Consider the following 57,040-nt stretch of genomic DNA (forward strand, 5'->3'; position numbering starts at 1 on the left):
GGTGTTCAGGCAGTAGCCGTAGACGGCTTTGAGGTCGGCGGCACCGGACCAGGCGTTGACGTCCAGAGTGGAGTCGAGCTCCGTCAGGATCGCCTGGGCGTGCACCAGGTGCGAGCTCGCTGCTCCCGGCTGCCCGGCGCCGAGGTCGGCTGCCGCACGATGCAGATCCAGGAGGAGCCGCTGGAACAGTTTGACCGTGAGCTGGGCCGGAGTGGCGGTCATGAGCTCGCGACGACGCATCTCCTCGACGGCGTTTCGCTGGGAGCTTCCCAACATGATGTCCTCCAATGGTCCAGTGGCGAGGGTCAGGCGGTACGGGTCAGGCGGTACGGGTCAGGTGACGGGGATCGTGGTGCGGTGAGACGGTGGCGGCCGAGCCGTCAGCTGTTGTTGTTGGAGCTCTGGTCGGCGAACATGGCGAACTGGCCGGTCAGGTACTTCTGCAGATCATTGGCCTTGGCGATGGCCAGTTCCATCGCGGTGAACCGTGCACGCAGGGTGGCCTCACGCATCTCGATGCGGCGTTCGGCGTCGGTGATGGAATCCTGCGTGCGGCGGTTGTCCGTGACCCGATTCTCGATGGACGTGGTGAGCATCCCGTCGTACTCGTCCGAGTAAGTGTCCGCGGCGGTGGAGACGCGGCCGGCGAGATCGGCCAGAGCCGTGGCGACCGCGCTCGGGTCGGCGGCCAGCGCTTCGGCGAAAGTCTCCGCGTCGAAGGTGAGCTGACCGTTGCGGTCCGGTTCGATGCCCATCCAGGACTGGCTGGACCCGTCGGCCGGTCGGACGGCAGCCGTGAAGAGGCTGTTCTGCAGGGACCGGACCGTGGAGTCGCCGACGAAGAGTCCGGCCTTGGTCTCGTCACCGCTCGTGCCGGTGCCGGAGGTCACCGTGGTGTTGAGCTTCAGAGTCTCCAGAATGCTGTTGATCTCGGTGACGAGCGCCTGCGCCTTGTCGGTCGCCGCGGCGGGGTCGTTCTCGGCGGTGACGCTGGCGGTCTGCCCGACGGCGGCGGCCGAGACGGTGATGTCCACGCCGGTGGCCAGGTCGCCGAAGGTGTTCGAGGAGCTGGTGATGGTCTGAGCAGCCGCCGTTCCGGCGAAGAGGGTGATCTGCGCATCGGCACCGGTGGAGGTCAGGGCCCCGCCGTTGGCCGGATCGAAGAGGTCCGTTCCGCCGGCCGTGGCCGTGAAGCTACCGGCGGTGCCCGTGGTGTTCGAGACGAGCTGCAGCCGGTGCAGGGTATTGCCCTCGGCATCGGTCCCGGCACGGACCAGGGTGGCCGAGACTCCGAGTCCCGCGGCGGCGTTCACGTTCGTGGCCACGTCGTTCAGCGAGGTGCCGGTGAAGGTGTGCGCGGTGCCGTCGGCGGTGGTGATGACGAGCTCGGAGCCGTCCCAGCCGGACAGCGGGGCGGAAACGCCGGAGTGGCGGGCGGCGACGGCGTCGACGGAGAAATCCAGGGACGTGGGAGTGGCGCCGTCGGCGACCGTGACGGTGACGCCCTCCAGGGTTGAGGTGCCGGTCACGGGCCGGAAACCCGAGCCCTCGGACATCTCGGAGGTCTTGGTGGCCAGTTCGGCGACGAGCGTGTTCAGTTGCCGCAGAGCTTTGACCTGGTTCTGCCCCTCGGCCAGGCGTTCTTCCATGAGCATGACGGGCATCTTGTCTGCAGACAGGATGGCGCCGATGAGTGCGGTCGTATCGAGCCCGGAGGCGATGCCGTCGAAGCTGATGCCGGCCATGGCCTGTGCCTTCCTGCCGAGGTGTGAGGGTCTGTGCTGGTGATGGTTCTGGGTGCTGAGTGGCGGCCGGGACCGAAGGGACTCCGGTGCCGGCCGCCGCTCGTCAGATGCTGCTCGTCAGATGTGCCTCAGGATCAGCGCAGGAGCTGCAGGACGCCCTGGGTGGACTGGTTGGCCTGAGCCAGCATGGCCTGGGAGGCCTGCTGCTTGATGTTGGAGGCGGACAGCTCCACCATTTCCTTGGCCATGTCCACATCGCGGATGCTGGACTCGGCCGCGGTCAGGTTCTCGGCGGAGATGTTGACGTGCTTGATGGTCTGCTCCAGGCGGTTCTGGGTGGCACCGAGGTCGGAGCGGGCAGTGGACACGTACGCGATCTGAGTGTCGACAGCGGTGATCGACGTGGCCGCGGCGGCAGCAGTGGTGACATCCAGGGCGGAGACGGCGGCGGCAACATCGGTCAGGCTGGCGGCAGTCAAGTCCAGAGTGATCTGATCGTTGGTGGCGTTCGCCCCCACCTGGAAGGAGAACTGGCCGTCGCCGGCCGGACCGGAGGCGCCGTTCAGCAGGGAGATGCCGTTGAAGGTGATCGACTCGGCCATGCGGCCCAATTCCTCGCCCAGGGCCTTGATCTCGGTGTCGATGGCAGTACGAGCATCGGCGTTGTTCGAGTCGTTGCCGGCCTGGACGGCCAGGTCACGGACGCGCTGCAGGATCTCGTGGGCCGAGGAGAGGCCGCCTTCAGCGGTCTGGATCAGGGAGACGGCGTCGCCGGCGTTGCGGGCGGCAACCTCCAGGCCGTTGGACTGAGCCTTCAGGCCCTCGGCGATGGACAGGCCGGCCGCGTCGTCGGCGGCGCGGTTGATGCGCAGACCGGAGGACAGCTTCTCCATGGAGGAAGCGGCGGACTCGGAGGCCAAGTTCATCTGGCGGTAGGTGTTGTTGGCCGCGATGTTGGTGTTGATGACGGTCATGTCGTGCTCCTTGGGAGAAAGGACGTGGGTCAGAGGTTGTTTCGGACCCGCGCCGCGGACCCGACACTGCACTTATCGGCACGGCACGGAGGTTTTTTCACCCCGGCCGAAAAATTTCTGGGCAGTCAGGCAGCTCAGCAGTTTTCGCACCGATCCTGACCAGTCGCAGTCATTTTCAGCACGAGCGGTCAGGATCGCTGCGAAAACAGGCAGGTGTGGGAGCGGAGCGGGTGTGGAAGTGAGGCGGGTGTGGAAGTGAGGCGGGGGTGGAAGTGGGGTGGGGTGGTGAGCGGAATGAGGGGATGATGATGAGCGGTCACTACGCATAGCGCTGGACCGGGGGGACGATCCCGCCCTGCATGGCCCCGCCGGCGGCAGCCAGGAACCTCTCACGACCGGCCGCCGGGACGGAGGCCGCCAGGGACTCCGCCGGCCTGACGGACAGGGCAGTGCCCAGCACCTCCTGCAACAGCGCCAGCCCGCGCTTCTTCTCCTTGGACACGGTGGCATCGGAGACGCCCAATTGCTGGGCCACCTCGCCCTGTGCCATGCCTTGGAAGTAGTGCAACTGCACCACCTGACGGGTCCGTTCGGGCAGCGAGTCCACCGCCTTGTGCAACAGCAGGTCCTTCTCCGCGTCGAGCACCCGCTTCTCTGGGCCGTCCTCGGTGGCGGCCAGCATGTCGGAGATCGAATCGTCCATCGGCACCATCGATTTGGACGCTTCCGCGGTCATCGCCTGCAGGTCCTCCACGGAGACCCCGAGCGCCGCAGCGAGCTCCGAGTTCTCCGGATCCCGCCCCAGGGAATGGGTCAGCTGCGCGCGGGCCCGTTCCAGGCGTTTGGCTTTGTCCCGGCCGCGGCGGCCCATCCAGTCGAGGTGCTGCAGAAACTCCTGGATCGCCCACCGGATCTTCAGGTGCGCCCACGTGGAGAACTGGGTGCCGGCGTCGGGGTCCCAATCCCGTGCTGCCAGAACGAGACCTTCCAGGCCGACCGAGACCATCTCGTCCCGCTCCACCATGGGGTATCTGTGGTGCATCTCGGACACCGCATAGCCGACCAGGGGGATGTTCTGCTCCACCAGGTCGTTCCGTGCTTGGCTCATGTATCCAAGACATGCGCAGAAATCTCCGGCCGGGGGTGAAAAGTCGGTCCATGTGTACCGATAACAAGGTCAGCTCGGGACGGAACCGTCCCACCGGTCCCCGGCCGGAGGCGTGAAAGGTGCGGCAATGCAAGCAGAAGAACTGTCCAACGAGCTGTGGCGCGAGCGCGGCATCTTGGAGAACCTGCTGTACAAGTTCACGACCCAGCGCCTGCTCGTCACGAATGGAGAATCGCGCTGGCTGGGCCGGTGCACCGCCGAGATCGATGCGCTGAAGAACCAGCTGTCCACCACGCAGCTGACGGTGGACGTGCTGTCTGCCGCGGTCGCTGAGCAATGGGGTCTGACCACCGAGTCCTCCCCCACCCTCCGTGAGTTGATGGCCGCCGCGCCGCAAGACGGGCCCTGGGGTGGAATTCTGCGGGACCACCATGGCGCGATCCTGCGGTTGGCCGATGAGATCCGCTCCCTGTCCGAGGAGAATCAACGCTTCCTCCGGGCCGCCAACATCTCTCTGCAAGAAGCCGGTCAGCAGCCCTCGGCTCCCGTGGCCTACACGGCGGCCGGCTCCCCCGCCCCCACCTCCGGTGCCGCACTCGTGGATCGTCAGGGTTGAGATGGGACTGAGCACGTTCTCGACCCTGAACACCGCGGCACGCGGGCTGGAGGCGGCCCGCGCGCAGATCGCCGTGACCGCGCAGAACACGGCCAACGCCGGCACCGTCGGCTACACCCGGCAGTCCGCGCAGCTTCAGGCCGCACCGGGCATCCAGCCGAGCGGCCTGTTCCCCGACCCGACCGGTCCCGGCCAGGGCGTGGACGTCGTGGGGATCGGCCGGTCCTCCAGCGAATTGCTGAATCGCCAGGTCCGCACGGCCGTGGGACAGTCCGGTTTCCAGCAGGTCCGCGCCGAGGCCTATTCCGGCGTCGAAGACCTCCTCCGCGAGCCCGGCGACAGCTCAGTGTCCACAGCGGTCAACGACTTCCACGCTGCCTGGGCGGATGTGGCCAACCACCCGGAAGACACCGGAGCCGCCTCGGTGCTGCTGGAGAAAGCGGCGGCTCTGGCGAGCCGTCTTCGCGGCGATGTCCACCAGCTTGAGAACCAGTACACCGCGCAGTCCACCGAACTCCGCGCCGAGGTGGAGCAGGTCAACGCTCTGGCCGGACAACTCGCCGGACTCAACGACGCCATCCGTCAGACGACTGCCGCGAACGGTTCCGCCAACGAACTGCTGGACGTCCGTGATCAGGTCGCCGAACAACTCACCGGACTGACCGGCGGCCAGTTGCGTCTCGCGGCTGACGGGACGTCCGACTTTCTGGTGGGTGGCAATGCGCTCGTCTCCGGTGAAGATCATCGAACCCTGACTGCCGTCGTCGGGAACGGCCCCGGTGAGCCGGCCACCGTCTCCTGGTCTCATCGTCTGGGCTCCGGCATCCCCGCGTCCGCCGGAATCGACGGAGGCTCGATCGCCGGGCGGCTGTCCGTGCTCTCGGACGTTGGTCCGCTCGCCACGGCCACCGAGGCCTATGACGCCTTGGCCGCCTCGATCGCCAGCACCACCAACGCCGTGCACAGCACGGGATTCACCGGTTCCGGCACCGCAGGCGGCCCCTTCTTCGCCTACGACGCCGGCCGCGGCGCCTCCTCGCTCGCGGTCGCCGTCACGGACCCGTCCGGCGTTGCCCACGGTGCCGAGGGTGCCGGTGCACTCGACGGAACGATCGCCGATCAGATCGCCCAGCTCGGTCCCCAGGTGACCGCCCCCTGGACCGGCTTCGTCACCACCACCGGCGGGGCCTCGCGTTCCGCCCTGGACGGACTGTCCCTGTCAGTGGGGACCGAGTCGGCCGCGCGTGCCTCGCAGCAGTCATTGGCCAGCGTGGACCGGGACGAGGAAGCGGTGAATCTCGTGACGTTCCAGCACGCCTACCAGGCTTCGGCCCGCGTGCTGACTGCCGTCGACGAGATGCTCGACCAGTTGATCAACCGCACCGGACTCGTCGGCCGTTGACGCGGGCCAATGCACCGACTCCCTCTGACTCCGCTGACCACTCCCTCCTCTGACCCAGCTCTGACCCACCGCAGACCGACCTCTAGCCCAGCAAAGGCGAGACGACCATGATGAACCGCGTCACCTCAGCCATGACGGCCGCCACCACCCGCGCGAACCTTCAGGATTCCGCCCGCACGCTGGCCGAGCTGCAGGAGAAGGCCGCCTCCCGGCAGGCCATCTCCCGCCCCTCGGACGATCCGGTCGGCACGCGCGCGGCCATCACCACTCGCGCCGACCTCACGCGGGCGAACCAGTACGAGCGCAATCTGCAGAATGCCGACGTCTGGCTCTCGTCGATCGACTCCGCACTCCAGTCCGGACTGCAGATCATGGCCCGGGTCCAGGAACTGGCCTTGCGCGGGGCGAACGGCTCTACAGACCTGGCCGCGCGGGAAGCCAACGCCACTGAGGTCGACGAACTACGCACCGAGTTGCTGTCTCTGGCCAACACCCAGGCCATGGGCCGGAACCTCTTCGCCGGCACCCACTCTGGTGCCACCGCCTACTCCCCCGGTACACCGCCGGTATGGAATGGCGCCCCGGGAGCGACCGTTCAACGGCGCATCTCGGACACGGACAGCATTCAGGTGGATGTGCCCGGGCCGCAGGCCTTCGGCGATGGCCAGGACTCCGTCTTCGCCGCACTGGACCGACTCTCCGCTGCACTCCGTTCCGGCGCGGACCTCTCAGGGAACCTCACAGACGTCGAGTCCTCTCGGCAGCGGATGACCGACGCTCTGACCACCTCCGGCGCACGCCACGCCACCGTCGGACGCACTCTGGAGACGGTGCGGGGCCAGCTGACCTCACTCGAGGCCACCCGCATCGCGACCGAGGAAGTCGACCTCGCCGAGGCGGCCATCGATCTACAGATGCAGCAGGTCAATTACCAGGCCGCGCTAGCCGTCTCCGCTCAAGCGCTGCAGACCTCGCTGCTGGACTACTTGCGGTAGCTCTGTGCCGGTGATGTCCACCCCTGTATGAGTGGTGCCGCGGATGATGCTGTCCAGCTGTTCCCGGATCTCACGAACCGTCGCCCCCAGTGGTGCACCCGGGAACCTGGCGGCCGATTCGTAGGCTTCCCGCGCCGTGGCCAGCACTTCTTCACGTTCGGCGAGCTTGGCCTCGTGGGTCGCGGCCCCGGCGGTGTCGAAGGCGGAATAGGCCTCGAACTCCTCGGCGAGAAAGGCGTCGCACACGGCGTTGGCGCACGTTCGCCAGCCAGCCGGCTTGCGGCCGTTCTTCACCATCGGAGCACGGTCTTTCACGGCGGCCCGGAAGGCTCGGATGGAGGGCCGGTCGGGCCGGGCTCGATCCGCCAGCGCTTCCGCTGCGAGGGTGTGGGCGATTGCGGTATCACGGGACACCAGTTCGAACAACTGCGCCTTGGAGTAGTCGTCCCACAGGGCCATCAGGTCCTGGTCCGCTGCGTCGAACATCCCTTGCCAGCCGTGAATACGGTTCAGGCACGCGAGCATGGCCTGCGCGGAACGGTGCGCAGCCTTCGGATCGGCCAGCAACGCCAGCGCCCGGCGTCGGGTGGCCAGGTCCGGACGGACCGGTTCCGGCAGGTTGAAGGCGAACCGCAGGGCGGCCGATCCAGCCGCAGTGCGGGCGATGCCGCGATGGTGCGACGCCTTGGAGACGAGCCAGTGAGTCGCCTCTTCGAGCAGCATGCGCTGCGTCACCTCGGGGCCGTCTACCAGGGTTCCCGGGGCCGTTGAGGAGGCGAAGGCATAGCTGGCGGCCGTGTGCTTGCCGTCCTCCGCACCAGTCGGAGCGACGAGCTCCTGGCGGGCCGCCGTGCGATTGTGGAGATTGCGCAGCACCGATTTGCGTGCCGAGCGGAGGGTCTGCCGCGCCCAGCCGACCACCGAGGAGTTCCTCGCCCGTTCCAGGTCGAGGAAGGCCTCCGGGCCTTCCTCGGTGATGCGGCGGAACAGGAACTCGGTGAACTCCGCCTCGACGTCAAGGCTCAACTGAGGTCCCGGGGCCAGACCGTAGTGCCACGTCTGATACTCCCGAGAGACCTCGCGACAGATCCCGGATGCGGTGATCAGCGCCGCGATCTCACGGCGCGTCTCGGTTTCGGATCGATGGCCGGCGACCCAACGGTCGATGAGTTCGCGGCATGCCGCGTCACTCTGGAGGTTCTCTGCTCGCACACACCATCTGTGTGCGGCGTTTCCAGGTTCTGTTCAGGTTTCGTAAGGTGATCTTCGTCACACTTACCCAGAATGGTGTCAGGCGTGATGGATGTCGAGCTGCTCCGACAACACACGTTTGGCCAGCGCACGGACCTTACGAATCTGCGCTGAGGCGGATTGCTGCGTCAGGCCCAACTGCGCAGCGACCTCACCGGAGGTCAGAACGCGCTGGTCACCCTCGGAGGAGTAGATTCCGGACAGCCAGCAATCGGCCACGTCGGCGGTGATTCCGCCGATGCGTCGGGCTCGGTCGACCACGGCGCGAACGATCGACGGACCTTCCGTGGAATGCAGCAGCCCACTCTCTGGGGCGGCAACCGCAAGCTCCAGAGCGAAGATGTCGACAGCAGGCCGCGCCAGGTTCACTTCGCCCGAGCTGACGAGCATCCCCTGCTTCGCCGCATCTTTACGCGCGGCAGCCATCCGGCGGTTGTGTTCGCGCTCAAGGTCTCGGTCACTGGGTTCCGCGCCGGTGGCGGCGCGCATCTCATCACGCAGTTGATTCAGCAAACGAATCCGTCGGCTCAAGGCGACCATGCCCGACGCCGGTGAGAGGTTGCGGTCCGCCCAGGCTCGCACGGTAGCGCGTGCGCGCACCTGCAGAAGCCCCTCCCAGTTCACAATCCCCTCGATCTGCGCCGGATCCTCAACCAATTCGTCCAGCCACGCGAGACACTCCAGGGCGACGAGCTGCTCGACGTCGTCACGGTGCAGCGCCGGCGGCAGCCCCAAGGTGCGACACAGTCGATGGGCCATCATTCGGAACAGTTTGCGCCGCCCCGTCACGAACCGGTCGCGCAGGGCACGACGTTCGCCAGTGGTTTCCGCCCTCACCACGGCGCGGAGCTGATCGAGAGTCGACTCTTCCAGGCCCGATTCTTCGAGGTCCGGGGCCATGCCGGTCACGCACATGATCACTGGGCACCCCTGTTGGTCTCCGGGTCGAGCAGCACGGAAAGCGCCATCGGGTCAGAACCGACATTCAGGGCTGCCTGCGCCCTCGCGGTGGAGAGCTTGTCCTGGGGATGTACCCGGCGATACTCCTCGACGATCTCCTCGAGTCCGGCTCCCGGCATCCTGGCAGCCACCCGGCGGATCTTGGGACCGATGCGGGGGTCGCCGATGGCGCGTCGCACGTGGTCCTCTGCGTCCCGGCGCAGATTGCGACTGAAGAACATCAACGGATCGACCTTGGCAAACCGGTCGTGGCGCAGGCACTGTTCCACCAGACGCGACACGCTTGCCTCCTCGGTGGAATCCACAGCCGCATCGCCCACCATCATGATGTTCACCACCTGTTCGATCCCGGTTTCATGCAGGACAGACTGGACCCGGCCGGTTAGCTCCCCGATCTCATGGCTCACAGCAGAGTGAGCCTTGCGAACGGTAGCCATCACGAATGGTTCGAGGCTGAACAGCATTTGCCACCGGGATTCGTGGCCCGCGCGAACGAGATCCCTGAGGAATTCGACCGTGTGGTGGCTAGTCCCAGCGGTGGCGAAGTGTTCGCCTCGAGGAACTATACCGACCAACCCGGCGCCAGACGAGGGAAAATCCATCCCAGGAGAAGTCTTCGGGAGAAGTTCACCTGAGTCATTCCATCCCATGGAATGTGCCGTCCATCGATAGGGGCCGGAGGGTCCTGTGAATTCCTCGACCCGCACCAGCGCGTCGTTGCCACCCCAGTCAAGTCGAACCGGCATGAGCAGTGGTTGACCGGACTCGGCGTCCCGTCCCTTACGTCCGATGTCCATTGCCGGCGGGCGCCAGTCCCAGGCGGGCAAGAGAACCACCGTACGGGTCGATGATCGCCCCACCAGTGACGGCTCAGTGGCCAGCAACGCTTCGGCCGCTCGGCCCCACAGAATCGCCTCGAGGAGCCCACAGAGTTCTTCCAGTGCGGGGTGTCGCCGAGCAGTGCCACCCAACGCCGTCGACTCCTGCCGAGGCCCTTCCGGGGTCATCTGCTGCTCCGCCATGCCTGCTCTATGCCACCCACAGCAACGCGGGCAGTCGATTTCGCCACGAGATCTGCCGGCTCTCCATGCGGTCCTCACGCTCTGGACTCACCCCCCATTCGCCCGGCTACCCGGGGCAGTTACCTGGGCCAGCGTCCATTGATACTTGACCTCTACTCAGATGGGCGTACAGTACGCCCCTGGCCACTACCACCGAGTAAGCTGCTCTGGTGCGGCAATCCCCGGCTGCACTCCGCACCTGCAACAGCAGAGCGCACCTACAACAGCAGAGGGTGGGTGAACATGGTCACGGTGAGTGAGACGGTCCTCCGATGGACCATCGCCCGGTGTGATCCCTTGGTGACCCACGCCTACCGTCAGGCTGCAGAAGACGGGCTTCGGCAGCTCTCCGCCAACGATGCGGAGTGGTTCGCCGCCTGGGCCTCGGGCGTCCTCGCCGACCTGGTCGAGACCCTCGATCCCGAAGACCCCTGGCGCCATACCGTCATCGGGGACGACGGCACCGTCGTTCTGCCCGACGGCTCGACCTTCGGCACCTGGCACAACGCCACGGACCTTCTGCCGTTGCCTGCTGACGGTGACCCGTCTCTTGACGTGGGCCTGGCCGGCGTCGCCGTTTCCCTCGGTCGCCCGTCCGCGCGACTCTGGTTCGCTGCGCAAACACATCGTGAGTCGGCCATGGCCGAACTGCTGGCCGTCGAGGTCGGCGGCGCCTATCCGGTGGCTGCCCCGGCCATTGAGCGGGCGATGTTCCGCCGTCGTGTCTTTGTCGGCCAGGAGGACGCGTACATCCCACAGGCGTGCCTGGACTGGACACTGCGTGCGAGCCGTATTGTGGCCAACCAGCCGTGGGACGAGGCCGGGGCCGCGCGCCTCCGTGCCGGTGCGCGCGTGGAACCGGGAAGTTGGCGCCTCCTGGCCTGACGTCCACGCATCACTTGGGGGCGGGTACGGCGGTGGCTCCGCGAACCTCATCCGGTCAATCGCCGGCGCATGATCAGCGCGTCGATCGGTCCGCCCGGACATCCGGGGTAGTAACCGGCCCTCGTGTGGATGTGCTCGAATCCGTGGCGTCGATACAGCGCCTGTGCCCGAGAATTGTCCGCCCGCACTTCCAGCAGCAAGTCCTGGGCACGACGAAGCCGTGCCTCGGCGACCATCCACTCCAGCATGGCGGTGCCGAGTCCGCGCCCCTCGGCCTCGGGGACGACAGCGATCGTCTGGACGTCGGCCAGCGGCGGCACGCACATTAGCCCGCAATACCCCACCACGACGTCGGCCCCGTCCTCTGCGTTCGGTTCACCGGTCGCTTCGCTCGCCGAAGCATCGGTCGCCCGGCCGGTGACGACCCGGTAGTCCCGAGTGCCGCCGTCGGCTGCCGGACCGGCCTGGGAGAGTTCTTCCACGAAGAAGGACATCGGCCAGGCGTCCTGCGGAAACAGTCGCTTCTCCAGCTCATGCACCACGGGCAAGTCCAAGCGCTGCATCGGACGCATCGAGAATCCGTTCGGTGGAGGCATGCGCGCCATTCTACAAATGGCCTCCAACGACCGCGTCGCGACGGAGCACAGTAAAGTGATCACGTGATCACAGTCGAGGCGAAATGACCACGAGCAAGATTGAAGACAGCAAGGAGTTGCGATCTCGCCACCCGTGGAGACGGCTGATCGACGTGGCCAGCAGACCCGGTTTCTCCACGGGTGTACTACAGGTTCTCAAAAGCGTGGTGGCGGCGACGGGAGCCTGGTGGTTCTCGGTCAGGGTCCTGGGCTCTCCGATACCATTCCTCGCGCCATGGGTGGCTTTGCTGACGGTGCATGCCACGGTGTACCGCTCATTGTCGCGCGGCATGCAGACCACGGTGGCGTCGGCCATCGGTGTCGGGCTGTCCTTCCTCATCGGCAATTACCTCGGTGTCAATGTGTGGACCTTCGCCCTCGCCCTCTTGCTCGGGCTCATCGGAGCCCGCATCAATTGGATCCGCGAGGAAGGCGTGGCGATCGCCACCACCGCGATTTTCGTGTTGGGCAGCGGTTTCGCCAATCAAGAGCCCCTCTTGCTCAGCCGGCTGGTGGAAGTGGCAGTGGGTGTGGGCATAGGAATCGCCGTCAACCTTCTGCTCATTCCGCCGTTGAGGCAACAACAGGCCTCTGGTTACGTGGACTCTATTAACCAGCGTATGGGTGATGTCCTGGTCCATATTGCCGACGAAACCTCCACATCCTGGGACACAGACAAGGCCGATGCATGGCTCCGTGAGACTGACGCGATGAGCGAAGAGATGCACTCGGCGCAGCAGATCGTCCGATTCGCCCGGGAGAGTCGACTAGCCAATCCCCGTGCCTACCTCAGCCGGACTCGCCGCCCGAAACCCGGCACGGTGCCTCGCTCGCCAGCCCAATTGCTCCTCGACTACGAGCAGATCCTGGTTCGCCTGGACGAAGGAATCTCCCATCTTCGCCACCTGACCCGCACGCTCCGCGAGGCGACCTACGCCGAGGGCACATGGGACACCCAGTTCCGCGAACAGTGGTACGGGATCGTACGTGACTGTGGGTTGCTGATTGCCGATTCGAACGCCGCAGTCGATCCTATCCACGACCGGTTGACTGCGCTGGCCACAACCATGTCGACGAACGAGGACCTCCCGACCAGTGACTGGCCCGTATACGGCTCGCTCATCACCAGCATGCGTCTCATCGCCACCATCGCCGACGACGTGGCGTTCTCCCGGGAGCCCAAGGCCGGATAGCCGCCACGTATCCTTTGTGCATGGGATCGCGCATGTTCGTGGCTGTGTACCCGCCCGAGGACGTCCGCGAGGACCTAGCTGAGTTCCTGTCAGTGAGACCCGGCCTGGCGTGGACGATCCCGGAGCAGATGCATCTAACCCTGGCGTTCTTGGTCTCGGTTCCGGACCGTACTCTGGAACGGCTCGAAGAGTATCTAGAGGAGGCAGTTCGGAGCGTCACGCCGTTCTCGTGTGGGCTGCGCGGCGCCGGGGCTTTTCCTCACCCGGACAGCGCCGCGGTACTGTGGCTGGGCGTCGAAGACGGTTCCGAAGACCTGACCCGGCTGGCACGCAAGTCCAGAGCGGCGGCCAATCGCGCCGGCGTCGTGCCCGATGGAAAGGCCTTCCATCCGCACCTGACGCTGGCCCGCCCGGGCCGCACGAACGCCACTCGGTGGATCCGGGTGCTGGAGACTTTCAGCTCACGGATCTGGACCGTGGACGACGTGCACCTGCTCGAATCGACGCTCCTGGGACACGGTCACCGCCCTCGGCATGAGGTCGTCGCGTCATTGCCACTGGCAGCCTGAGCCGATTCGCCGCTGGGCGGTATCAGAGAGATCAGAGCTGCGCGATGACCTCGTCGAGCATGGGCTCGGTCAACCGGCCCGTGAAGGTGTTCTGCTGCGAGACGTGATAGCAGCCGACCACGCGAACTGAGCGGCCGTCGGGCGTGGCGAACACCGTCTGCACGCCGTGGCCGAACTTCGCTCGCGGCCGCGGAACCGTCCACCCGATCCGGAGAGCGGCGGCGTGCACGGATTGCCACCCGATGCCTCCCAGCACCAGTATCGATTCGACCGACGTCGCCAGCTGCAACTCGCGGTCCAACCACTGCCCACACGTGGCCCTCTCGCCCGGCGTCGGCCGGTTGTCCGGCGGGGCGCAGTGCACCGGGGCTACCATGCGCGCACCGATCAGTCGCTGGCCGTCGCCGGCGGCCACGGACGTCAGCCGGCTGGCATACCCGGCCCGGTACAGGGCCGCGTGAATCCAGTCTCCGGAGCGGTCGCCGGTGAACATCCGTCCGGTCCGGTTGCCGCCATGGGCCGCCGGCGCCAGTCCGACGACGAGCACGCGCGGTATCTCTTCTCCGAATGACGGCACCGGCCGTCCCCAGTACGGTTCACCGGCCCAGCGTCGGCGCTTGTCCGAGGCCACCGTCTCTCGCCATCGCACCAGCCTCGGACACGCTCGGCAGACGGACACCCGGGCGTCGACATCGCTCAGGGATCCCGAGGTCTCGGCCAGGAGCCGGACCTGATCCACCGAGGTGGCGGCCGGCGTCGTGCGTTCGGCCGGGTCCTCGGGCCAACCGGTGCCCGGTGAGACGGGTGAGGCGAACACCTCGCCCGTGAGCGGATGCGGCAGCGGAGGCCTGGCTTCGTCGATGGGATCCCCTTCGTTACGAGCAGTCACGAGCACTCCGAGTAGTTATGAGCACGATAGATGGGGCGACTCGCCGATCAACACCACAAAGAGCGTGCGCGTAACTCGCTGGTTGAGGATCTCGCGGTGGGACTACGTTTGGTCGCGGAGACGGTCAATGTGCTCGGAGGCCTCTGCCTTGGTGAGGTTGGCCGGCAGTTCTTCCCCCGCCTGCTTGGCCAGGGTGTCCAGGTAGGACCGCTGCGACTCGGTCATCGGATCGTCACCGCTGACCCAATCGGTGGGATCCTTTTCCAGAGCAGAGTCCTCGGCCTGCCCCGTGGCACCGATGGTCTCCTGATCTTCCTCTGCTGGTTCTGGGAACTGGGCTGGCGTGTTCGTCATCTGATGCTCCTTTGTTGGGCGCTGGTTCCATCGTCGGGCATGTGGCGGACATGTCAATCTCTGCTTCTCAGTGCTGCAGTGTGCCCGCCTATCGGATCTACAGTGAGCAGTGCATGATGAGTCGATTCGATAAGTGAAGCACGAAGCGCGCCCGCCCGAGATCAGGAACGTCCACATGAGCACACAGAACTCCGCCGAAAGCTCCGAGCCGGACCAGGAGACCCATCCCTGGTCGGATCCACTTGGACGAGCTGGTGCCCGAGCGGGCCAGACGTTGTTGATCGCCGCAGTCGCCGCCGCGATTATCTGGGTCCTGCTCCGTGTGAGCGTCGTGGTGCTCGCCGTCATGGTTGCCCTCATTTTGGCCTCGGCGGTTGCACCCCTGGTGCGGTGGCTGGTCGGAAAGGGATGGTCTCACCTGTTGGCGACCCTGATGTCCTTCGTGGCCATCTTGGTACTCCTCGGCGGTGTGGTCACCGCGGTGGTCTTAGCTATCCAGAACGAATGGGATTCCCTCGTCGACTCGGCCACGGAAGGCTGGCAGGGACTACAGGACTGGGTTTCCTCCGGGCCCCTTCCCGTGGATGCCTCAGTCATCAACGATTCCACGCAGCAGGTCACCGAATTCGTCTCCAGCGGGGACTTCGCTGGCGGCCTAGCCAGCGGCACCTTGACCGGTATCTCAGTGGCCACACAGTTCCTCACCGGTCTGGTGCTGATGATCGTGGTGTTGTTCTTCCTCCTCAAGGACGGCCCGAAGATCCTGAACTTCGCCCTGCGATGGTTCCAAGGCGAGACCCGGGCCAAACTGGCTGAGTCCGCGGACCGCTCCTCCGAGGTGCTCGGCGGCTACGTGCGTGGCACTGCCACTGTGGCCATGGTCGATGCCGTACTCATCGGCATCGGACTTGCCGTAGTCGGCGTCCCCTTGGCGCTACCGCTGGCCGTCATCGTGTTCATCGGTGCGTTCGTCCCCATTGTGGGCGCCACCGTCGCTGGGATCCTGGCTGCACTCGTGGCCCTGGTCACGACGGGTCCGGTCGCGGCGCTGATCGTGATCGCCATCGTCGTGGCCGTCAACCAGCTCGAGGGCAACCTGCTCCAGCCAGTGGTGATGGGTCGGACCCTGAGCCTTCACGCCCTGATCGTGCTGCTGGCCCTGACCATCGGCACCATCGTCGGCGGAATTTTCGGCGCCATCCTGGCGGTTCCCTACACCGCCGTCGCGTGGACTGTGATCCAGGTCTGGACCAACCGGTACCAAGCCGGCGATGACCCCGTCCTCGGCAAGGACCCCTTGGCGGCGAAGGACCGGGCAGCGGCCAAGGCCACCGCGGCCCAGCGCCTGAGGTACCTACGCATCCGTCGCGGCCACCGGAGCGGTGAAAACCTCGGTGTCGTTGAGGAGTTTGCCGATTCCGCCCCGACGCAGGACGCAAACGGGGACGCGACGCCGGCCGCCACTCACCAGGCCACGGAAAAACCCAACTCCGACGTCCCCAAGGCCACGTCCAAAGACGACACCGAGTCACCGCAGGACTGATCCCGCTCCTGGTCGGACGGCGAATCGAGCATCAAGGCATGGGGACTTCTCCCCATCGCCGCGTGCGCCATCGGACACTACCGTGGTGGGCGAGCGGCTGAATCCTGCGCCGCCCGGAGTCGAAGGGACGACCGTGACCGAGTACTGGATTGACGTCGAAGGATGCCAACGGGTCATCCGCGAACTGCGCACCATCATGGAAGACAAGAACGAGGAATTTCAGTGGGTGGACAGCGATCTGCTGATGGTGGATCGCTACAGCTATTGCGAAGAGGAAAGTACGCAGAACACCAAGAACCGGGCCGAACAGCTCGACGAGCAGTACTACAAGTTCCTCGACGAGAAGCTGACTCCGACGTATAACAGCGCGGTGTCCGAGCTGCAACAGTGCATTGATTCCATGGCCGAGGTCGTCGACTACTACGTTTCTGGAGACGCGGCCATGGCCTACGACACCAATGCCTTCCCGGGTGTCGAGTTCCCCGAGTTCCGCTCCGGTTCAGGCAGTGACACCAGCGATCTGGAGACTCCGCAGACCGGCCCGGACGACCGCCGCAACTACACGGTGCATCCTCGCGATCCAGACCCGGACAATCCGCTCACGGACGAGCACTACACCGATCACCCGTTCGAGTACTCATACAACGTGAAGGAAAGGGCGGAGTGATCTGATGACCAAGTTCTCTGATGTCACCTGGTTGGAGACATCCCAGGAGAATCACACGGAGTCTTATTGGGACCACGTGTGCGCCTGGGCCATGGACACCCCGCCGACGACGATGGCTGTCTCGGCGGCCGAGAATCTGGCCCAGAATTGCCAGGAGACCTACCAGCACCTGATTCAGGCCAGCAGCACCTGGAACCAGTTCCGCGAATACTACGGCGGCGCTGACAAGGACGCGGTCTTCAGTGCGCTGGACCCGGTGATCGAGAAGTTGATCGCCCTGAAGCGCGCAGGAGAGGTGTTCTACGGCGGCGTGCAGCTGTACGACGCCGGCCTGGCCATTCTGGATGGGATGAAGACCGACTACGACGAATGGGCCACCACCTGGATGGAGAAGTACCGGGAGGTGGAGTCCTACCAGCAGAATCACACCGAGGAAGAGTTCACCGCCAAGTACGGCAAGCCGTACAACGAACTCTCCGTGGAAATGCGGGAAGAGCGGGACAACCGGGAAATGTCCGGGCCGGTGTTCATCGTCGACACCATTCGTGCGTGCCGTAAAGACTTGATCGACGTCCTGGACGGCATCGACATGGACGAGCTCGGGGAGATGGAGTTCTCCCACCGCCCTGAGGCTCTCGAGACCTACGAGTCGGCCGAGGAACTCGCCAATGCCCTCAAGAACAGTCACGTCTTCGGCAACACCGATCTCACCGACGCGGACTACGAAGAGATCGCCCAGCGCATGTGGGAGAACCGAGACCAGCTCCCGTACGACTACATGGACGCCAACGGGACCAAATGGGTCTTCGGACCGGACGGGGAACTGGTGCGCTCCGGTTCGCCCATGGACCCCAATCTGAACGCGTCCGCACTCCTGGTGATCGATCAGGAGGACCGCTGGCGGGATATCGCGTTGAACTTCCCCGATTCACCGCTCGGCGGGACGAACGAGAACGTCCAGACCGCTTCACAGCTCTTGGTGCAGACCGGACTGAAGCAGGGCGGCAATGCCCTGGTTCCCGTGGATCAGGTAGTCGGCAGAGGTGTCATCTCCGGAACGGCAACTGCTCTCGTCACCCTCATCGGCACCGGCATCGACGCGGCTCAGTATGAACGGAACACCGCAGAGACCACGCCACTGCTCTCCACGGAGCAGGCTGAGGGCCGCCAGCAACGGTATGTCAACGAGAACCTCATCATGGACGGTGTGGAGGTCACCACGGCTTCAGGTACGGCCGTGCTGACCTCGATCCTCGGACCCGGCGGCACGCTGCTGGGCATGGCGGTCACGTATGTGGCCACCGGCGTCACCGAATACATCATCAACGACGTGGCGGATGAGACCTGGACGCGTGAGGAAATGGTCGAGGCCTTCGAGAACGGCGAGTTCTCCTGATGTCCTCCTCGAAACCAACCGGGGGCGTAGCCGGAAACACGACGCCGGCCCAGACGGGTCTGGTCGCTCCGGCCGGCTGGACCAGCGGTTCGGCGCCGGGCGCGGACATGCTCATCATGCCGTTGAGTGGTCCCGACCGCACCAGCCCGGTCTTCACGGCCCGTCGCTGGGGCGAAACTCCCCTGGGCGGCACGCTCCATGATCCGCGCACCGACTCCATGCCGACGTCCCCACGGTTCGGCGCTCCACACGGGCCGGCGCCCGAGCGCGGACTGCCGGTGAGCATGGACCGGTGGTCGGGCGGCGAGTGGTTCGGACTGCGCTTTCTGCGCCTGGCCCCCTCGATGACCGGCCAGCCCCTGGCAGAGATCCGTTGGCTGCTGTGGCCCGTCGAAGCAGCAACTCAGCCCCTCGACCTGGACCACGACGCCCCGGCATTGGATGTCACGGCCACTCTGGCCGTCGCCGACCTGACCCTGATGGAACCGGTGCTCGATTCCCTGGCCACCGACATCCCGGCGGGCTGGTCGCCGTCGTTGCCCTCTGATGCCGCGGGCAGACAAGAAACAGCCGAGATCCGCATCGAACCACTCGACAGCACCCCACCACCGTCCGGCCGCCAACGGACCACCTCCTCGGGAGCCTGGGCAGGCACGTCCCTGCTCGAACTGACGCCCGAGGCCCTGCAGTACCTGCGGGACCCGCATCACGACGTCGGCGGAGTCCTCCCGCAACACCGAGCGGCTCAGGCCGTGGTCACGGCAGGACTGGCGGATGCATCCGGCGAGCGACTGACCGAGCGGGCGATGCTCGCGGCGAGCGTGCTGCAACAACCGGACCAGGTCTCCACGCTGACCATTCACACTCATCACGGCCGTCATCTGGCGCTGGAGCTGTACCGGGTGGCGGGACTGGTGGCGGCGGTGGTCCATGCCCGGCCCGTCCGCGGGTTGCCGGATGCGCCGCTGTTCGGGCTGTACCCGACCGAGCGCTCCGTCGAACTGGTGCTGCGCGCCGCCGCCCTGGGCCCCTCGGATTCACGGGTCCTCGAGCCGGACACCGTGCCGAACGACCTGTTATTGCGCCGGACGCTGGAGCCGGAGACGGCCCTGACGAGTGACCTCGCCGAGAGTCCGCGTTGGCGCGATCTGTGGTCCGAGCAATGGCTGCTGTGGCGGCTGGACACGGTGCGGTACGCCGCGGGCGAGCACCCCGCCAACGACGCCGGCACCACCGATCCGCCGCTGATTGCCCTGAACAGCGGTTCGACGGGCAATCACCTCATTCTGCAGTCACGACCCCAGGACAACGGCACCGGTCAGGGCGGCGAGACCGGTCCCGACACCGGGCCCGACACCGAAAACTCCGTGCGGCTCCAGCCCGTGCAGACCTCGGCTCTGCTGAGCCTGTTGCTGGACCGGCTGGCCGGCGCTCAGCCGGAACGCCCCGAGATCACCACCGAGTAGTCAGCTGCACCAGCCCGAGCAGCCGAACTAGGCGGTGCTGGCCCTCTTCCGGGCACCCGGCGCCACGGCATCGGACTCGCGCAGATAGAGGGGCGTGGTCGGGAGCAGCCCTCGGCCACGACGCAAGGCGAGCTCGCCGACCAGGCCGAGGTGGCCGGCGTCGGGAACGGTGGTGGAGAAGCCGTCCACGGCGGCGAGCCCATCCGGGTACTTTCCGGCGCCAGCACCGTAGGCCGGCAGAGGAGTGACGTCTGCCGGAGCCGTGACGAAGGGCCCATGGAGGCGTTGGAACTGACCGCCGATGCTGGCGTAATGCGCCCAGTAGACCTCGCGTCGCCGGGCGTCGGTGGCGACCACGAACTCCTCCACACCCGCCCGGAAAGCGTCCTCGGCCGCGGGCAAGGCGATCGCGTCCAGGCTCATCACCCCGTGCACCTCGCAGCCCCACGCGAAGGCCAGCGAACGCGCCGTCACCAGTCCCGCGCGCAGCCCCGTGAACGGCCCGGGCCCGACGCCGGCGATCACCGCTCCCAGCTTCCCCGGCTGAACGCCGGCCTCGGCCATCACCCGCTGCACGGCGGGGGTGAGCACCTCGGCATGAGTGTTGGTCTCCGTGGAGGCGAACCGGGCGAGCACCTCGCCCGAGCGCACGACGGCGGCGCTGGCCGTGGCGGAGGCATCGATCGCCAGCAAGGGGCGGGCAGACGGTGAGGATGGCGAGGGCGACAGAGATGTCGACGGAGACGGAACAGACATGGATTCCAGTCTAGGCAGCGTCACCCCGGGCGGAGGTCAAGAGTTCGATTCCCTCCAGGATGGCTCGGTGCACCTGCCGATCACTGAGGGGCCGGAAGTGTCCGCGCGTGCCGAGTTGGACGTTGTGCGCGCCGTCGAGGCGGCTGCCGCCGGGAATGTGCGGGTCGAACCGGCCGTAGATGGACACGATGTTCCGGTCCACGTCGCGGCTGGTGCTCAGCTCGGCCAGCTCGGCGAGTTCGGGTGAGTGCGGCAGGAATACCCGCAGCGCCGGCAGCGGGAGCAACCGGGCCAACGGGGAGCCGTCGAAGGGAGTGTTCACGGCGACCAGGCCGTGGATCACTGCGGACTGATGATGCTGGGCCAGCAAGAGTCGGCCGATCAGCCCGCCTTTGCTGTGGCCCACCAGAACACAGCGCTCGATCTGCTCGCGGCGCAGATAGCGGTCGACCACGAGCGCCATCTCCTCGAGGGTGCCGCCGTTGTATCCCAGCTCCGTGACGGCGTGCACGTCATACCCGTGATCCCGCAGCACGTTGGCCACGGGCAGCATGAACGTCCAGCTCTCGTAGATACCCGGGAGCAGCACGATGGCGGGCTTCGCGGAGTCGCGACGGCGATAGGCCTGCGGGTCCGCCTGGTTCACCGCGCCGTCGGCCTGCCAGCGCACGGCATAGGCGTAGTCACGGACCCAGGCGGTCAGATTGGTCCGGACCGTGGTGAGACGAGAGAGGATCATGGCTGGGCAGACCTCGTGACGGAGGCCAGGAAGGGCGCGCATGCGGCCGCCAACTGCCGTGGCCGGTTGTGCTGCACGGCGTGAGGCCCACCGGGGATCTCAGCCGGGCCGGCGTCGGGAGCCAGGCGAGCCAGCTGCTGAATCCACGCGCGCGAGGCGATGGGATCCCGTTCACCGCGCACGATGAGCCCCGGCAGGTCACAGCGGACGATGGAGGCGTCCAGCCGGTCGGCTACCATCGATCTCGCCGTGCGCAGGTATCGCACTGGCCCCATGCGCAGGTAGTTCCGGGCCACCACGATGTTCGTGGACACCGGTTCGATGAACGTGTCCCGCGCCAGCCGCCACGCCAGGGCCAGCAGGCTGGATGCATCAGGGTCGACAGTGGGCCCGATCAGCACATACCCCGCGGCCATCTCCGGATGCCCGCTGAGGGCCTGGGCCACCACTTGGCAGCCCATGGAATGACCCACGACGACGGGCGCCTTCAGTCCCAGCGTCTCGATCACCTCCGCGAGCACGTCACCGAGTTCCGGCAGGGTCAGGACGCGTTCCGGTTTCGGCGTGGTGCCGTAGCCGGGCAAGTCCACCGCGTATACGTCATATTCTGGGGCCAGCACCTCCGCGAAAGGGAAGAAGTACTCCCCCGACATCCCGATTCCATGCACCAGCAGAATCGGCTGACGTCCCGCGGGAACGGTTCCGCGCACGTTGACCGTGTGTTCGCCGAGCTGCAGTCGACGGGCCCACGCCAATGATCCGGGGGTGTGGTCAGGGACGTGGTCGGGGGCGTGATCAGGGCTGTCGGCGGGGCTGTCGTCTGGGCTGTTGGCGGGCATGAATGAACCATGCCAGAAGCTCCATCGGCCGGCCAGCTGGCGCGGTCGGTTTGCTCGGTCGGAGGTCGAGGTTGCGAGGTCGGTTTGCGAGGTCGGAGGACGGCAGAAATCGTGATAGACCGGAGCCATGGTCGGGACTCCAGCGCACGGTGACATCGTCGTCGTCGGGCACGTGGCGCGGGATCTGGTGCTGAGCGTCGACCGCTTCCCGGGCGCGGAGGCGAGTGCTCAGGTCCGGTCGCGGCTGGAGCAGCTCGGCGGCAAGGGCGCCAATCAGGCGGTCGGCATGGCGCAGTTGGGTGCCCCGGTCAGGTTGGTCGGTGTGGTCGGAGCGGACGACGTCGGCGATGAACTCCTGCGGTCGGCCCGCCGCGACGGCATCGAGACGAGCGGGATGACCCGCCGTGGTGGGCGTGATGAGAGTGCGTTGTTCCTCGATCTGGTCGATGAGGATTCCGGCCGCCGGTTGATCGAGCATGTCCCCACGGAGTCCTGGTTGACCCCGCAGGACATCGAGCGAGCGCAGTCGGTCTTCGCGAACGCGAGCATGGTTTGCCTCCAGCTGCAACAGCCCGGCGACGCCCTGATCGCCGCGGCGCGGGCAGCACGAGAGGCTGGCGCCCGGGTGGTCGTGGATGGCGCCGCGGAACCCGAGGTGATGACGGAATTGCTCGAATATGCCCACGTGATCCGGGCCAACGCCCACGAGGCGGAGCTGATCACCGGGACGGAGATGGTCGACGAGGACAGTGCCGTCAATGCCGCGCAGCCACTGTTGCACCGCGGAGCTGACGTGGTGGCCTTCTCGGTGAAGGGCACTGGCGACGTGGTGGCGTGGCCGGGCGGTCACCGGCTCATCCCGTTCAGCGAAGTCAGCGATGAAAAGGTGGTGGACCGCACCGGGGCCGGCGACGCGTTTCTGGCCGGGCTCGCCGTCGGGCTGTGGTCCGGGGTCACCGCCGCACAGGCCGGAGAGCTGGCCGCGGCATGTGCCTCCTCCACCGTGCAACGGCTGGGTGGTCGGCCGGATCTGCAGGCGTTGAGTGCTCAGATGCGTCGACGCAGGTGAATCGAGTGGTGACTCGAGGAGTGACGCGGGCGGCGACTCGAGGGGTGACGCGGGCGGTGGGCCGGACCTACCCTGACCGGGACAGTGTTCAGAGACCCTCGTTCAGACCTTCGTTCAGTCCCTCGTCCTGAGAAGAAGAGGTTCAGCATCATGGCAGACCAGCCGCAGCAAGACACCGAACCGCTGTTCTCGCAAGAGGCCCACATTCCCGCGGCCCACGTGGTGCTGGAGGGGCATCTCATCGTGCCGTCGGCCGATGCCCCCGTGGTGATCTTCGCGCACGGCAGCGGCAGCGGGCGGCACAGCGAGCGGAATCAACAGGTCGCCTCGGTACTGCGGCAGGCCGGGCTCGGGACCCTGCTGCTGGACCTGCTCACTCCGGACGAGGAGGGCGACCGGGACAACGTCTTCGACATCCCGATGCTCGCCCAGCGCGTCACCGCGGCCGAGGCGTGGGTGCATCAGCAACCGGAGAGCATGTCCTCCCCCACGGGGTTCTTCGGGGCGAGCACCGGAGCCGGGGCCGCGCTCTGGGCCGCCGCCGAGCCGGATGCCCGCGTCGGCGCCGTCGTCTCTCGCGGTGGCCGGCCCGACCTGGCGAATCCGCGACTGGGCATGGTGGAGGCGCCAACGCTGCTGATCGTCGGCAGCAACGATGACGAGGTGCTAGAGCTGAACCGTCAGGCTCAGGGCGAACTGACGTGTGAGAACCAGCTGGAGATCGTGGACGGTGCCACGCATCTGTTCGAAGAGCCCGGCACGCTGGATCGGGTCGCCGAGCTGGCGCGGGACTGGTTCGTGCGGCACCTGGCCTGAGGGGTGTTGCTGCGGGGTGCCTTGGTGCTGCCCCGTAGGCCGCCGTCGGCCGGACAGGAATTACCGCGCGGCCCGCCGCTCCCAGGCCTGGCGAGCACTCCACGCGGAGGCCACCATGTCCTGGACCGAGTGGCGCATGGTCCAGCCCAGATCGCGAGCCGCCAGCGTGCCGTCGGCCACGATCCGCGCCGGGTCTCCCGGTCGGCGGTCCTTCACCTCGGGCGTGAAGTCGATGCCCGTCACCGCGGCCATGGCGTCCATGATCTCCCGCACCGAGGTCCCCGAGCCCGAGCCCAGGTTGTAGACCGGCTCCACCGATTCCCCCGCTGCCAAGCGCTGCGCGGCGGCCACGTGGGCGTCGGCCAGGTCGGCGACGTGGATGTAGTCGCGCACGCAGGTGCCGTCCGGCGTCGGGTAATCTCCGCCGTTGATGTGCGGGGTCTTGCCGGCGACCAGCGCGTTGAAGACCAGCGGGAAGAGATTGTGCGGGCTGGTGTCCGTGATGCGGTCGGTGCCGGAGCCGACCACGTTGAAGTACCGCAGGGAGGTGTGACGCAGGCCTGCGGCGCGGGCCTGATCGGCCAGGAGCCATTCGCCGATGAGCTTGGTCTCGCCGTAGGGCGATTCCGGCACGGTCGGGCTGGCCTCGGTAACGAGTTCGGTCTCCGGCGTGCCGAACGTGGCGGCCGAGGAGGAGAACACCAGGTTCTGCACTCCGGCGGTCTCCATCGCGGCCAGCAGTGCCACCATCGCGGAGACGTTGGCACGGTAGGTGTACAGCGGCCTCTTCACGGACTCACCGGCGTACTTGTACCCGGCAATATGCACGACGCCGGCCACGTCGTGGTCCCGGAACGCGCCTTCCAGCGCGATCTCGCCGTTCAAATCCGCCTCGATGAACGGCACGTCCTCCGGCACGAAGTCCCGGTGGCCGCTGGAGAGGTTGTCCACCACCACGGTGTCGATTCCGGCCAGGCGGAAGGCCTCCACCACGTGCGCACCGATATAGCCGGCGCCGCCGGTCACCATCCAGGTCATGAGTCTCCTGTTCGAACAGTCCGGGAACCATTCGAGCCTAATGCTTCGGGCCGCTTCTTCCGGCTGCGGCTCGACCTAGTGTCGGTCTAGAACATAGGGGAAACCGTAGGCATGGGCCGTGCCGTCCGGGCGCCCGAATACCACTTCGTGAGCGATGTCCACAAAGAACCCGTTCTCCACGACTCCGGGAATCCGATTCAGATCAACCGTCAACTCCCGAATGCTGCGAGCCTCTCCGAGCTTCACGTCAATGATGAAGTTTCCGTTGTCCGTGACGACAGGTTTTCCCTCTCGTTCACGGCGGTAGATGACAACATCGTCGGCATACCCATACTCGACAAGGAGCTCCCGGACGGCGCGCGCGGTCGTTCGCCAGGAGAATTGGACCACTTCGATGGGCAGCGGGAACGCACCCAGCGTTTCCACTGCTTTAAGCTCGTCAGCCACGATGACGACTTTGTCGGAGTTCCGGGCCACCAACTTCTCCCAGAGAAGACATGCTCCTCCGCCCTTGATCATGGCTCCGTGCGGGTCGATTTCGTCGGGCCCATCGATGCATACGTCAAGCCGACCGATGTCATCGAGGTCGGTCAGAGGCACACCAAGTTCGCTGGCCAAATCATGGGTCGAGCGCGATGTCACGGCACAGTTGATGTCAAGATCTTCTGCGTGGAGACGTTGGGCCAATGCACGGACAAAATAGTGTGATGTGGTGCCAGATCCCAGTCCGATTTTTCCGCCGTCGAAGACGTAGTTCTCTGCGGCGAACTTGCCGGCCGCGAGTTTCGCCTTGTCCTGCTCGTTTCGGGTGCTGATGGGGGGCAGATCCATGGTTTTCCTCATGATGGTGGTGTGATTCCTCTCTTCAGATCCTGGTGGGTTCCAAGACCAAGCCAGGTAGGTGGAGATAAGATTCGAGCCGGGCTCCCTTGACCTCTCTGGGCGCCCAGTCGACGGCCAAGAAATCCACCTGGGCGCCGGTCGCTGCTGCTTCATCGATCGTGGAGTCCCCCACATACAGTCCCGACGCCGGATTTTGCCGGATGGCGTGAAAGCATGCGAACACGTGCGCCGGGTCGGGCTTCGATCTCGGCACGGCGTCATTGCCGACGATTCCATCGAAAAAATCGATGATCCCCAGTCTGTCCAGGACGATTTCCGCGAGTTCCTGTGACTTGTTCGTGCACACGGCCATCACGACTCCACCGTCGTCCAAGGCGGCGAGCGCGTCTGGAACCCCTGCATACAGTGACGAGAGTTCCGCCGGGTGGGCCAGATACTCTGCGCGATAGTGATCGTGCACCTCATGCAGGTTCCATGGCCCCGTCGGCGCGGCTATTGAGATCGCTTCCTCGACCAGCCTGACCGAACCTTCTCCGAGGAGCGGAACGACCTCTTCTGACCGGAGGCGTCTGCCGCCGACGGCACCGATGGCCACATTGAGAGCGGCAGTGATGTCACCACTCGAATCGACCAGAGTGCCATCCAAATCGAAGACGACCGAATGGTAGCGCATCATGGGGACACCCCCAGTGGTTCTCCTGCGGCGCGATAGGCGTCGAGACCGGCCATCATCGCGCGGAACTCGCGATAGACATCGTCATAGATCGCGACAATGTCTGGCTGAGGGTCGGTGTGCTCGTCGACTCCCATCGAACTCAAGGCATCCTGAAGGTCGCTCCAATGACCGACTCCTATACCGGCCAAGAGGGCCGCACCGTAGGCAGCTCCCCCTTCTCCCCCGCGCATGAAATCGATCTTCGAATTGAGGACACTGGCCAACGTGTGCTTCCACAAGGAATGTTTGGCGGCGCCACCCGAGGTGAGCACTTGTGCCGCCTTCAAACCGAGCGATGCAAAGAGATCGCGAATCTCGCGCACATTGAGCAACGCACCCTCGATCCCGGCACGAGCCATCTCAGCCACCGTATGCCGGATGTCCATTCCGAACCATGCGGCGCGGAGCTCAGGGTCCTGGTGCGGGCACCTCTCTCCGACGAGATACGGTGCAAAGCGCAACCCCTTGGCGCCCGGTTCCACTGATTCGGCCAAACGCACGATGTCGGCGACCTCGAGGTCCTCGTTGACGGGAGCGAGCATCCGTTGGAGCCAGGGAAGTGTCTCCCCACACGTCAGAGCAACGCCCATGATGTGCCAACGTCCCGCCTCATTGCCGCAGGAAACCTGGACTCGTCCGCCGATATTGTCAGGACAGAATTCTGCGGCCTGGGCAACGATTCCAGCGGTACCGATCGTGATGCCCATGGCGCCGTCGCGAATGATGCCCATAGAGGTCGTCTGCAGAACCGAGTCCCCGCCTCCGGCGACTATCGGGATGCCCGGGCTCAGGCCCATGGTCTCCGCGGCCTCACTCGACAATGCGCCAGTGACTTCAGAGGACTCAAAGACCGGCGGCATGAGGCTCCGGGGTACGCCGATAATCGTGAACATCTCCTCGGACCATCGCCGATGCCGGACATCGAACAATCCTGTTCCTGAGGCATCGGAGACGTCAGTGGCCATGACTCCGGACAGGCGGTACCTGAGATAGTCCTTCGGCAGTAAGACGATGGTGGACCGAGCAAAGGCCTCCGGTTCGCACTGTTTGAGCCACAGGATCTTCCCGACGGTGAATCCTGTCAGTGCCGGATTGTTGGTCAGCTCCAGCAGACGCTGTTTGCCTCCGACGCGCTCAATGATCTCGTCAATCTGTTGACCGGTTCGATTGTCATTCCAGAGAATGGCAGGCCGCACCACACCGCCGGATTCATCGAGGGCCACCATTCCGTGCATTTGGCCGCTGAGCCCGATGCCCTGGACCTCCAGGTTCGGATGTTCTTCGACGAGTTCCCGTACGGCTTCCTGAGTTGCCTGCCACCAGTCATGCGGATCTTGCTCGACCCACCCCGACTCAGGCGAGTCAAGCGGATAATACCGAGTGGTTTTGCCGATGATGTTGGACTCGGCATCGACCGCGACCACTTTGACGCAGGACGTTCCGAGGTCGATGCCCAGAAAACAGGGGCTGTTCACGGTATCCATGGTCAGTAGCGAATCCGCAGGTGTTTGATGTTCAGGTATGAATGGAGCCCTTCCGGCCCGTGTTCGTACCCGTGCCCCGATCCCTTGCGTCCACCGTAGGGCGCGTTCATGATGCCGGCGTCGGGATTGTTGACGGCGACGTTCCCAAAATCGAGACCGTGGCCAATGGTGAAAATCTCCGAGACGTCAGTGGCGTAGACGTAGGCGGCCAGTCCGGCCGGCGTGTTATTGGCCAGAGCGATCGCCTCCTGGATGTCGTCGAACGCAGTGACACCCACGACCGGTCCGAAGGTTTCCTCCGTGGCCAACAAGCAGGACTCAGAGACGTTGTCCACCAAGGCTGGTTCGACCCACGTTCCTGGGCGATCGATGGTCGATCCCCCGACGAGCACTGTGGCGCCCTTTTCCTGTGCATCTTCGACGTGTTCCATGTACCGGTCTCGGATCTCGGCATTCGTGACGGGACCGACGTCGGGATCATCGATACCGGCACCAACGGTCAACCGGCGCACAGCTGCAGCCAGTTTGTCCACGAATTCGGTGTGGACCTGGCGTGAGACGTAAACACGGTTGATGGAAATGCAGATTTGGCCGGCGTTTCGGTATCCCCGTCTCAAGCAACCGGCCACGGCGTCATCGATGTTGGCGGTGGCTGTGACGATCTGCGGGCAGGAGCCGCCCAGTTCCATGGAGACCGGCAACGCCCGCACCAAGCCGCGCGTGATCGCTGCTCCCGTCGGCCCAGATCCGGTGAAGGCGACCTTATCGATGTCCGGATGCGAGGTCAGGGCTCGACCTGTCTCGCCTGCCCCGAGGACGAGGTTGGCCACCCCGGCGGGGATCCCAGACTCTGACAAGAGCCCGAAGAGCCGCACGGCCGAACTGGGCGTGTACTCCGAGGGTTTTAGCACCATGGTGCAACCTGCCGCGAGTGACGCGGCCAGTTTCCAGCCGATCAGTTCGAGAGGGTAGTTCCACGGAGAGATAGCCGCGACCACGCCGATCGGCTCGTATCGGATGATGCTGGTGACGTTCTTGCTGTCGTTGGGAACGGTCCGCCCATAGACGCGCACCGCTTCCTCGGCGTAGTACTCGAAGGCATCGGCGAGTTTGCTGACTTCACCACGGGCTTCCCCAATGGGTTTTCCCATTTCACGGGTGATCTCTTGAGCTAGGGGCTCCAGTTCACGACGCACGAGACCCGCCAGGGAACGCAACAGAGTCCGGCGTTCGAATTCAGTGGTCTGGCGCCACGAATCAAGGGCGCGACGGGCATGGCCGACGGCTTCGTCGACCAACTTCTCACCCGCCTCCCGGATGACGGCGCACACCTCGCCGTTCGATGGGTCGATGACCTCGCGGGTATCACCGGTCCCATCCACCCAGGTGTCGCCGACCAGGTTCTTCAGTGGGGACACGTTCACAGACATGCGGAGTCCTTTCGCTCGGAAGTGGCTAGCTGGCCTCAGCAACGACGACGGGGCAACGGAGGTCTTTGCCGAGAACGGCACGGACGGCCTCTTCGCCTGCCAGACGCTGGAGATTGTCAATGGATTCTGTCGAGTAGAACGCGGCATGCGGTGTGAGCAGTACACCCGGAAGATCGCGCAAGGGAGAGTCCTCGGCCAGCGGCTCCGGATCGAACACGTCCAACCCGGCACCGGCGATCCGCCCGTCCTGAATGGCCTCCGCCAAGGCGACCTGATCGACGATCGGGCCTCGACTGGTATTGACGATCACCGCACCGCGCGGCATCTGCGCCAGAGTCTTCTGGTTGATCAGATGGCGTGTCTCTGGGGTGGCAGGCAGATGCAAGCTGAACCCCTGTGCGCTGGAGAGGACGTCCTCCAGAGATCCCAGTTCGACATGGTGTTTCGCCACGACGTCAGGGTTGGCGTACGGGTCGTAGCCCATGATCCGGAAGCCGAATGGATGCAATCGATCTGCAAGGGCACACGAGATTCGCCCCACTCCCAAGAGCCCGATAGTGGTTTGGCCGAACGAAGCGAGGGGACCGACTTCTTTGGGGGCCGTCCATCCGTTCTCGCGGATCCGTGCCGTGTAGTGGGGCAATCGACGAAGCAAAGACAACAGGAGAGCTGCCGCGTGGTCGGCCACCGTGGTGATCCCGTAATCGGGGACGTTGGCCACATTGATGCCCAGGTCCTTGGCTGCCTCGAGGTCAACGTTGTCCACCCCGACCCCATAGCGAACCACGGTTCCTCCGCTGTTCATCGCTTCGAGTTGCGAACGTCCGATGGGAGCGAAGTTGGTGATGACCGCGTCCGCTCCGGAGACGGCTTCCTTGGTTTCTTCAGCAGTCACACACTGCATGACCGAAAATTCTGCGCCTGCAGCCTCCGCCAGACGGCGTTCGTGAACGACATCTCCGAAGGCATGGTCTGTGATGACAATCCTCTTCGAGGTCATGCCAACAGTCCTCTCTGGGAAAGGTTCACCATGAAATCCCGAATGCCGAAGGTCCAGGGAGGTGCCGCTTCGGACGTGGTCACCGTGTTCGCCAGAGTGCCGAGAGCGGCACAGTGGATGAGCACGTGGTCCCCTTCGTGGTGCGTGAATCCCTCACCCGGAGCACCGCGGTCGTCGGTGGGAGCGAACATTGTCCCCGTGAAGAGAACAAACCCGTCCGGATACTGATGATGAGCGCCCCATGCATGGGAGACGAGATCCTCGAAGCTTCGGCTCATCTCTGAAACCCGGGAGAGAGCGGACAACTCATATCCGTCTTCTCCGTAAACGGCCATCCGGACGGACGATTCGCGGAGATCCTGCAACGAGAAGCTGTCGTCGAACAGTCGAATGAAGGGGCCGATAGAGCTGGACGCGTTGTTGTCCTTGGCTTCCGTCAGCAGCAGCGCGCTTCGCCCCTCGAAATCACGAAGGTTGACATCATTTCCCAGCGTCGCGCCGACCGTGCGCCCCGCGGAGTCGACGGCCAGGACCACCTCAGGCTCTGGGTTGTTCCAGCCGGAGCGCTCCAGCACTCCTACGTGAGCGCCGAATCCCACGGAAGACAAGACCTGTGCCTTGGAGAAGATCTCCGGATCTGGTCCGATGCCGACTTCCAAGTACTGGGACCACAGGCCTTCAGCCACCATGGTTTCCTTGATCTTGGCGGCTTCTTCCGAGCCGGGGACGACGTTCGCGGCGTTCTGGATCACCACACCGAGACGCTTCCTAATCCCTTCGGCCGCTGCCTGATCGCCGCGGGCGTGTTCCTCGATCACTCGCTCCACCATGCTTCTCGCGAATGTCACACCGGCCGCCTTGACAGCGGAGAGATCCACCGGCGGAAGCAGGGTGACAGCACCGTCGGCCCGGGCCATGCTCGCCTGCAGAACTACTTCCAGGGGCCAATCTTGCGTGGCCGATTCCATCGCCGTGCGCACCGTCGCGGGTACATCCGGACGGTCCAAGAGATCGCTCATGGTGGGTCCGGCTTCAGTAATGTCGACGAGTCGGTCCCCGTCTACTGCCACCAAAGTCGGGCCTACACCGGTCACGGAGACACGGCCCACCAGCAGGGCGTGATCGTCGGCCGGAAGGGCGTCGCGGGTGGAGACCAGCTGAGAAAGTGCAGGCATAAACGGTCCTTGGCAACAGGGGGCGATGGTCACCGACTCAGCGCTATGCAGAAATAGGATGCGCCGTTCGTCGTACAGAACGATCTAACATCAGATGATTGGAGCGGTCAAGCATCGCCGCCAGACGCGATGTTCCGCGTGATTGCGCTACCGAATCAGACCACCTGTGATTCATCTCACCGAAATTGCTTGTAATCCCGATACGATCGTCGTACCTTAGTCGCATGCCAAACGAGACGAGCCAACGGAAGCGACTGTCCGAGCAGGTGGCCGACGAACTGCAGGCAGATATCCTGCGCGATGGCCTCGAGCCGGGACGCAAACTCCCCACCGAGTTCCAGCTGATGGAGCGCTTCAGTGTCAGCCGCACGGTGCTTCGGGAAGCCGTTCGGATTCTCGTTCAACGGGGACTCGTCACCGTTTCCCCGGGGCGAGGAACCGCGGTGGCCAGTTTCGACGGCTCTGTGGTCGCAGAGCAATTCGCTCTACAAATGCAGGCAAGTCAGGGCAGCTTTCCACAACTACTGGAGCTTCGTTTTGCCATCGACGTGCAAGTCTCGACGTCAGCCGCCATGAATGTGACGCAGGAGCAGATCACCGAACTCGGCGCCTGTATCGACGCAGGCAAGAGACTCATGACCTCTAGCGGCGTTCGCGACCGGTTGGCGTTCCTCGACCAGGACATCCGATTTCATGAAGTTCTCGCTGAAGCTAGCGGGAATCCGTACCTGGAGCTAGTCAGCCAACCGATCAACCACTTCCTCCGTAAGCACTATGCGACGAGGGAGGGCTACCCCTCGAACCCCGGTCGAACTGTTGAAGAGCACGAGACGATCCTCCATGCCCTCGAGCAGGCCGACACCCTGGCCGCTCGACAGGCTATCGAGCACCATCTCATGCGATTGCTGCGCCGGTGGACTCCCGCGCAGACCGACGACCACGACGATGAGTCTGGCGCTGCCTGACTCTTCCGCGTGCCGCCGGAACCCTGAACCGGTCCATCACTGACTTTCGTGTTGTTCCCCCACACCACCATCCATAAGGAGAAAACCATGTCCGCAGAACCCCACAACGTCAGCCGTCGGGCCTTTGGTCTCGGCGTGCTCGGCCTGTCAGCCGTGCCGATCCTGGCGGCCTGCAATAACGGAGCGCAAGCCGGCGCCGGCGGTGCCAGCGGCGGCAACGGGGCCGGTTCTGGCGGAACGGCAGCCTTTTCCAACAAGGGGATGAACTACTTCTTCTTCGTCACCCAGAACGAGGCGATCAAGCGGAAGTCCGAAGAGCTGGGGTTCGGCTTTCAGACCACCGACGCGAACCACGATGCCAACCAACAGTTCAATGACTGGAATTCCCTCCTGGTCTCTGCGCCGGCTTTCATGATTGCCGACCCCATCGACTCCGAAGGTCTGACCTCCGTAGTCAAGCAGTCAAAGGACCGTGACATTCCGGTAGGCATTGTGGACACTCCGCTGACTCAAGGCGAGGCCGACTTCACGATTGCCTTCGACAACTACAAGGCCGGTGAGATGGCCGCCGAACGGACCGTTGAACTGCTGACCTCGCGATACGGCGAAGCCCGCGGCAAGGTCTTGAACGCCTATGGCGCGCTGACATCTTCCGCGTGGAGAGCCCGCAAAGAAGGCTTCGAGGCAGTCATCGCCAAGCACGACGGCATCACTTTGCTCTCCCGACCGACTGAGGGCGACGAGTCCAATGCGCGCTCCGTCGCCGGCGCAACGCTGTCCGAGCACGCCGACCTGGACGCCGCGCATGCTCCTAGCGATGCAATTACGCGCGGTATCGTCACCACGCTGCAAGCCGAGAAGCGCACAGGCGATCCCAGCGCGGACGACCACGTTATTTTGACGTCGATCGACGGTGAGCCTCAGTCCCTGGGATGGATCCGTGACGGCATCCTGGACGCCGCAGTTTCCCAAGACCCCGTGGCTTATGGATCAATCTGTGTCGAGATGCTGGTCGAGCATTCCCTCAACGGCGAGCCCGTGCCCACGGGGACCTACGAAAATGCGGATTACTACTGGGACTCGGCCCCTATCGAGCAGACGGAGCAAGGGCCATCTTGCGTCATACCCCCGTACTACATCGATGTCGACAACGTAGACGACCCCCGCCATTGGGCCAACTTTGTCGAGGAAGAATGGGGACTGAAGCAGTGATGCCGGAGGAGACCCCGTTTCTAGAGATTAGAAACCTCAGCAAGAAGTATGGAGCGTTCACCGCCCTAGATTCGGCTAACCTCGTGGTCAAGGCGGGCGCGATCCATGGGTTCCTCGGAAAGAACGGAGCCGGCAAATCCACGCTGGTGAAGATCATCGCAGGATCGGAACCGCCTACGTCGGGGCAAGTGTTGTACAAGGGCACGGACATCACGGACTGGCCGCTGGCGCGCCGCCGAAAGGCCGGCATCAATCTGTTGCCGCAACACGCCGAAATAGTGCCGGAACTCAGCGTTGCAGAAAACCTCGTACTCCCGGACTACCCCACCAACGGCATGCTGCTCAGCAAGAGCAGGATGCGCCGTAAAGCCGAGGAGTTGCTCGCCAAGTACGACTTGCACTTCGACGTTGACGCCCGGGCTGGCGACCTTGATACCCCCGATCAACGTCGACTCACGATTGTGCGGACTCTGGTCGACGACGGTTCATTCGCCATGCTGGACGAACCCACCACGGCTCTCAGCCAGGTGGAACGCGATTCACTGTTCACGTGGATGAGGGCCCTCAACGCCAAAGGTCAGACTTTTGCTTTCATCTCCCACTATTCCAGTGAGATCCGTGCCATTTGCGATACCGTCACGGTTCTCCGGGACGGGCAAGTGGTGGCTGATCACACGGACCCGACGACGATGTCGGCTAACGAGATCTCGGAATTGGTCGTGGGCGGATCCGTCAGTGAGTACGTACGAGAACGGCGCAGCTCCTCTGAGACAAAGGTCCGTGTCGAGGGACTTCGCATCGGCGAAACCGGGCCCGTGGATCTAACTGTGGGTCGGGGCGAAATAGTGGGACTCGTCGGCCTGCCGGGCTCGGGAGCTCAAGAAACCGCCCGCGCTCTCGCCGGTCTGACCAAGCCCGAGGTGACCGCCCTCGAGATCGACGGCAAAGCCGTCAGCACGGGATCAGTTCGTGCAGCCACGGCCGCCGGCATCGAATACCTCACCAATGACCGGCTAGGCGAAGGCATCGTCGGTCCATTCTCAGTCAGCGAGTCCATCGCTACTGGACGTTGGCCGACAAGCCGCGGTTTCATCGACCGGAAAGCCATTCGAGACACCTATGAGGCTTTCCACCAACGCATGCGGTTTCGGGTCGCCGGACCGAACCAACCCATCGAGCAGCTGTCAGGCGGAAACCAGCAAAAGATCCTGCTAAGCCGGATCATGGCTGTCAATCCGGAACTGCTCATTCTCGATGAGCCCACGCTTGGCGTCGACGTCTCCGCCAAGGAAGAGATCCATCGGATCATCAACGAGCTCACTGAGGAAGGAACCTCGGTGATTCTCCTGGCCTACGACATCGACGAAATGGTCCGCGTGGTGGACCGAGTGTTCACCTTCCAAGACGGTCACATCGTCGCCACTTTGACGGGCGATGAGATCACGCCGGACCACATTCTCCGGCAGCTGAACCACCAGTCTTCCGATTCTTCCACTGCTGCTTGACGCAGTTGTCTCTGAAAGGACAAAACGTGGCCAATACAGCCGAACTGCAGGAGTCCGCAGTGCGTTCGGGTCCCACCGAGCCCGCTGCCCCGTCGATACGCAAGCCGAAGACCAATTGGGTGGACTTCGCGTTGGACAACATCGTGTGGATTCTGTTGGTGGTGTTCGTCCTCGTGGGCGCACTCCTGAATCCGTTCTTTCTCTCTGTACCAAACTTCCAGAACATTCTCGTCCAGGCCACCACGCTCGGTTTTCTGGGCGTCGCCATCGCCATGTGCATGTTGCTCGGCGAAATCGATCTTTCCGTCGTCGGAATCCTGGGATTCAGCGGTGCCGTCGGTGCTGTCGCCATGAACAGCGGATTGCCCGGTTTTCTCGGAATCATTCTGGTTGTCGGGGTCGGGGCGCTGATCGGTCTCATCAATGGCATTTGCGTGGCCAAGCTGCGCATGACCTCACTGATCGAAACTCTCGCAATGGGTCTCGTCCTTGGCGGTGGTGTGCTCGCCGTGACCCGTGGGCAGACCATCTCTATCACCGAGCAGACTTTCACGTGGCTGGGTCAAGGTCGCATCGCCACCTGGCCTGTGATGCCCGTTGCCCTGATCCTGCTCTTCATCGCCATTTCGGTCTTTCTGTACCGGACCCCTTGGGGACGCAAAATCTATGCGGCAGGAGGTAATCGCCGCGCGGCCTACGCTGCGGGAATCAACACCAAAAACCTGGTCATCGTGACGTTCACGTTCTCTGGCTTTTTGGCCGGCGTCGCGGGCTGGCTGACCACGGCATATCTGGGTGGCGTGAATCCCACGCTCGGTTCCTCCGACATGTTGCTCTACGCCATTGCAGCACCAGTGATCGGGGGCGTCTCGCTCACCGGCGGGCGCGGGGCAACCATCGGCATCCTCGGTGGCGTGCTTCTGCTCACCATCGTCCAGGTCGGCTTGCAAGTCATCAACATCGACGCCTACTACGTCGGCGTTGTCGGCGGAGCCATGATCTTCCTCGCCGTCATTGTTGACGCCGTCCGTGTCCGTCGCCGGCAAGCAGCGGAATAACCGAAGAACGGAGAATCACGATGGCATCCAGCCAGGCAACGCCCGAGTCTCGCACCGTGGCCGTCACCGGAGCTCAGGGAGGAATCGGTCAGGCGGTCTGCGCTCTACTCGAGGAACACGGTCACCGCGTCTTCCGACTCGACCTCGGTGCCTCAGGAACGGACGCGATGCACGTCGACGTCACAGATATCGATTCAGTTGAACACGCCTTCGCGTCCATGGTGGATGCTGTGGGCACGATTCACGGGGTCGTGGCAGGGGCGGGCATCGTCGAAGACGACGTAGCCGCCGAATCCATGACATCGGCAGAGTTCAGTCGGATCCTCAATGTCAATCTCCTGGGCGTCTTCCACACCCTGACGGTTGCGGGACGCCAAATGCTTCGACAAGGACACGGCTCGATGGTGGCCATTAGCTCGATGAGCGGAAATCATACGGTCAACCGACCCCAGAATCAGTGTGCATACAACGCCTCCAAGGCCGGAGTCTCCGCCCTAGTTCGGTCGCTGGCCGCCGAATGGGGTGGCCGCGGTGTGCGCGTCAATGCCATTGCCCCGGGATATGTGTCCACTCCCCTCTTGGATAAGAAACAGCACCAAGTGGGTGCCTGGACCGAACATATACCTGCTGGGCGGCTGGCACGGCCCGCAGAGGTGGCCGAGGCCGTGAACTTCCTGCTCTCGGAGAAGTCGTCATACTTCGTCGGCTCGGAACTGCTGATGGACGGTGGATACACCCTTGTCTGAATCTTCAGTCATGGCCTCGGTGATGACCGGGCTGAATCAGCTCGAAGTCCAACGTATTCCGCATCCCGTGCCTGGTCCGAACCAGGTGGTCGTGGAAATTCGCAGCGTGGGCATCTGCGGGTCGGACGCCGCCTACCTGCACCATGGGCGCATCGGTTCCTGGGCGGTCGAGACACCATTCATCCTGGGGCACGAGACCTCCGGAGTAGTGGTGGCCGTGGGAAGTCAGGCTCCAGAGTCCTTACTGCACCAACGGGTGGCTGTCGAGCCGGGCAGCCCCTGTTACCACTGCCGGCAATGCCGGTTGGGCCGGTATCACCTGTGTCCCGATTTGGCGTTCCTCGCTACGCCTCCCCATGACGGTTGCTTGGCGGAGCGAATCGCCATCCACGCGGACTGCGTGTTTCCCATCCCGAATTCGATGTCCTTCGATCAAGCGGCCATGGTGGAGCCGACATCGGTTGGTCTCTGGGCGTGCCGCCGGGCCGGAGTAGAGCCCGGAGATCGAGTGCACGTGATAGGCGCTGGACCGGTGGGGATCCTCGCCGGTCTCGTCGCCCGAACCCTCGGGGCCGGCGAGGTCACGATCAACGACGTCTCGGAACATCGAAAGCAGGCCGCAGCCGGCGTCGGTCTTGAGGTGACCGATGAGGTCTCTGATATTGATGTCCTGCTCGAATGCAGTGGAAGCGAGAAGGCGCTGGTCTCTGCTCTGGGGCGTATGGCGCCTGGGAGTCGAGTCGCCCTGGTCGGCATGTCTCACCAGGACACCGTCGGACTGCCCTTGCCTTCGCTGTTTCCCCTAGAGATTTCTTTCGCCACCGTCAGCAGATATGCCCACACATGGCCCACGGTCATTCAGTACATCTCATCCAGAAGGATCCGGGTGGACGAGTTGATCACCCATCATTTCTCGCTGGCAGAAACCAAGCGGGCCTTCGAAGTCCAGTCGAACGAGCCCAGCGCCGTCAAGGTCATGATCCATCCGACCGCCGATGACTGACGGATTTCCACCACAGGCGTTCCCCCTCCCCCGCATTTCCTCATCACTATTCGAAGCCCCAGAGAAGGAGTCAAGGCCTTGATCAATGGCAGCTCGCTGATTGCAGGACAAGAAATCAATAACGACGACGGCGTCCTCCAGGCCGTGAATCCCGCCACAGGCGAACGGCTCGAACCGCAGTACTCATATATCTCGAAGGACGAACTCAATACCGCGGCGACGGCTGCGGCACGTGCGTTCCGCAGTTTCCGCGCCTCGAGCCCTGAAGCTCGAGCCGGATTCCTGGAGTCCGTTGCCTCGAACCTCGAGTCGCAATCAGAACCCGTGGTCGAACGCGGGCAGTTGGAAACTGGATTACCCGAAGCTCGGCTTCGCGGTGAACTCGCCCGAACCACCGGCCAACTGAGAATGTTCGCAGGCCTCGTGCGCAGTGGTATTCATCATGGCGCGCGCATTGACCCAGCATTGCCGCACCGCTCTCCAGCGCCGCGGGTCGACTTGCGCCAACGCCGCATTCCGCTCGGTCCAGTGGCCGTGTTCGGTGCCAGCAATTTCCCCTTGGCATTCTCGGTGGCGGGCGGAGACACCGCCTCAGCTCTGGCTGCTGGCTGCCCCGTGATCGTCAAAGCCCACAACTCTCACCCGGGATTGTCCGAGTTGGTCGGCAGAGCGATCACCGCGGCGGTATCCGAGCACCATCTCGATCCAGGTGTATTCTCGCTTGTCTATGGTCGCGGTTCAGACATCGGCCAGGCACTCGTGGCTCATCCGGCCATCAAGGCCGTAGGTTTCACGGGTTCCCGTTCAGGAGGGACCGCCCTCATGAATGTGGCCCATGCGCGGCCGGAGCCGATTCCGGTGTATGCGGAGATGAGCGCGATCAACCCGGTCTTGGTTTTCGACGGGGCTCTCCAGTCTGACCTCGGCCAGATGGCGACCGGGTTCATCGACTCGCTGACCGCGTCCTCCGGGCAACTCTGCACGGCCCCCGGGTTGGTTTTCGTGCCTGCAGGCGAGCTTGGGGACCAGTTCGTGGCGAACGTGGGAGACGAGCTCTCCGCGAGGAATGGCCAAACCATGCTCAGCAGCTCCATCGCACAGTCCTGGACTGAGGGTGTCGAAGAACTCCGGCGACAGGACGGCGTCGTGATCATCGGCACCGGCCAACCCGGTCAGTCGGCGAACGCGCCAGGACCAGTCGTCTTCTCCACGACCGCGGAAGTCTTCTGCTCGAACAAGGCGTGCCACGCAGAGATATTTGGCGCCGCGGCCCTGATAGTGCGGTACGCGCATGCTGATGACCTCCACCAATCGCTGGACATCATCGAGGGCCAACTCACCGCCACTCTGCGCATGACCGAGTCGGATCATGTCGCCGTGTCCGCCGTGCTGCCGGTTCTGGAGGAGAAAGTAGGTCGGATCATCGTGAACGGATGGCCCACGGGGGTCGAAGTGGGGCACGCCGTGATCCACGGCGGGCCCTACCCGGCGACCTCGGACTCCCGTTCAACCTCAGTCGGGTCAGCCGCGATCGATCGTTTCCTTCGGCCAGTGTCCTATCAGGACTTCCCCGAGGAGTTGCTGCCTGAGCCGACTCAAGATGCGAACCCTTGGAACGTGCAGGGACGTTTGAAGGACGGTCTTCCGGAAGCTCGCTGATCCCTCCCCTGGTACCGGCCCTTATCGGAATGGGTGGTTGAGGGCGTGGTTCCTTGGTGGCAAGCCGAACTGACACCAGCAGTCATTGTTGCAACTCGTTCGCATTTGCATTTAGAGTGACGGCATGAATTCATCACTCTCGCCCGACATGCCCCCTGCCCGATCGACCCCGGACTCTTCGGCAACCGGTGTCAGCACTGGCTCCGGCGCCGCACCCCAGCTGCTTCAGCCCCGGCGTCGTTCCTGGCGCCACCTCGGGTCCGTGGCATCTCTGGCCACGCTCGCCCTGGTGATCTCCGCCTGCGCTCCGGGCGCCGGCTCCGGTGCGGACGGTGAATCGGCCTCTGATTCGGCCAGCGCGTCGTCCAGTTCGGACGGCACGGAGGGATCGGATGAGGCGGTCAATGCGGACCAGCTCGAGTCGCGGACGGAGGTCGCCTCGGTTGCTCCCCGCGTGGTCATCAGTCACGAGGGTGGCCTGGTCACCCTGGATGCCGAGTCGGGCGAGGTGGTCCACGAGGAGGAACTGCCGGGCTTCCTGCGGCTCAACAACGCCGGAGACGGTCAGCACGTCATGGTCACCAACGGGAACGAGTTCCAGGTCTACAACTCCGGGATCGACGCTCAGGGTCACGGTGATCATTTCCACTACTACGAATCCGACCCCGGGCTCAGTGGCATCACCTTCGACGCCCCTCACGCGGGGCACGCCGTGGTCCACAACGGCCTGACGACCCTGTTCGCTGACGGAGACGGCTCGATCCAGACCTTCACCTCCGAGCACTTGAAGGACGGTCAGCCCCGGACCGAGGACTCCGCCACCGATGACGCCCACCACGGTGTTGCACTGAAACTGATGGATGACACTCTGCTCACGACCCAAGGCACCGAAGAGTCCCGGGACACGGTGCAGGTCAAGGACGGTGACGAGGTCGTCGCCGAAACCTCCGACTGCACGGGTGTGCACGGCGAGGCCGCGGCCGCCCCGAACGAGAACGGCGATGTGGTGGTCCTGGGCTGCGAGGACGGCCCCGTGGTCTACCGCGATGGGGAGTTCCACAAGGTCCCCGCCGAGCACGAGTTCCAGCGCACCGGCAACCTGGCCGGTTCCGAGGAGTCGCCCATCGTTCTCGGTGACCTGAAGGTGGACGCCGACGCCGAGCTGGAGCGTCCCACCGAGGTGGCCCTCATCGATTCGCTGAACGACTCGCTGACCACCGTGGATCTCGGCTCGTCGTACTGGTTCCGCTCCCTGGCTCGCGGCCCGGAGGGCGAGGCCCTCGTGCTGACCTACGACGGCGAGCTCAACGTCATCGACGAGGAAACCGGGGAGATCACCGCCGAGATTCCGGCCATCGAGCCGTGGGAGGAGAAGGACGAGTGGCAGCAGCCCGGTCCCATCCTCAAAGCCGCCGACAACATGGCCTACGTGACCGACGCGGAGAACCAGAAGCTCGTCACCATCGATCTGGAAGCCGGTGAGGTCGTCGACGAGATCGACCTGTCGGTCACGCCGGTCGAGATGGCCGTCGCCACCGGTTACCCCGAGGCCCCTGAGCACGAAGCCGGCCACGAGGAAGAACACCACGACGACGAGGCTCACGACGAAGAGGGCCACGAAGGCCACGACCACTAAGGACTGAGAGCACTCTGCGGGCAGAACGAACCGGTTCGTTTTGCCCGCACAGTGCTGCCTGGGGCTACTTGGGGCTAGTGGCTGGCGGGCATGTCGGGTGGAGGCAATTGGTGTGAACCCGTCTGGGGCACACCGAGGACTTCGCCGCCCGCTCCCCCGGCCGCGCCGCCGTCGTGGGACAACACCCACATGGTCTCCCACACGGCACGGGCCGTGACCGGTGCGATCCGGACCATCAGCTGTCCCGCCTTTTCGGAGGCTTCAGCGTCAGCACCAAAAACGTAGTTGCCAATGCCCTGAGCGTTGATGAAGGCCAGATTCACGCCGAGCCGTGAGGACGTCACCTCCCAGACGAACCACGGCTCGCGCCACAGGTCGGCCAGTCGAGTGGCCATTCCGGGCGGCGGCGGCTTCAGCGAGTCAGCCACGCGAACGGTGAACTCGTCTTCGCTCACCAACACCTCACCGGTCAGCACGGAGGCGGCCGTGCGAACGCCAGCCCACGCGCAGGCTTGGGAGGGCAGCGCCTCGCGCTCGGCGAGCGCCACGGTATAGCGGGACTGGTGGTCGTTCACGACGCCGGCCATCACGTCCGCACCCGAGGCACCAGAGACGGTGGAGACCTGGTCTCCGAACAGCCACGACTGCATGAGAGTGCGCTCGTGACCACACTGCCCACGCAGGGCCAGCACGTCCTCGGCATTGGCCACTGGCTCCATGAAGCCTTCGCCTGCGGTGTCCAGAACGCCGTCGAGGGTCAGAAAGCCTTCGCGGACGAGGCGGCCGATCGAACTGCGATGGCGGAACGAGGCGTAGCGTCCCAGCGGGCCGAGGTGGTGAATCGACTGCAGAACTTCGAGGTCGTTGCTGCGCAGGTGCCCGGGGTCTTCAGGGGTGGCGGACTGGCGCCGATCCTCGCCGCCGACATGCCGTTGCAGGCTGTCGACATCGAGGATGGGCCGGCGGGACCGGCCCTGCCGGTCGGCCATGGACATCAGGCGACGGCCCGGAGCGGCTCAGCCGGAGCCTCGTCCCGGAAACGAGCACTGGCCACCGCAGCATCGAAGATAGCGGTGAAGCGTTCATAGTCCCCGATGAGGCAACTGGCGGTGATCTCCAGGGTCGCGGGCCCCTCGGACATGGCCTCCTGAACAAGCCAGCGGCGGGTGAACACGTTGTTCTGTCCGGTCCACCGGGTCAGATCCATGCGCCGGGCTGGGTAGCCGCCAACGGTACAGGTGACGTCCTCGACGACGAAGAGCCGGGCCAATCCTTCGAGGCCCAGCGGTTCTCCCGCATACGTGGTGGCCACGATGTTCGGGGCGAGTTCGGGATCGGGAAGCGCTCCGCCGGGCTCCAGCTCGCTGGTCCAGTAGTCGTCGGCAGTGTCCTGAACGGGGCCCGCGGCGACGAGGTGGAAGCCGTCCACAGGGAACCGGACCCAGTCCTCCGGCAAGTCGATGGCCAGTGTCCGCATGCTGTCTCCTCCCTCGCCGCCCGGTGCCGCGAGCGCTGCACGGAATGGTGAATTTCTCGTGAACTACGCTACGGAACCTTCGACTGAGCCGCTATGGGGAGAACTACCCATCCGTGCACGTCGCGTCGATCCCACACCGCGCCCCCGTTGCGTCTAGTGGTCAAAAGCGCCCCAACACGCCCGGGAATTCGGGGCATACTGGGGCGCTTTTGACCTCCAGTTGCGCGCCGAATGCACGGAGCGGCAGGAGGAGCAGAGGGAGGAGACTACTTGGTGTCGAACTGGGGATGGGGTCCCATGATGAATCCAGTGCTGGAGACATCGATCTGGGGGCCACTGGGCAAGTCTTTCGTCAACAGATATTGCCCGACCCGGTCCATGGACGCATCGCCGACCAGGGTGTGCTGTGCGGCGACAGTCATGTCGCGGAAGATCCGCTCAATCCGAGTGCCGCGGAAGATCCCCGGCGAACCGGTCTGTTGGTAGATGTAGTGCAAAGCCTCGTTGGCCCGCTGGACACAGTGGACATTGACCTGATGAATGCGGACCCGGTGCACATACTCCACGGGTCCATGGTCTTTGGCGTTCTCGTAGGCGTCGTGGGCCACCTCCATGAGATAGGCGGTCAGCGAGCGGATGACGGCATCGGTCTTGCCTGCGGCATGCTGGTGGATCTGTTCGTTTCCGAGCCGGGCCTGACGTAGCGAACCGTGCGAAGCGGCCTTGTGGACTTGCGCGACGAACTCCTCCAGGGCCGACTGCAACAGGCCGATCGCATGGGCTGAGTGCGCCAGAACGTTGAACGGGGCGCGGTAGAGAGGACGGTCGTAGGCGCGGTAGTGCACGCCGAGCTCGTTGACCATCTCGGTGGGAACGAACACGTCCTTGACCTCGATGTGGCCACTGCCGGTTCCTCGCAACCCCAAGGCGTCCCAGTCGTCGTGGACGATGACGTCCTCACGCGGGAAGTATCCAGTGATGTACCACGGGTTCCCGTCGACCGGGTGAAAGACCTGATTGTCGTTCTCGTCGTAGAGCATCGATCGCCCATAAAGGTACGTCGCCTCCGGCGAGCCACTGGAGAAGGGCCACTTGCCCGTAATCCGGTAACCACCGTCCACACGATAGGCCTTACCAGCCGCCCGGCCGAGGTTGCCCGCAGTGATCCACCGATTCTGCGCCAGGATCGGTTTCATCACCTCGGGTTCGCACCACGTGCCGCCAGCATGCAGCATGCCGAGCCAGCCCACGGATCCGTTGATTCGGGAGAGCTCGATGATGGCCTTCAGCCAGTCAGCGGGGTGGACTTCCAGACCGCCGAGCTCCCGCGGCAGGAAGGAACGGAAGAGGCCGCCGTCGTAGAGCTGGTGAATGAGCTCGATCGGCGTACGGCCTTCGGTTTCTATCCGCCCCTCCGCCTCCCTGATCTGTGGTTCGAGGGAATGGACCAGCCCGACCAGGTCGACCTCGGATCGATCGCCGCTGATGGTCTCCTCAGACAGTGATGTCGCACTCATGCGCCCGCCTCTCAGTACACTTATTGTTCCCCTTGTACCTTTATGGTGCCCTGAGTGTATCTATACTGTCCACGTGGAACAAGAGCGAGCAGACAGCCCGGCAGCCGGGGACACGTCGAGCACCGTGGACAAGGCCGTTCGAGTACTTGAGGCGTTGGCTCATGAGCCGGATGGAGTCTCGCTGGGTGAGCTCGTACATCTGTTGAACACCCATCGCGCGCCGCTGTACCGCATTCTCCGATCGCTGGAAGCGGCGCACTACCTCCGACGTCGGCCCACGGACCGCAAATACGAACTGGCCTTCGGGATCAAACGCATCGCCCAAGCGGTCCCCGACCGGTTCCGCGAGGCCTTCGAGCCGCGCATGCGAGAGGTGTGCCGTGCGGCATCGGTCACGGGGATGCTGAACGTCATGGAAGGCGCGCACCTCGTGCTGCATCACACCGAATCTCCACCCGAGGCAGGGATTCGCTTGGTGGCTGACGTCGGCTACGTCTTCGATCTGACGTCCTCGGCCGCCCCGGTGGTAGCGGCCCTGTCCAGACTCCCGCCCTCGCCGAGTGACTCTGAGGCCGTGATCCAGTGCCGCAAGGACGGCTTCGCCTACTCCAGCGGCAGCATCCGCTCGGGAGTCTCCGGCATCGCTGTTCCGTTCACCGCCCAGGGTTCGATCGGCTCGGTCTCCTTCGTGCGGGCTGGACAGATGGACGACGACGAACTCGAGGCACTCATCCCCCAGGCCATCGAGGCGATCGCCCAGGTCGAGCAGGCCAGTGAGTCGCAGCGCTGACGAGCTACCGCGAGTTCTGGTGCACTCGGTCAGTCCTGATCGGGTAGGCGAGTGACGACCGGGCCACCGTTGTTCACGATGCCGCAGATGGTCTCTGCCACGGCAGCGTACGTGGTGACCCCGACTTCCAGTTCCGAGCCGGGTTCCGGACCGGCGCCGTGGACCATGGGACCACAGACCAGGCAATGCCCGCGGACCCCTCGCTCGAAGAATTCCTCGTTCAACGCTTGTGTCAGCGCCAACACCGCGCCCTTGGTGGCCACGTAGGTAGCCGCACCGCCGTAGGGATCGAGCACCCCCGTCGTGGAGATCGTGATGAAGCGTCCGATGGAGCTCTCCTGGCCGGCCGAAGTACCGGTCGTGGCGTCCGGAGCACCATCACTCAGCGCTGGCAGCCAGTCCCGGAGCAGCCTGGTGACGGAGAAGTAATTCGCGTCAAACATCTCAGCCTCCGCAGCTTGAGCCTCCTCGGTGAACGGCCCCGCGGCGAACCGTCCGCTCAGTGCCACCACTGCATGCACTCGAACTCGCTTCGGACCGTTGGAACCGTCCTGGTCCAGTCGGGACCAGGCCTCGGAGAACGACGTCGGCTCGGTCGCCCGGCCGTCGTCGGGCGTCAGCCAGTGTCCGGTTCCGGACCGGACATCCCAGGCCAGCACCTCCCAGCCACGGGAGGCCAGCAGCGGAACCAACGTCGAGCCCAGTTGGCCGGACGCGCCACCCACGATGACTACCTCACGGACGCCTTCACGCATGAGCAGCACTCGCCTCTCGGTCTGCGATGGTGCTATCCCGCTCGGTGGTAGTGCGCTCGGCGACAGACAGATCCGTCCAGTACTTTCCGGCGTAGAACACCACCGGCGTCCCCTGCTCACTCAGCCCGTGGTCAACCACCCGGCTCAGGCAGATCTCATGGTCACCGGCGTCCATGACCTCTTGGATCTCGCAGTCCATCCAGGCCAGGCACTCGGTCAGTCGACGACGACCACTCGGCAGCGCAGACCACTCGGCCAGGTCGTAACGATCAGGGCGCTTGCGAGCGAAGGCACTGCTCAACTCGATTTGCTCCGAGGTCAGCATGGAGGCACTGAATCCGCCGGCCCGCCGGATCCCTGCCCAGGACTCGCTGGTCTTCCAGGCGCAGAACAGCGCCAGCGGCGGCTCGACAGACACCGGCGCGAAGGAGTTCACCGCCATCGACACGGACTCGCCCGGGCCACTCGCATCGAGCAGGACCACTCCAGCGGCACACCGCCCGACCACTTTCCTGAAGGCAGCGGCCTCCGGGGTGAGTTCCCGGGATTTCATCGCATTGCTCACGGTTCATACACCTTTCTCGCTAGGACTCACCCTGATCCCCGGAGACGCCACACGGACTCGGAATCTTTTTGGAAGGGTGTTTCGTAACGTAGCTCACATGGTTACTATGTGTCCATTGAGTTCATCTTTAGTACTTTTCCGACCTTCCGTTCCCGGTTCCCGAGCCGCTGGTCATCCATCGCTCAGGACCCGACCCGACCCAGGCGGTACTGACCTATGACCGAAACGACCACCCGTCCGAGAACGGGAACACCACGACGCTCACCCAAGCGCTTCAGCGCGGTGGCCTACGGCGCAGCAGGGATTGTGCTGTTCTTTCTGCTCCTGGACCTCTGCGGCCTCCTCTTCGGCATTCCCGAGAATCAGCTCCCGCGGTCGCTGAGTGTCGGAACGGCGTCCCTCACCGTCGTCACGGACCCTGAGTTCCTGGCTTCGGTATGGGCGACGGTCTCCGCGGCGCTGACCGGACTGGTGTTGGCGACCCTGCTCGCGGTGCCGATCGGTGTGCTGTTCGGCACGAATCGGCGGACCTTCGCAGCGGTCAGCACCCTGATCGAGTTCATGCGCCCGCTGCCCGTCGTGGCGTTGATCCCGCCGGCGTTGCTCATTCTCGGCGCCGGGTCGGAGATGAAGATCGCTCTGGTGATGTACTCGACCTTCTGGATCATCCTGTTCAACACCATCTACGCCGTGCGAGGCGTGGAACCACTGCAAAAGGACGCCGCGCGAGTCTTCGGCGTCAAGCCGCTGGGGACACTCGTACGCGTGGTGCTGCCCTCGGCCGCTCCGTTCATCTACACCGGCATTCAGATCGCGGCGACGGCGGCTCTGCTGGTCACCATCGGGACCGAAATGCTGGCCGGTGGCAGCGGCGGAATCGGCGAGTGGCTGATGACCTACCTCAACGCCATCACCCGCCGTGAGTTCGTCTATGCCGGGGCTTATATCTCCGGCGTCATCGGGCTGCTACTGACCTTGGCGTTGATCTTCGGCGGTCGGTTGCTCTTCCCCTGGAACAAAGCGGCAGGAGGTCGCACCTCATGACCACGTTGACATCCACCCCACCGCACGGCGGGCCCAGCTCTCCCCAGTCTTCGGAGTCTTCACAGAGGGCCGTCCCCCGGAAGCCACATAGACGGCGGGACCGGGGCACGTCCGAGGGGCCGGGAAGGGGGCGCACCCATAGTTTCGCCGCCGACCTCCTGCTCAAGGTCGGAGTCCTCGTGGCCGCCGGGCTGATCTGGGAACTCTATGCCCGCCTATTCCCTTCCCTGTTCATTCCCCCGCTATCCGAGGTCATTGAGCACGCGGCGTCGAGTTGGACCAACCTGGATCCTCAAGCGACGTTCGGCACCAATGTGCTGACCATGGTCTCCGCGAGTCTGGGACGGCTCCTTCCGGCCATGGGCATCGCCATCGCCATCGGCCTCGTGCTCGGCGTGGCCATTGCCCGCATACGGATCCTGGATCACCTCCTGACCCCCGTCGTCCACTTCGTCCGTGCGATCCCGTCCACTGCCAAGGTCCCCATCTTCATCGCCCTGCTGGGCATCGGCGATGTCATGAAGATCAGCGTGATCGTGGTGGCCGCCGTCTTCCCATTCATGCTCAACGTCATCCATGGGGTCAAGGACATTCATGACACCACCGTCGATGTCTGCCGCGTGTATCGGATCAATCGGATGGACTTCTTCTTCCGGGTCATGTTGCCCGGCGCGCTGCCGCAGATCTTCTCTGGTCTGCGACTGATGACCATGATCGCGCTGATCGTCATGGTCCTCACCGAGATGATCGGTGCCAGCGATGGCGTGGGCTACTACGTGCTCTATGCCGAACGACGCTTCCTCGTGCTGGACATGTGGGCCGGGGTGCTTCTACTCGGGGCCATCGGCTATCTGCTCTCCGTCATCTTGAACCTCCTAGAACGTCCACTTCTCCGCTGGCACACCGCCCAGAACAGTTAGGAACACCATGAAATCCCAGTTTCGATCCGCCCTTGCCGTCGCCTCCGTACTGTTATTGACGGCCTGTTCCTCCACCACGGAGACAGGAGCCAACAGCAATGCGGACGGCGGCAGCGCCGAGGGCACTGTCAACTACGGTTCGTTCTCCACGGGCACCGGTGCTCGGCAGGTTCTCGTCGCCGAGGACATGGGCCTGTTCGAGGACCATGGCATCGACCTTGAGATCACCACTCTGATGTCCACCTCTGCCTTGGCACAGTTAGTGGCCAGTGGTGACGCCGACATCGCCAATCTGACGTACCAGCCTGCGTTCAACGCGATGGCGGCCGGCGTCGAGCTGCGCATGCTGTCTGGTGTCCAGAAACTGCAGGATGGGATGCAGACGGTCTACGTCAAGGAGGATTCGGGCATCGAGTCCATCGAGGACCTGCGCGGCAAGAAGATCGCCGTGGCCTCCCTGGGCGGTTACGGCGAGTCCATGGTCGCCGAGGCTTTGGAGACCGCTGGCATGACGCTGGACGACGTGACCATGGTGGAGGTGTCTCCTCCCGAAACCACGGCCGCCATTCAACGCGGTGACGTCGACGCTGGCCATCTCACGCCGCCGTCGCGCGCCGCCGTCGAAGCCGAAGATGGGCAGGGGCTGGAGATGCTGATTGACTTCAATAGCATCCCCAGCCTCGAAGGAATGCCCCAGGGCGCGCTGGTGACCTCGGCGGACTACTACGAAGGACACGAGGATTTGATCGGCAACTTCATGGACGCCGTGGATGAGGCCGCTCAGGCGCTCGAGGAAGACCCGGAGCAGGACACCAAATACCTGGCGGAGCTGGGCAAGTTTGAGCCGTCCATTGCTGAGAACATCGTGCTGGAGACGTGGGTCGGCGGAGAGACTACGCGGGAAGACCTCCAACGCGTGGTGGACCTCATGGTCGAGCACGGTCAGCTACAAGAGGGCTCCGTGGACCTGGACCAGTTCATGGGGGGTGAGGACGCGCTGTGACTTCTGATCTGTTGTCCCCCACCCCTGAAACCGACCGCGAACCCCTGCTGTCCGTCACCGGACTGAACAAGACCTATGACACCGACCGTGGATCCTTCGTCGCGCTGGAGGACATCTCGTTCTCTGTTCATCCCGGCGAGTTCCTGTGCATTGTCGGTCCGTCCGGGGCCGGAAAGACCACACTTCTGCGATGCCTGTCCGGACTGCATCAGCCCACCAGCGGAACCGCGCTGTTCGACGGCCAGAGCATCACCGAGCCGCCAAGAGGCCTGTCCATGGTGTTCCAGGACTACAACCGCTCCTTGATGCCGTGGCTCAATGTGGAGCGCAACGTCCAGTTCCCCCTGATTCACAAGGGACTGTCCAAAACGGAGATTCGAGAACGGTCGGATGAGGCGCTGGCGTCCGTGGGCTTAGAGAAGTTCGCCCGTAGTGGCATCTGGCAACTCTCCGGGGGTATGCAGCAGCGGGTGGCGATCGCTCGAGCCTTGGCCTATCGCCCGTCGTTGCTGCTGATGGACGAACCCTTTGCTTCGGTAGACGCTCAGACCCGCAGCGAACTCGAAGATCTGGTACGGAACCTCCATCTGGAATCTGGTCTCACCAGTCTGTTCGTGACTCACGACATCGACGAGGCGGTCTACCTCGGTGATCGCGTGGTGGTGCTCTCCAAACCACCGACTTCGGTACAGGAGATCGTGGAGGTGCCCTTGCCGCGGAACCGGGATCAGTTGCATACCAAGGAGCTCCCCGAGTTCAGTGCCACCCGATCTCGAGTCCTTCAGAGCATCCAGAACCTCTGACGCACCCTGCGTCTAGTGGTCAAAAGCGCCCCAACACGCCCGGGAATTCGGGCGATACTGGGGCGCTTTTGACCGCCAGTTGCACGCAGATCGATCTGAAGGTGCACGTCGGCCAACCGTCACGATGACGTTCCGGCCGGTCACGTTGCCGTTGTACTCCGTTCACGGAGAAGCAACAGAGTGAGCAGTGCCCAACGGTTACCCCCGGCCGGAACGTACATCCAACGGAAGGTACTTCGTGAACGCTTTCACTCGCACTACCCATCAAAGATCCCGCATCGCTGTGGGAGTCTTGGCCCTCACCGTCAGCGGAGCCATGCTGAGCCCGGCGGTCACGGCTGCTACGGCAGCCCCCACTGCGCCCATCACCACGGAGAAGGCCGCTGAAAAGTCGCCCGCGACGTCGGCCACCGCCGGTGAGGCGTGGAACGAGACGGCATACCGCGGCTCCGTGAACATCGTCGAAGGTGATGACGAGACCGCAGACACGCTGGACGGCGTCGTGTTCAAGGACACGAACCGCAACTCTCAGCAGGACGAGGACGAGCCGGGCATTCCGGGCGTGACCGTGTCCAACGGGCGCGACGTCGTCACCACCGACGAAGAGGGCCGCTACGAGTTGCCCGCCTTCGACAACATGACGGTGTTCACCACCCAGCCGGCCGGCTATCAGGTTCCGGTGGACGAGGACAACGTCGCCCAGTTCTACTACAACCACCTCCCCGAGGGCTCCCCGGAGTTGGAGTACGGGGGCATCGAGCCGACCGGTCCCCTGCCGGACGCGGTGAACTTCCCGATGGTCGAGAGTGAACTCACGGCGGCGGAGGAACAGCACTGCGCCATCGGGGCGGACGTGCAGACCTACAACGAGGACGAAGTCGAGTACGCCCGCTCGGGAGCCTTCGCGGACCTGGCGGCGCGCACCGACTACGCCGGATGCGGTGCTCTGTTCATCGGCGACATCGTCGGTGACGACCTGTCCCTGTTCCCCCAGACCCGCGAGCTGACGAGTATGCTCAACGGTCCCGCCCGCTTCCTGCCGGGCAACCATGACATCGACTTCGAGGCCCTAGACGGCGAGCACGAGTTCGACACCTACCGCTCGCAGTTCGGTCCGGAATATCACTCCTACGACGTCGGCCAGGCCCACGTGGTGGCGCTGAGCAATATCGTCTACCCGAAGGCCCCGGGCGAGACGAGCGGCTACACCTACGGACTCGGCGAACGCCAGCTCGAGTGGCTCCGCCAGGACATCGCCGCCGTTCCCGAGGACAAGGCCATCGTGCTGGCCGGCCACAGCCCGCTGCTGGAGTTCTACTACTCTGACTCGCACACCCATCAGGACCTTCAGGACATCTACGACATCCTGGAGGGCCGCGAGGTCATTTCACTGGGTGGCCACACCCACATGTCCGAGAACCTGCGCGAAGGTGACTTCATGGCCGGTTGGGAAGACGAGCTCGGCGAAGCCGGTCTGCCGTTCACCCACCTGACCGTGCCAGCCGTCTCCGGCCAGTGGTACGACGGCCGCGTGCAGTCCGAGGGCTACCCCACGGCGATCCAGCGTGACGGCACCCCTCCCGGCGTGCTGACGCTGGACATCGACGGCACCGAGATCACCGAGCGCTTCACGGCCACCGGCCGGGACGACGACGATCAGATGGCTCTGGGGTTGAACACCCCCGAGTACCGGGAGTGGTTCGAGACGTACCAGGACCAGCGTGGCGAGGCCCCTGAATTGGAGAACGCTCTTGCCGTGACCCAGGACCAGCTCGCGGACACGTGGCTGACCACGAATTTCTGGATGGGTTCCACCGGTTCTACCGTTGAGGTGGCCATCGACGGCGGCGAGCCGGTCGAGGCCGAGCGCACCCAGCAGATGGACGGCGAGACCCCGAACATCGGGGCCGAGTTCACGGACCCGGTGGCCGTGCAAGAGCAGTTCGTCCACGGTGGCGGATTGCACGATCGCACCATGCACCTGTGGCGTCTGCCGCTGGCCGAGGACCTCTCCGCTGGCGAACACACCGCCGAGGTGACCGCCACCGACGTCCACGGACGGGAGTTCACCGAGACTCTGACGTTCGAGGTCAGCGAGGGTTCCACCGAACCAGAGGAACCGACCGCTCCGGAGTTCTCGGACAACCAGCCCGGCTCAGCGTTCTACGCCCCCGTGCAGTGGATGGCCGAGAACGGCATCTCCGTGGGCTACGCCGACGGTACCTTCAAGAAGAACCAGGACGTCACCCGCGGCGAGACCACTGCCTTCCTGCACCGCTACGTCAGCCCCGACTTTGCTGCACCGGCCACCAGCCCGTTCAGCGATGTCCATGCTGACGGCGCGTTCTACCGTCCGATCACCTGGGCCGCCGACGAGAAGGTGACCGCCGGTTACGCCGATGGCAGCTTCAAGCCGTCCCAGGCTGTGACCCGCGGAGAGTTCGCCGCGTTCCTGTACCGCCTTGCCGGACCGGAGCACCAGGCCCCAGCGGAGAGCCCCTTTGATGACCTCAACGCCGGCGGCGCGAACTACTCCGCCATCACGTGGTTGTCCTCGGAAGGCATCACCGTCGGTGATACCGAAGGCAACTTCAACCAGTCAGAGGAGATCACCCGCGCGGAGATCTCCGCCTTCCTCCAGCGCTACGACCGTGTAGCCGACCAGGACTGACCCGCAGCACCCCCCACCACGCATCTAGTGGTCGAAAGTGCCCCATTATGGGCCCATAAAGGGCTCAAAATGGGGCACTTTTGACCTCCAGTTGCTCGGGCGACGCCGGGCGCTGGGGCTGAGGACGGGCAGCACGAGAGAACCAGCCCGGCGGCTGATACGCCACCTCCAGGGGCGTGCCGCGCACGACACGTTCCAGTACCAGGGACACGATGACCGCTGCAGCCGCGACCACGAGCGCCACCACTGTTCCCAGCTCTGCTGCTAATCCGGGGAAGAGCGTGGTGAGTACGGTCCCCACGAAGGCGACCAGGATGACGTGCGCCAGATAGATCGGCAGAGTGTTCCGGCCCAGATACTGCAGGGCCGGCGACACCACGGGCATGCGGACGAGCAGACCGGCCCCCACGAACCCAGTGGCCACGGCCAGAATCCGCACCAGGAAGGACACCACCCCAACGTCCTCCAGACCCAAGACGAACACCAGCAACGTCAACCCGGCGCAGCCACCGAACAGCACCAGTCCCGGGGCAAGGCGCTGACGACCGACGATGCGAAGGATCACGTCTTTGCCGTGCAGTCCGGCCAGGAAGAAGACGTAGTAGCGCCCCATTCCACTCCAGCTCAGGGAGAACGAGGGCAGCATCAGGAACACGATGGACAGCACCGCGGCCCCCAGCAGTTGCCAGCGGCCCGGCACCCAGCGAGTGATGAGCTTGGTGGCAACGAAGAACACCACAAGGGCATGCAGGAACCACAATCCTGAGGTGGGCTCCACCAGGCTCATCAGCAGGCGCATCGGGTCGGTCTCCTGCGGCCGGGCCTCCATGGGCATCAACAGGAAATACCCGAAACGCAGGAGGCTCCAGAGCAGAAAGGTCCACACCAGCAAGCTCAATCGGGACGACCACAACCGTCCCCAGGGCCGGCGCACCACGGAGCCCGCGAAGATTCCGGATGCCGCGAAGAACAGCGGCATCCGGAGCACCTGCAGGTCCTCACTGATCGCCCATAGTCGCTCGGCGTCCACGCCCATCTGCCCCACCATCAGGATCGTGTGCATCAGGACCACCAACAGGATGGCGACGCCCTTGGCCACATCTACCCACCCGACTCTTGCGGAGACGGTACTGCCGGCCGTGCGCATAAAACCCTTCGATGGAGAACTGGCGACCAGAGTCGCAAGACGCGGCGAGTCTACCGGCGCCTATCCCGGAAGGCGGGCACCTTCCCAGCGTGGGCCGTATCCCAGCACGACGACGGTGCGCGTCTCGTCCGCGCCGGTGCCGTCGTCGTCGGAGAAATCGGTGATGATGATGCCGGCCTCCGGGTCCGCGCGGGGACCGTCCTCGCCGGGCTCACCGCTGCCGGTCGTCCGCAGCAGTTCGATGTCCAACCAGGACGCTGCGGGATCGTCGGGCCAGCCGGCCAACGGTTCGGCCAGCCCACGGCCCCACTCGACGACGGTCACCGACCGATCCACGGTGGCGTCGAGATCCAGGTCCGCCAGCTCCGCCGCCGATCCGAGCCGGTAGGCGTCCACGTGCACCAAGTCCGGCCCCCGGCCCTGCACGGAGGGATGGATCCGGGACAGAACGAATGTCGGGGAGATGATGCCTTCGCGCACGCCCAGACCGGCCCCGAGCCCTTGGGTGAAGGTCGTTTTGCCCGCGCCGAGTTCCCCGGTGAGGATCAGGACGTCACCGGCTCGCAGCGCTCCGGCGAGCCGAGCTGCCCAGGCCTGCGTCGCCGTTGTTCCCTCCAGGTGTACTTCGCTCCTCAACACCGGCTCCGGCAGTCTTTCGCAAGCGCCGGTCAAGTCCCTCACCGCCGGTCCCCTTTCCCGCGGCCCGCACCGTCAACTTCTGCCCGTAAAACACCAATACCGTCGAGTTCTGCCCGCAAAACGTGGGGGTGGGGGTGAGTCTGGGGGCCGGGGTGCAGGGTCACCGGCCGGCTCCTGTGGGGGCGCCAGCGTCGATTCCGGGCTGGGTGTCCACGTGAATCCGGGGTACCCGCGCGGCGATCCGCGTCACGAGCTCGTAGTTGATGGTGCCGGCGGCATTGGCCCACTCGTCGGCGGTGATCCCGGAGGTGGGTCCGAACAGCTCCACCGCGGCTCCCACCGGTGCCACCGCTGGATCCTCGGTCTTCAGATCCACCACGAACTGGTCCATCGCGATCCGTCCGGCCGTCTCGTACCGCTGCCCGCCGATGGAGACCGGCGCGGCGGTGGTCGGGCGCGGGATGCCGTCCCCGTAGCCCAGCGGCACGAGCGCCAGTCGGGTGGCCGAGGCAGTGCGGTACCGGTAGCCGTAGGAGATGCCGTGGCCGGCGTGGACGGCCTTGTTCTGGGCCACCGTGGTGGTGACGGACATGGCCGGGATGAGCCCGAATTCGGCAGCCGGGCGGCCGGTGAACGGGGTAAGGCCATAGATCCCCAGGCCCGCGCGCACCAGGTCCAGGTGAGTGTCCGGGCGGTGGAGGATGCCGGGTGTGTTGGCGATGTGCCGCACGTCCGGGTCCAACCCGGCATTGCGTGCGGTCTCCACGGCGGTGTGGAATGTCTCCAGCTGCTCGTCGGTCTCGGCCTCGCGGTCCTCCTCGTCGGCCACGGCCAGGTGCGAGAACACGCCGACCACGTGGATGAGTCCGGCGTCCTGCAACTCGGCGGCGCGGGCGACCACGGCCGGCCAGTCCTCCACGGTGGCCCCGTTGCGGCCCAGGCCGGTGTCGATCTTCAGGTGTACGCGGGCGGGGCGTTCCAGGCGCTGAGCGGCCTGGGCGATCGGTTCGAGCTCCCAGCCAGAGGCCCCGAGGTCGATGTTCTCCTCGAGAGCGCGGCCGAAGGGACTGCCGGTGGTGTGCAGCCAGGCCAGCATCGGGGCGGTGATGCCGGCCTTGCGTAGTTCGAGGGCCTCGCTGACGTGAGCAAGGCCCAGCCAGGTGGCACCGGCGTCCAGTGCGGCGCGAGCGACGGGCAGTGCACCGTGGCCGTAGGCGTCGGCCTTGACCACGGCCATCAGCGCGGCCGGCTGGACCCAGGACCGCAGCGTGGCCACGTTGTGCCGGATGGCGGCCAGATCCACGACGGCGGCGCGCTCGGCTGGACCGACGGGCCGGGTGAGCCCGGCGGTGCCGGTGGACGAGGAACCAGTGGGCCCGGTTCCGGGACGGGGGATGACGTTCGGAGCAGGGCGCTGCTCGGAGAGGTCAGAAAGGAAGTCGGCTGACATGATGCCGCCTATTCTTCCATCTGCTCCGGACAACAGTGATGCACGAGTTTCATCCGGCGGCATCCAAGCGGTGAACGAGTACGGACTCGTGTTCAGCCCGGCCGACGGCCCGCATAGGTTCGGGGTCATGAAGGGCATCATCCTAGCCGGGGGCACCGGCTCCCGGCTCCACCCCATCACTCTGGGCGTGAGCAAACAACTCGTCCCCGTCTACGACAAGCCGATGATCTACTACCCGCTGTCCACACTCATCCTGGCCGGCATCCAAGACATCCTGATCATCACCACCAGCCACGACGCCGACCACTTCCACCGCCTACTCGGGGACGGCTCCCGGTTCGGCATCAACCTCACCTACACGGTTCAGCCATCCCCTGACGGCCTCGCCCACGCCTTCATCCTCGGCCAACACCACATCGGCCACGACACCGTCGCCCTGGTGTTGGGCGACAACCTGTTCTACGGCACCGGCATGGGAGACCAGCTTCAACGCTTCCAGAACATCGACGGCGGAGCCGTGTTCGGCTACCGCGTGAACAACCCCTCCGCCTACGGCGTCGTGGAATTCGACCAGCACGGCCAGGTGCTCTCCCTGGAAGAGAAACCCGCCGAACCCAAATCCAACTACGCCGTGCCCGGACTCTACTTCTACGACAACGACGTCATCGAGATCGCCCACTCCCTGACCCCCTCAGCCCGCGGGGAGTTGGAGATCACCGACATCAACCAGCGCTACCTCGACCAAGGCTGCCTTCAGGTCTCGATCCTGCCCCGCGGCACCGCCTGGCTGGACACCGGCACCGTCGACGACCTCAACGACGCCTCCGACTTCATCCGCACCGTCGAGAAACGCCAAGGCCTG

General features: G+C 64.7%; 55 protein-coding genes (2 of these 55 running past the window's edge). 27 read left to right on the plus strand and 28 right to left on the minus strand.

Annotated elements, in window-relative coordinates; all coding sequences use genetic code 11:
• The 4 genes from fliS to ACFQQD_RS01115 all read right to left on the minus strand — a co-directional run.
• Positions 1-276, minus strand: the 5' portion of a protein-coding gene (fliS, locus tag ACFQQD_RS01100; protein WP_378085322.1) for a flagellar export chaperone FliS. The gene continues 117 nt to the left of window position 1, outside the view; only the first 276 of its 393 coding nucleotides appear in the window; its start codon is at positions 274-276; the stop codon falls past the left edge of the window.
• 104 nt (positions 277-380) lie between these two features.
• Positions 381-1,745: a flagellar filament capping protein FliD gene (fliD, locus tag ACFQQD_RS01105; RefSeq protein ID WP_378085324.1), complete on the minus strand. Its 1,365-nt coding sequence runs from the start codon at positions 1,743-1,745 to the stop codon at positions 381-383.
• 134 nt (positions 1,746-1,879) lie between these two features.
• A complete protein-coding gene (locus ACFQQD_RS01110; protein WP_378085326.1) occupies positions 1,880-2,719 on the minus strand; it encodes a flagellin in 840 nt (279 codons plus the stop codon).
• A gap of 319 nt (positions 2,720-3,038) precedes the next feature.
• Positions 3,039-3,827 carry a sigma-70 family RNA polymerase sigma factor gene (locus ACFQQD_RS01115; protein ID WP_378085328.1) on the minus strand — a complete coding sequence of 263 codons (789 nt, stop codon included), beginning with the start codon at positions 3,825-3,827 and terminating at the stop codon, positions 3,039-3,041.
• A gap of 127 nt (positions 3,828-3,954) precedes the next feature.
• Between ACFQQD_RS01115 and flgN the strand changes: the two genes are divergently transcribed.
• From flgN to flgL, 3 genes are all read left to right on the plus strand, one after another.
• Entirely contained in the window at positions 3,955-4,443 is a 489-nt protein-coding gene (gene flgN / locus ACFQQD_RS01120) for a flagellar export chaperone FlgN (RefSeq protein ID WP_378085330.1), read from the plus strand.
• Between the two features lies 1 nt (position 4,444).
• A complete protein-coding gene (gene flgK / locus ACFQQD_RS01125; RefSeq protein WP_378085332.1) occupies positions 4,445-5,845 on the plus strand; it encodes a flagellar hook-associated protein FlgK in 1,401 nt (466 codons plus the stop codon).
• Positions 5,846-5,952: 107 nt separating this feature from the next.
• A complete protein-coding gene (gene flgL / locus ACFQQD_RS01130) occupies positions 5,953-6,840 on the plus strand; it encodes a flagellar hook-associated protein FlgL (RefSeq protein WP_378085334.1) in 888 nt (295 codons plus the stop codon).
• Here the strand turns inward: flgL and ACFQQD_RS01135 are convergent.
• The 3 genes from ACFQQD_RS01135 to ACFQQD_RS01145 all read right to left on the minus strand — a co-directional run bounded on the left by ACFQQD_RS01135 (position 6,787) and on the right by ACFQQD_RS01145 (position 9,878).
• Positions 6,787-8,052 carry a hypothetical protein gene (locus ACFQQD_RS01135; protein ID WP_378085336.1) on the minus strand — a complete coding sequence of 422 codons (1,266 nt, stop codon included), beginning with the start codon at positions 8,050-8,052 and terminating at the stop codon, positions 6,787-6,789. The genes flgL and ACFQQD_RS01135 overlap by 54 nt on opposite strands.
• A 78-nt stretch (positions 8,053-8,130) precedes the next feature.
• A complete protein-coding gene (locus tag ACFQQD_RS01140) occupies positions 8,131-9,000 on the minus strand; it encodes a hypothetical protein (protein ID WP_378085338.1) in 870 nt (289 codons plus the stop codon).
• A gap of 8 nt (positions 9,001-9,008) precedes the next feature.
• On the minus strand, positions 9,009-9,878 hold the full coding sequence (locus ACFQQD_RS01145; protein WP_378085340.1) for a hypothetical protein: 870 nt from the start codon (positions 9,876-9,878) through the stop codon (positions 9,009-9,011).
• Between the two features lie 486 nt (positions 9,879-10,364).
• On the opposite strand from ACFQQD_RS01145, the gene ACFQQD_RS01150 reads away from it, so the two are divergent.
• Positions 10,365-10,997, plus strand: coding sequence for a hypothetical protein (locus ACFQQD_RS01150; protein WP_378085342.1), 633 nt, complete (start codon positions 10,365-10,367; stop codon positions 10,995-10,997).
• A gap of 47 nt (positions 10,998-11,044) precedes the next feature.
• Here the strand turns inward: ACFQQD_RS01150 and ACFQQD_RS01155 are convergent, their stop codons facing one another.
• On the minus strand, positions 11,045-11,593 hold the full coding sequence (locus tag ACFQQD_RS01155; RefSeq protein WP_378085344.1) for a GNAT family N-acetyltransferase: 549 nt from the start codon (positions 11,591-11,593) through the stop codon (positions 11,045-11,047).
• Between the two features lie 83 nt (positions 11,594-11,676).
• Between ACFQQD_RS01155 and ACFQQD_RS01160 the strand changes: the two genes are divergently transcribed.
• Both ACFQQD_RS01160 and thpR read left to right on the plus strand, forming a co-directional pair.
• Positions 11,677-12,825 carry an aromatic acid exporter family protein gene (locus tag ACFQQD_RS01160; protein ID WP_378085346.1) on the plus strand — a complete coding sequence of 383 codons (1,149 nt, stop codon included), beginning with the start codon at positions 11,677-11,679 and terminating at the stop codon, positions 12,823-12,825.
• 20 nt (positions 12,826-12,845) lie between these two features.
• Entirely contained in the window at positions 12,846-13,394 is a 549-nt protein-coding gene (thpR, locus tag ACFQQD_RS01165; protein WP_378085348.1) for an RNA 2',3'-cyclic phosphodiesterase, read from the plus strand.
• A gap of 31 nt (positions 13,395-13,425) precedes the next feature.
• Here thpR and ACFQQD_RS01170 read toward each other — a convergent pair whose 3' ends face one another.
• Positions 13,426-14,283, minus strand: a complete 858-nt coding sequence (locus ACFQQD_RS01170; RefSeq protein WP_378085350.1) for a uracil-DNA glycosylase — start codon at positions 14,281-14,283, stop codon at positions 13,426-13,428.
• 102 nt (positions 14,284-14,385) lie between these two features.
• Positions 14,386-14,637 (minus strand): DUF3072 domain-containing protein, encoded by a 252-nt coding sequence (locus ACFQQD_RS01175; RefSeq protein WP_378085353.1) that lies wholly within the window; start codon positions 14,635-14,637, stop codon positions 14,386-14,388.
• A gap of 175 nt (positions 14,638-14,812) precedes the next feature.
• On the opposite strand from ACFQQD_RS01175, the gene ACFQQD_RS01180 reads away from it, so the two are divergent.
• The 4 genes from ACFQQD_RS01180 (at position 14,813) to ACFQQD_RS01195 (ending at position 19,709) form a co-directional block, all read left to right on the plus strand.
• Complete coding sequence (locus ACFQQD_RS01180) at positions 14,813-16,180, plus strand: AI-2E family transporter (protein WP_378085355.1); 1,368 nt, start codon at positions 14,813-14,815, stop codon at positions 16,178-16,180.
• Positions 16,181-16,313: 133 nt separating this feature from the next.
• Complete coding sequence (locus ACFQQD_RS01185; protein ID WP_378085357.1) at positions 16,314-16,847, plus strand: hypothetical protein; 534 nt, start codon at positions 16,314-16,316, stop codon at positions 16,845-16,847.
• Positions 16,848-16,851: 4 nt separating this feature from the next.
• Positions 16,852-18,243 (plus strand): hypothetical protein, encoded by a 1,392-nt coding sequence (locus tag ACFQQD_RS01190; protein ID WP_378085359.1) that lies wholly within the window; start codon positions 16,852-16,854, stop codon positions 18,241-18,243.
• Positions 18,243-19,709, plus strand: coding sequence for a hypothetical protein (locus ACFQQD_RS01195; protein ID WP_378085361.1), 1,467 nt, complete (start codon positions 18,243-18,245; stop codon positions 19,707-19,709). Before ACFQQD_RS01190 ends, ACFQQD_RS01195 begins: the two co-directional genes overlap by 1 nt.
• Before the next feature lie 27 nt (positions 19,710-19,736).
• On the opposite strand, the gene tsaB is transcribed toward ACFQQD_RS01195, so the two are convergent.
• Genes tsaB through ACFQQD_RS01210 form a run of 3 tightly spaced genes read right to left on the minus strand, consistent with a single transcriptional unit; the run spans position 19,737 to position 22,043 of the window.
• On the minus strand, positions 19,737-20,465 hold the full coding sequence (gene tsaB, locus ACFQQD_RS01200) for a tRNA (adenosine(37)-N6)-threonylcarbamoyltransferase complex dimerization subunit type 1 TsaB (protein WP_378085363.1): 729 nt from the start codon (positions 20,463-20,465) through the stop codon (positions 19,737-19,739).
• A gap of 10 nt (positions 20,466-20,475) precedes the next feature.
• Positions 20,476-21,204 carry an esterase/lipase family protein gene (locus tag ACFQQD_RS01205; protein WP_378085365.1) on the minus strand — a complete coding sequence of 243 codons (729 nt, stop codon included), beginning with the start codon at positions 21,202-21,204 and terminating at the stop codon, positions 20,476-20,478.
• Positions 21,201-22,043: an alpha/beta fold hydrolase gene (locus tag ACFQQD_RS01210; protein ID WP_378085367.1), complete on the minus strand. Its 843-nt coding sequence runs from the start codon at positions 22,041-22,043 to the stop codon at positions 21,201-21,203. Before ACFQQD_RS01210 ends, ACFQQD_RS01205 begins: the two co-directional genes overlap by 4 nt.
• A 127-nt stretch (positions 22,044-22,170) precedes the next feature.
• Here ACFQQD_RS01210 and ACFQQD_RS01215 point away from each other — a divergent pair, with 127 nt between their 5' ends.
• Both ACFQQD_RS01215 and ACFQQD_RS01220 read left to right on the plus strand, forming a co-directional pair.
• Positions 22,171-23,112: a PfkB family carbohydrate kinase gene (locus tag ACFQQD_RS01215; protein WP_378085369.1), complete on the plus strand. Its 942-nt coding sequence runs from the start codon at positions 22,171-22,173 to the stop codon at positions 23,110-23,112.
• 150 nt (positions 23,113-23,262) lie between these two features.
• On the plus strand, positions 23,263-23,928 hold the full coding sequence (locus tag ACFQQD_RS01220; RefSeq protein ID WP_378085371.1) for a dienelactone hydrolase family protein: 666 nt from the start codon (positions 23,263-23,265) through the stop codon (positions 23,926-23,928).
• Between the two features lie 60 nt (positions 23,929-23,988).
• On the opposite strand, the gene galE is transcribed toward ACFQQD_RS01220, so the two are convergent.
• The 7 genes from galE to ACFQQD_RS01255 all read right to left on the minus strand — a co-directional run bounded on the left by galE (position 23,989) and on the right by ACFQQD_RS01255 (position 31,613).
• Positions 23,989-24,966, minus strand: coding sequence for a UDP-glucose 4-epimerase GalE (gene galE, locus ACFQQD_RS01225; protein ID WP_378085373.1), 978 nt, complete (start codon positions 24,964-24,966; stop codon positions 23,989-23,991).
• A 75-nt stretch (positions 24,967-25,041) separates the two neighbouring features.
• On the minus strand, positions 25,042-25,797 hold the full coding sequence (gene rpiA / locus ACFQQD_RS01230) for a ribose 5-phosphate isomerase A (protein ID WP_378085375.1): 756 nt from the start codon (positions 25,795-25,797) through the stop codon (positions 25,042-25,044).
• Between the two features lie 34 nt (positions 25,798-25,831).
• Positions 25,832-26,485 carry an HAD family hydrolase gene (locus ACFQQD_RS01235; RefSeq protein WP_378085377.1) on the minus strand — a complete coding sequence of 218 codons (654 nt, stop codon included), beginning with the start codon at positions 26,483-26,485 and terminating at the stop codon, positions 25,832-25,834.
• A complete protein-coding gene (gene xylB, locus ACFQQD_RS01240; protein WP_378085379.1) occupies positions 26,482-28,008 on the minus strand; it encodes a xylulokinase in 1,527 nt (508 codons plus the stop codon). Before xylB ends, ACFQQD_RS01235 begins: the two co-directional genes overlap by 4 nt.
• A 2-nt stretch (positions 28,009-28,010) precedes the next feature.
• The gene (locus tag ACFQQD_RS01245) at positions 28,011-29,438 is read right to left on the minus strand and encodes an aldehyde dehydrogenase family protein (protein ID WP_378085380.1); all 1,428 of its coding nucleotides are present in this window, start codon (positions 29,436-29,438) and stop codon (positions 28,011-28,013) included.
• A 25-nt stretch (positions 29,439-29,463) separates the two neighbouring features.
• Positions 29,464-30,438 (minus strand): C-terminal binding protein, encoded by a 975-nt coding sequence (locus ACFQQD_RS01250; RefSeq protein ID WP_378085382.1) that lies wholly within the window; start codon positions 30,436-30,438, stop codon positions 29,464-29,466.
• The gene (locus tag ACFQQD_RS01255; RefSeq protein WP_378085384.1) at positions 30,435-31,613 is read right to left on the minus strand and encodes a fumarylacetoacetate hydrolase family protein; all 1,179 of its coding nucleotides are present in this window, start codon (positions 31,611-31,613) and stop codon (positions 30,435-30,437) included. The genes ACFQQD_RS01250 and ACFQQD_RS01255 overlap by 4 nt, the downstream gene beginning before the upstream one ends.
• Before the next feature lie 266 nt (positions 31,614-31,879).
• On the opposite strand from ACFQQD_RS01255, the gene ACFQQD_RS01260 reads away from it, so the two are divergent.
• From ACFQQD_RS01260 to ACFQQD_RS01295, 8 genes are all read left to right on the plus strand, one after another.
• Entirely contained in the window at positions 31,880-32,578 is a 699-nt protein-coding gene (locus tag ACFQQD_RS01260; protein ID WP_378085386.1) for a FadR/GntR family transcriptional regulator, read from the plus strand.
• 87 nt (positions 32,579-32,665) lie between these two features.
• Positions 32,666-33,790 (plus strand): sugar ABC transporter substrate-binding protein, encoded by a 1,125-nt coding sequence (locus ACFQQD_RS01265; RefSeq protein ID WP_378085388.1) that lies wholly within the window; start codon positions 32,666-32,668, stop codon positions 33,788-33,790.
• Positions 33,772-35,295, plus strand: coding sequence for a sugar ABC transporter ATP-binding protein (locus ACFQQD_RS01270; protein WP_378085390.1), 1,524 nt, complete (start codon positions 33,772-33,774; stop codon positions 35,293-35,295). The genes ACFQQD_RS01265 and ACFQQD_RS01270 overlap by 19 nt, the downstream gene beginning before the upstream one ends.
• Positions 35,296-35,321: 26 nt before the next feature.
• Positions 35,322-36,353, plus strand: coding sequence for an ABC transporter permease (locus tag ACFQQD_RS01275; RefSeq protein ID WP_378085392.1), 1,032 nt, complete (start codon positions 35,322-35,324; stop codon positions 36,351-36,353).
• 20 nt (positions 36,354-36,373) lie between these two features.
• Positions 36,374-37,099: an SDR family oxidoreductase gene (locus ACFQQD_RS01280; RefSeq protein ID WP_378085394.1), complete on the plus strand. Its 726-nt coding sequence runs from the start codon at positions 36,374-36,376 to the stop codon at positions 37,097-37,099.
• A complete protein-coding gene (locus tag ACFQQD_RS01285; RefSeq protein WP_378085396.1) occupies positions 37,092-38,102 on the plus strand; it encodes an NAD(P)-dependent alcohol dehydrogenase in 1,011 nt (336 codons plus the stop codon). Before ACFQQD_RS01280 ends, ACFQQD_RS01285 begins: the two co-directional genes overlap by 8 nt.
• A 78-nt stretch (positions 38,103-38,180) precedes the next feature.
• Positions 38,181-39,761 (plus strand): aldehyde dehydrogenase (NADP(+)), encoded by a 1,581-nt coding sequence (locus ACFQQD_RS01290; RefSeq protein ID WP_378085398.1) that lies wholly within the window; start codon positions 38,181-38,183, stop codon positions 39,759-39,761.
• Between the two features lie 124 nt (positions 39,762-39,885).
• The gene (locus ACFQQD_RS01295; protein WP_378085400.1) at positions 39,886-41,397 is read left to right on the plus strand and encodes a hypothetical protein; all 1,512 of its coding nucleotides are present in this window, start codon (positions 39,886-39,888) and stop codon (positions 41,395-41,397) included.
• 74 nt (positions 41,398-41,471) lie between these two features.
• Here the strand turns inward: ACFQQD_RS01295 and ACFQQD_RS01300 are convergent, their stop codons facing one another.
• The 3 genes from ACFQQD_RS01300 to ACFQQD_RS01310 all read right to left on the minus strand — a co-directional run bounded on the left by ACFQQD_RS01300 (position 41,472) and on the right by ACFQQD_RS01310 (position 44,391).
• Positions 41,472-42,386 (minus strand): hypothetical protein, encoded by a 915-nt coding sequence (locus ACFQQD_RS01300; RefSeq protein WP_378085402.1) that lies wholly within the window; start codon positions 42,384-42,386, stop codon positions 41,472-41,474.
• Positions 42,387-42,391: 5 nt separating this feature from the next.
• Positions 42,392-42,874, minus strand: a complete 483-nt coding sequence (locus ACFQQD_RS01305; protein WP_378085404.1) for a hypothetical protein — start codon at positions 42,872-42,874, stop codon at positions 42,392-42,394.
• 266 nt (positions 42,875-43,140) lie between these two features.
• Positions 43,141-44,391: an acyl-CoA dehydrogenase family protein gene (locus tag ACFQQD_RS01310; protein ID WP_378085406.1), complete on the minus strand. Its 1,251-nt coding sequence runs from the start codon at positions 44,389-44,391 to the stop codon at positions 43,141-43,143.
• Between the two features lie 73 nt (positions 44,392-44,464).
• On the opposite strand from ACFQQD_RS01310, the gene ACFQQD_RS01315 reads away from it, so the two are divergent.
• Positions 44,465-45,181, plus strand: coding sequence for an IclR family transcriptional regulator (locus tag ACFQQD_RS01315; protein WP_378085407.1), 717 nt, complete (start codon positions 44,465-44,467; stop codon positions 45,179-45,181).
• 29 nt (positions 45,182-45,210) lie between these two features.
• On the opposite strand, the gene ACFQQD_RS01320 is transcribed toward ACFQQD_RS01315, so the two are convergent.
• Together ACFQQD_RS01320 and ACFQQD_RS01325 are read right to left on the minus strand one after the other, a co-directional pair.
• Positions 45,211-45,936: an SDR family NAD(P)-dependent oxidoreductase gene (locus ACFQQD_RS01320; protein WP_378085409.1), complete on the minus strand. Its 726-nt coding sequence runs from the start codon at positions 45,934-45,936 to the stop codon at positions 45,211-45,213.
• Entirely contained in the window at positions 45,929-46,501 is a 573-nt protein-coding gene (locus ACFQQD_RS01325) for a flavin reductase family protein (protein ID WP_378085411.1), read from the minus strand. The genes ACFQQD_RS01320 and ACFQQD_RS01325 overlap by 8 nt, the downstream gene beginning before the upstream one ends.
• Positions 46,502-46,717: 216 nt before the next feature.
• On the opposite strand from ACFQQD_RS01325, the gene ACFQQD_RS01330 reads away from it, so the two are divergent.
• From ACFQQD_RS01330 to ACFQQD_RS01350, 5 genes are all read left to right on the plus strand, one after another.
• Positions 46,718-47,545 carry an ABC transporter permease gene (locus tag ACFQQD_RS01330; protein WP_378085413.1) on the plus strand — a complete coding sequence of 276 codons (828 nt, stop codon included), beginning with the start codon at positions 46,718-46,720 and terminating at the stop codon, positions 47,543-47,545.
• Positions 47,546-47,724: 179 nt separating this feature from the next.
• Entirely contained in the window at positions 47,725-48,465 is a 741-nt protein-coding gene (locus ACFQQD_RS01335; RefSeq protein WP_378085415.1) for an ABC transporter permease, read from the plus strand.
• Positions 48,466-48,472: 7 nt separating this feature from the next.
• Entirely contained in the window at positions 48,473-49,468 is a 996-nt protein-coding gene (locus ACFQQD_RS01340; RefSeq protein ID WP_378085417.1) for an ABC transporter substrate-binding protein, read from the plus strand.
• Positions 49,465-50,271 (plus strand): ABC transporter ATP-binding protein, encoded by an 807-nt coding sequence (locus ACFQQD_RS01345; RefSeq protein WP_378085419.1) that lies wholly within the window; start codon positions 49,465-49,467, stop codon positions 50,269-50,271. The genes ACFQQD_RS01340 and ACFQQD_RS01345 overlap by 4 nt, the downstream gene beginning before the upstream one ends.
• 238 nt (positions 50,272-50,509) lie before the next feature.
• Entirely contained in the window at positions 50,510-52,942 is a 2,433-nt protein-coding gene (locus ACFQQD_RS01350) for a calcineurin-like phosphoesterase C-terminal domain-containing protein (RefSeq protein WP_378085421.1), read from the plus strand.
• A 64-nt stretch (positions 52,943-53,006) separates the two neighbouring features.
• Here ACFQQD_RS01350 and ACFQQD_RS01355 read toward each other — a convergent pair whose 3' ends face one another.
• The 3 genes from ACFQQD_RS01355 to alr form a co-directional block, all read right to left on the minus strand.
• Positions 53,007-54,041, minus strand: a complete 1,035-nt coding sequence (locus ACFQQD_RS01355) for an acyltransferase family protein (RefSeq protein ID WP_378085423.1) — start codon at positions 54,039-54,041, stop codon at positions 53,007-53,009.
• Positions 54,042-54,149: 108 nt separating this feature from the next.
• Positions 54,150-54,761: a tRNA (adenosine(37)-N6)-threonylcarbamoyltransferase complex ATPase subunit type 1 TsaE gene (tsaE, locus tag ACFQQD_RS01360; protein ID WP_378086074.1), complete on the minus strand. Its 612-nt coding sequence runs from the start codon at positions 54,759-54,761 to the stop codon at positions 54,150-54,152.
• Positions 54,762-54,888: 127 nt separating this feature from the next.
• Positions 54,889-56,178, minus strand: a complete 1,290-nt coding sequence (gene alr / locus ACFQQD_RS01365) for an alanine racemase (RefSeq protein ID WP_378085425.1) — start codon at positions 56,176-56,178, stop codon at positions 54,889-54,891.
• A gap of 127 nt (positions 56,179-56,305) precedes the next feature.
• Between alr and rfbA the strand changes: the two genes are divergently transcribed.
• Positions 56,306-57,040 carry the 5' portion of a glucose-1-phosphate thymidylyltransferase RfbA gene (rfbA, locus tag ACFQQD_RS01370; protein ID WP_378085427.1) on the plus strand. The gene runs 168 nt beyond the window's last position, so the window shows 735 of its 903 coding nt (coding positions 1-735); the start codon lies at positions 56,306-56,308; the stop codon falls past the right edge of the window.

The organism is Citricoccus sp. GCM10030269 (genome assembly GCF_042665635.1).
Taxonomy (GTDB): Bacteria; Actinomycetota; Actinomycetes; order Actinomycetales; family Micrococcaceae; genus Citricoccus.

Excerpts from the sequence above, each read along its gene's own strand:
- ACFQQD_RS01310 (WP_378085406.1), bottom strand. The coding sequence starts at position 44,391 with ATGAGTGCGACATCACTGTCTGAGGAGACCATCAGCGGCGATCGATCC.
- ACFQQD_RS01340 (WP_378085417.1), top strand. The coding sequence starts at position 48,473 with ATGAAATCCCAGTTTCGATCCGCCCTTGCCGTCGCCTCCGTACTGTTA.
- tsaB (WP_378085363.1), bottom strand. The coding sequence starts at position 20,465 with ATGTCTGTTCCGTCTCCGTCGACATCTCTGTCGCCCTCGCCATCCTCA.
- ACFQQD_RS01210 (WP_378085367.1), bottom strand. The coding sequence starts at position 22,043 with ATGCCCGCCAACAGCCCAGACGACAGCCCCGCCGACAGCCCTGATCAC.
- ACFQQD_RS01245 (WP_378085380.1), bottom strand. The coding sequence starts at position 29,438 with ATGTCTGTGAACGTGTCCCCACTGAAGAACCTGGTCGGCGACACCTGG.
- ACFQQD_RS01330 (WP_378085413.1), top strand. The coding sequence starts at position 46,718 with ATGACCGAAACGACCACCCGTCCGAGAACGGGAACACCACGACGCTCA.
- alr (WP_378085425.1), bottom strand. The coding sequence starts at position 56,178 with ATGTCAGCCGACTTCCTTTCTGACCTCTCCGAGCAGCGCCCTGCTCCG.
- ACFQQD_RS01255 (WP_378085384.1), bottom strand. The coding sequence starts at position 31,613 with ATGCCTGCACTTTCTCAGCTGGTCTCCACCCGCGACGCCCTTCCGGCC.
- ACFQQD_RS01175 (WP_378085353.1), bottom strand. The coding sequence starts at position 14,637 with ATGACGAACACGCCAGCCCAGTTCCCAGAACCAGCAGAGGAAGATCAG.
- ACFQQD_RS01235 (WP_378085377.1), bottom strand. The coding sequence starts at position 26,485 with ATGATGCGCTACCATTCGGTCGTCTTCGATTTGGATGGCACTCTGGTC.
- ACFQQD_RS01270 (WP_378085390.1), top strand. The coding sequence starts at position 33,772 with ATGGGGACTGAAGCAGTGATGCCGGAGGAGACCCCGTTTCTAGAGATT.
- galE (WP_378085373.1), bottom strand. The coding sequence starts at position 24,966 with ATGACCTGGATGGTGACCGGCGGCGCCGGCTATATCGGTGCGCACGTG.
- ACFQQD_RS01205 (WP_378085365.1), bottom strand. The coding sequence starts at position 21,204 with ATGATCCTCTCTCGTCTCACCACGGTCCGGACCAATCTGACCGCCTGG.
- ACFQQD_RS01295 (WP_378085400.1), top strand. The coding sequence starts at position 39,886 with ATGAATTCATCACTCTCGCCCGACATGCCCCCTGCCCGATCGACCCCG.
- fliD (WP_378085324.1), bottom strand. The coding sequence starts at position 1,745 with ATGGCCGGCATCAGCTTCGACGGCATCGCCTCCGGGCTCGATACGACC.
- ACFQQD_RS01320 (WP_378085409.1), bottom strand. The coding sequence starts at position 45,936 with ATGCGTGAAGGCGTCCGTGAGGTAGTCATCGTGGGTGGCGCGTCCGGC.
- ACFQQD_RS01265 (WP_378085388.1), top strand. The coding sequence starts at position 32,666 with ATGTCCGCAGAACCCCACAACGTCAGCCGTCGGGCCTTTGGTCTCGGC.
- flgL (WP_378085334.1), top strand. The coding sequence starts at position 5,953 with ATGATGAACCGCGTCACCTCAGCCATGACGGCCGCCACCACCCGCGCG.
- ACFQQD_RS01280 (WP_378085394.1), top strand. The coding sequence starts at position 36,374 with ATGGCATCCAGCCAGGCAACGCCCGAGTCTCGCACCGTGGCCGTCACC.
- ACFQQD_RS01180 (WP_378085355.1), top strand. The coding sequence starts at position 14,813 with ATGAGCACACAGAACTCCGCCGAAAGCTCCGAGCCGGACCAGGAGACC.
- ACFQQD_RS01115 (WP_378085328.1), bottom strand. The coding sequence starts at position 3,827 with ATGAGCCAAGCACGGAACGACCTGGTGGAGCAGAACATCCCCCTGGTC.
- ACFQQD_RS01190 (WP_378085359.1), top strand. The coding sequence starts at position 16,852 with ATGACCAAGTTCTCTGATGTCACCTGGTTGGAGACATCCCAGGAGAAT.
- ACFQQD_RS01110 (WP_378085326.1), bottom strand. The coding sequence starts at position 2,719 with ATGACCGTCATCAACACCAACATCGCGGCCAACAACACCTACCGCCAG.
- ACFQQD_RS01305 (WP_378085404.1), bottom strand. The coding sequence starts at position 42,874 with ATGCGGACACTGGCCATCGACTTGCCGGAGGACTGGGTCCGGTTCCCT.
- ACFQQD_RS01300 (WP_378085402.1), bottom strand. The coding sequence starts at position 42,386 with ATGGCCGACCGGCAGGGCCGGTCCCGCCGGCCCATCCTCGATGTCGAC.
- thpR (WP_378085348.1), top strand. The coding sequence starts at position 12,846 with ATGGGATCGCGCATGTTCGTGGCTGTGTACCCGCCCGAGGACGTCCGC.
- ACFQQD_RS01215 (WP_378085369.1), top strand. The coding sequence starts at position 22,171 with ATGGTCGGGACTCCAGCGCACGGTGACATCGTCGTCGTCGGGCACGTG.
- ACFQQD_RS01160 (WP_378085346.1), top strand. The coding sequence starts at position 11,677 with ATGACCACGAGCAAGATTGAAGACAGCAAGGAGTTGCGATCTCGCCAC.
- ACFQQD_RS01250 (WP_378085382.1), bottom strand. The coding sequence starts at position 30,438 with ATGACCTCGAAGAGGATTGTCATCACAGACCATGCCTTCGGAGATGTC.
- rpiA (WP_378085375.1), bottom strand. The coding sequence starts at position 25,797 with ATGGATCTGCCCCCCATCAGCACCCGAAACGAGCAGGACAAGGCGAAA.
- ACFQQD_RS01195 (WP_378085361.1), top strand. The coding sequence starts at position 18,243 with ATGTCCTCCTCGAAACCAACCGGGGGCGTAGCCGGAAACACGACGCCG.
- ACFQQD_RS01155 (WP_378085344.1), bottom strand. The coding sequence starts at position 11,593 with ATGCCTCCACCGAACGGATTCTCGATGCGTCCGATGCAGCGCTTGGAC.
- xylB (WP_378085379.1), bottom strand. The coding sequence starts at position 28,008 with ATGGATACCGTGAACAGCCCCTGTTTTCTGGGCATCGACCTCGGAACG.
- flgK (WP_378085332.1), top strand. The coding sequence starts at position 4,445 with ATGGGACTGAGCACGTTCTCGACCCTGAACACCGCGGCACGCGGGCTG.
- flgN (WP_378085330.1), top strand. The coding sequence starts at position 3,955 with ATGCAAGCAGAAGAACTGTCCAACGAGCTGTGGCGCGAGCGCGGCATC.
- ACFQQD_RS01220 (WP_378085371.1), top strand. The coding sequence starts at position 23,263 with ATGGCAGACCAGCCGCAGCAAGACACCGAACCGCTGTTCTCGCAAGAG.